Raw genomic sequence first — 56,805 nt, 5'->3', positions numbered from 1 at the left:
TGCCCGCGGCGCCTACATGGAACGCTTGCGCTACACCATCAAGACCTACAGCAAGAACATCAAGGAGCTGGGCGAACTGGCCGGCATCGAAGTGCATGCCGACCCCGTGCGCCTGGAAAACGACGACGTGCAGCTGTCGCAGGCGGGCTTGCACGTGCGCTTCAAGTTCGACGGCAAGGGCGTCATCGGCATGAACGATGGCGAAGCGTCGGGCGGCCAGCAGGTGATGAAGTCGCTGGTGCTGCTGATCGGCTTGCTGAAATCGGAAGACGGTTCCGGCGGCTTCGTCTTCATCGATGAACCGTTTGCCCACCTCGACATCCGCAATATCCAATTGGTCGGCGAGTTCCTGAAAAACACGGAAGCGCAGTACCTGATGACGACGCCGTTGACGCACAACACGGATGTCTACGATCCATCGGAACTGACCTTGATTACCAGCAAGAAGAAAAAGGATACCCAATGGGCGCAACCGATCTTCGTGCTGCAGCGGCGTATCGACCCCGCACCGGGCAAGGCCGCGTGATGCGCGTGCATACCGTGCTGGCTGCAGCCGTGCTGGCGCTCGCGTGTTCGGCGCCAGCCATGGCCAACGACGGCATCGGCTCGGTCAGCGCGGGCGGCATCCTGTTCGGCAAGACCGATGCCGTGGCCATGAAAAAGGAAGTGCTCAGCGTGAGCGCGGAATTGATCAAGGTCGAGTATGAATTCCTCAACGAGTCGAAAGCGGATGTGGAAGAGACGATCTTCTTCCCCCTGCCCGAATACTCTTCCGGCTACCATGGCTCGCCCACGTATTACGGCCAGCCGCAGCAGTTTTCCGTCGAGGTGGACGGCAAGCGCAAGGCGTATCAGACGACGTTTGTCGCCAAGCTCGACAGCAATGACGTGACGGCCCGCTTGCATCAGCTGGGCTTGTCGGACGCGCAGATCGCCTATTTTCCGTCGCATACGCCGTTCGACAAGAAGGTGGCGCCGCTGACGGCTGCGCAGAGCAAGATCATGATCCGCGAAGGCTTGCTGGCCCAGCTGTACGACGAGGAATGGGTACCGGCCTGGACCGTGAAAGTCATCTACCTGTGGCAGCAGAAATTCCCCGCCGGCAAAGTCGTGCGCGTGCGCCATCAATATGCGCCATTCGTCGCGGCCGGTCCGGGCGCGTCCTACCTGGGCGATGGCAACGAGTTTGAAAAGAAATACTGCGGCGACAAGGCCTTCTACAAGACGTGGAACCGCCTGGCCGCCAAGCAGGGCGAAAGCGGCTTCGTCAATGCCGTGTGGGTCTCGTACATTTTGACGACGGGTAATACCTGGAAGAATGGCATCGAAGACTTTACCTTGAACTTGATCAAGGGCAAGCCGGACGAGCTGGTCAGCCTGTGCTTCCCCGGCACGTTCAGCAAGATCAATCCCACCACCTTGCAAGTCAAGCTGCGCAACTTCCATCCCAAGCAGGATCTGGACGTGTATTTCGGCAATGTCGAAGGCACGGTCGCCAACGACGGCGTGGCGCCGCAGATCCGGCCGTGAGCGTCTGAGCGCAGTAAACGCTGGCGGCGCGCATGTGCGCCGTCGCCAGCGTCACGCGGGAAATAATTATGTAAAACATAATTAAATGCGCTGTGGATATATTTTTCCTATAATTGGCAATTATCCAATAGTGCGTTCCGCCTTCTCATTCTCATGTCCCTGCCGCTTTCCACGCCGTTGCGCCGCATCGGCCGCCTGCTGTGCCTTTCCTCCATCCTCGTGGCGCCCGCTGCCTGGGCCGACAGCTATACCGATTTCCAGCAAGCGAGTACGCGCCTGGAAGCGATGATGGCCAAGGCCACGCCACAAAGCAGTTTGCCGCGCCAGGGCGATCCTGCTGTCGCTGCCTTGCTTGCCCACATTACCGATGCGCAAGGCCTGTTCCAGGCGCCCGTCGCCGCGCTGCAGGACGTGAACCAGAGCGTCGCCGTGTGCGAAAAAGCCATGCGTTTGGGAAAAACATACTATGCGTTTGGCCTGGAATGGCCGTTGCCGCTGTCAGGCGCCCAGTTGCAGCAGGCGCGCAAGGAACAAGTGACGCAGAACCTGGCCAATTACGGCGATGAAATGAGCACTTTTTTTGCTTTCAGCATGCATTGCCATGCGCACCTGATTGGCTTGATGGAGCAGGAATTCGCTGCCCAGCCGGCGGATGCGGTGAGCGGGCCCGAGCGTCTGCGCGCACGGGCGTTCAGCAAGAATACGGCTGTTGTCTTCACTGGCGTGGTGCAGTTCGCGCAAGTGCCGTTCTGGAGCGTGGCGCAAAAGAAGCGCATGCTGGAAGCGGCCGCGCAGCACGCCACGGCAAATGTCGGACTGATGCCGCCGCCCTTGCGCGAGCGCCTGCTGGCCAGCCTGGCGGAGGCCGACAAGGACCTCGATCCCATCCTGGCGCCGCCGCTGGCGACGATACGCCAGGCCCTGTCGGCGACGGCGTGCGTAGGCCTGTGCCAGTTCTATTGACGTGCAGGGGGGATTACTCGGGATTACTCGGGCGCCTGCAGCGGCTTGTTGCGCTGGCGCCAGCGCAGCAGACCCCAGGCGTAGACGGTGTAGTAGCCGATGACGAGGCCGTAGGCTGCCATGGTCAGCGGGCTCCGGCCGAATGGCGGCGGCGGCACGGGCACGTCGAGGCGCGTGTTCAGGTAGATTTCCATGCCGCGGTACAGCAGGCGCGCGATGAACAGCATCGTGATGGCCAGGCCCAGGTAGCGGTGCTGGGTAAAGAAAAAGTCCTTGCCGACCTGCTCGAAGCGCGTCAGCTTCAGGCCCAGCACGCCCAGCCAGCCGCCGGCCAGCGCGGCCGCGCCCAGGCTGGACAGGGGCAGGATGTCGAATTTCGTCGTCGTCGCCAGGAACAGCAGCAGGGCGGGAAACGCGATCGCCACCGTCCAGTGCCGCCACAACTGCGACTTCTGGCGCGCCACCAGTTTCTTCAGGCGCGAATAAATGCGCCAGACCAGCAGCGGGACCAGTAACAGCAGGGCGAGAGTGGTGGTTTCCATGTATGCATTCGGGTACGGGTAAAACAGCGATTGTAAGCCAGATGGGGACGGGCGGCGATGCTTGTCAAACGGGAAAAATTGCTTGTTGACATTTACATGGCGAGAAAGCACTATGCCCTGTCGCGCCATGGCGCCACGGGCAGTGCGGTGCCGTCCGTCATTGTTGCCGCAGGCACGCGAGCACTGGCCGGAGAAACCGGCATGAAACGCCGTGTAGCCGGGCGCCGGCGTCAAACGGGCAGGCAAATAAGGACCAGCGGCAGGCATCTCGTGGTATGGTCTTTCTTTGTCTGCAGGGAGGCCAGCCATGTCAGTCATCAATGCCCACCGCGCGCCCGATCCGGCGCCTGTCGATGAACCGCTGCCGGCGCCGGAGCCGCAAGAAGCGCCCAGGCACCATCCGGGGCCCGTGCATCCGGTGCCGCAGGACGATCCCGTGCCGCACCCGCATCCCAGTTAATCTCGTCAAGAAAGGCTGTTTTAGATGGCAATTGTCAAGGAAGTCTACACACGCAAGGTCAGCGGTGAAACGTTCGACTATGAACTCGATTACACCCAGGGCACGGACGTGGCCTGGATTGCGCGCGTGTACCACGACGGCGTGCTGAAAGGCTCGCCGCACGGCGCGCTGACGGCCAACGTGCTGTCCGGCCCCGCGCTGGAACAATACCTGCGCGCATATGTCGAAGGCATGATCGAGCGGGGACTCGACGTGGCCGAGTAAGTTTGCCTGTGCGGCAGATCAAAGAAAAAGGGCGCCGAGGCGCCCTTTGTTGTTTCTGGTAGTGTCGGATTACGCGGCTGCGCCGCTAATCCGACCTACGCTCAATCTAATCGAACGCCCATGTATACAGCACGTCGAGCGCATTGTTCGTGCCCGTCTGGAACTGCAGGGTGATGCGGCGGTTCAGCTTGTAACGCAGCTTGACCAGGCTCGTCGCCGTGCTCGTGCCTTGCTCGAACGTCAGGTAGGCGCGCGAGGACAGGCGCTTGCCGACGGTGACGACCGTGCTTTCCAGCCCTTGCGCCTGCGACAGGCCCACTTCATCGAGACCCAGCGAATTGGCCAGCTTGCCTTGCAAGCCGCCGCCGGAGCCGCCGAACAGGGCGCCTGCGGCCGTCGTCAGCAGGGCCATTTCATCGCCGGCCGCCGTTTCCGCGCCGTGGCCCAGGATCAGCCAGGCCAGCTTGTCGCTGTCCGACACGCTGGGCGTGGAGACCAGCTTGGCCGTCGGCGCCTGCGCCGTGCCGCGCACTTCCACACCCGCTTCCACATTTGTTTCCGACAAGGCTTCGCCTTCGGGGCGCTTGCGCACGGCCAGGATGTTCAGGGACGGATTGTCGTAGGCGCCCGTGAAGGCGATCAAGCCCCGTTCGATCGACAGCTTCTGTCCATACGCGGCGTACTGGCCGGTGACGACCTTGATGCTGCCCGTCACGCGCGGCGCGGCGCGGTTGATGACGCGGGCGCGCACATTGCCCGCCAGGTCGGCGTCGAGACCCATGCCGCGCAGGTGGAAGGCATTGCCCAGGTCAAATTCCAGGTCGATATTCAGGGGCAGCGAAGGCGCTTCCTTGCTGCCCTTGACTTCCTTGCCCAGCACCACCACGTCGCTGCTTTGCGTGGGCGTGTCTTGCGGCGCCAGTTCGATCAGCGCGCGGTTGGCCTTGAACTTGCCCTCAAAGCTGAAGCGCTTGTCGTTGCGCACCAGGGTGCTGTTGCCCGACAGGACCAGGGTGCGGTCGGGACGCGACAGCGCCTGCAGGCGGTCGGCCATCAGTTTCAGTTCCAGGCTCGCTTCGCCATTCGCAAAGCGTACCCAGCCGTCTGCCTGCACCTTGCCGTCGCCGCCGTCAAAGCTCAGGCGCTGCAGTTGCAATTGATCGCCGGCCAGCTTGGCTTGCAGCACGCCATTGCGCAATTTCAAGCCCTGGTCGGCCCAGTTCACCAGCAGCTTGCTGCCGTTGATGTCGCCATTCAATTGCGGCGCGCCGATGGTGCCGCTGCCGGACAGGGCCACTTTCAGGGCGCCGCCCAGCTCCAGGCCCGGCTGGCCCGTCAGCGGCGCCAGCCAGGACAGCGAATCGATGCTGGTGGTGCCCGTCAGGGAGAGGGCGCTGTCGTTGCTGATGCGTCCGCCCAGCATTTGCACGGTGGCATGGATATCGCTCTGGCCCGCGCGCGCGCCGTCCAGTTTCACGGCCAGGTGCAGCTGCTGGTTGGCAACATCCACGCGGGCGTCGAGGGTGCGCAGACCCAGGGCCAGCGGCTGCTCCACGCCCACCGTCACGTCGCCTTTTTCGCGGTAGATGTGCAGCATGCCTGCCAGGGACGGATCTTTCTGTTGCGCCGTCGGCACCTGCATGTCGAGCGACCATTGCGCGCCCAGGGTCAGGTCGCTGCGCGCATTGGCTTGCAGCGAGGGAATCACTTGCGCCAGATACGTCAGGGCCACGCCGGCCGCCTGGCCGGAACTGGTCCAGCGGGGGCCGTTCTTGGCCAGGCTTTGCATGGTGATGCTGCCTGCTGGCAATTTGATGACGGTATTGCCCACGCTGATCTGCTCCGGCTGGCCCAGGCCCGCCACGCCGCTGCCGGCAGGACCGGCCACTTTGACGGGCACGGGCGCTTGCAGCACGAGCGCATAGCGGCCCTTGTTTTGCAGGCTGTCGATGCTGCCCGTCCAGCTGGCGCCGCTTTGGCTGCCGCGGATTTGCACGGTGGCATCGAAATCGTCATTGCGCGCCGCCAGGCTCACCGTATGGCTGCCGCGCGTGCCCGTCGTGCCCAGGTGGGCGCTGGCCAGCTTGAAGGTGGGCGTGCTGTAGCCTGCGATGTCGAGGCTGCTGACCATGGGGTCGAGCGCGCCCTGGCCGGCGCCCACGCTGGCGCTGCCCTTGATGGATTTCAATTGCTGGTCGCCAAAGAAGGTCAAATCCCTGCCATCGAGCGTCAGTTGCGCGGCCGGCGCGTCCATCTTGCCGCTGACGGAACCGGACGCTTGCAGCACGCCGGCAAAGCGGGGCCCCAGGGCCGACAGTTGCGGCGCATCGAGCTTCCACGCCAGCTTGTCCGTGGCGCCGCCCAGCGCGCCCTTGGCCAGCAGGCTGTTCGGTCCCAGGCGCAGTTCCGTATCCACGCTGTCGACCCGTTTCGCGTTGGCCGACAGTTTGGCGTAGCCGGCCAGCGGCGCGTTTTGCAGGGTCGATTCGCGCAGGGCCAGGTTCAGGGCCACTTGCCAGTCGCTCGTCAGGCGGCCGCTGCCGTTGAAGTCCGCATTCACGTTGCCGTTGGGCAGTGCTGCACCGAAGGCGGCCGGGTTGATCTTTTGCAGGGACCCCGTCACTTTCAGGTCCGCTTGCTGCTTCGGTCCCGTCAAGCCCACCTCGCCGCTGGCGTGGATGGCGCTGTCGGGCGCGGGGCGCTTGCCGCTGGTCAAGCCCAGTCCTTGGGCATCGGCCACGAAGGTGGTGCGCGGCTGCTGCAGGGTGCCCTGCACCACGCCGCTGGCCTGCACGGCGCCCAGCAAGTCGGCTTGCAGGGCCGAAAGCTGGCGTGCATCGACGTTCCAGTTCAGCTTTTCGCCGGCGCCGCCAAAGTTGCCCTTGGCCGTCACGTTGTTCTTGCCCAGCGCCAGTTGCACGTCGATGCCGCTGAAATGGGCCGCGTCGGCCGTCAGCTTGCCCTTGCCGGACAGGGGCTGGTCGAGCAGCTTGCTGGGACGCACGGTGAAGTCCGCATTCGCCAGCCATTGGGGCGCCACATGACCGTTGGCGCGCACGTCGACGTTCAGGTCGGCCACGGGGAAGGCGCCGAAGTCGGCCGGGTTCAATCGGCTGACGTTGGCCACGGCCTTGAATTCCTGGACGTCCTTCAGGCTGATCTGGCCTGTCGCATTCACGTTGCTTTTGCCCGCTTGCAAAGTGGCCTTGCGCAGTTGCACCAGGGAATCGGCCAGGGTGGCTTCCACGTCCAGGCGCAGCTTGGCTTCGCCCAGTTTTGCGCGCAGGGTCTGCGTCTTGCCATCGCTGTCGAGCACGATGTCGCCCACGATCTTCGTGCTGTTGATGCTGCTGTAGATGTGCTGCAGGTCGATCTTGTCCGTGTGCAAGGTCAGCTGCGCATTGCCGATGGGGCCATCGGCGGCATCGCGGTTCAGCTTGCCGCTGCCCGTGAACTTGCCCGCGTTGCCGAAATCGATGATGGCCGATTCCAGGGTCGTGGCCGTCAGGGTGCCGCCCAGGCGCGCCTCGAACTGGCGCAGCGGCAGCTTTTGCTGGTCGATGGGGCCCGGCGTGGCGTGGTTGAGGATGGCCAGCTTGCCCGACACGCTTTGCGCGCCTGGGCGCGTATCGATGGCGGCATCGAGTTCCAGGCTCAGGTCCGCCTGCGGCAGGGTCGCATCGAACTTGCCGGGATTGATGTTGCGGCCACGGATGCTGGCCGAGCGCAGGATGATGACGGGGTCGAACGGCGCCAGCGCCAGCTGGGCGTCGGCCGTGGCCGCGCCCGCGCTGCCCTTGGCCGTGACGTTCAGCACGTTCAAGTCGCCGCCCAGCTGCAGATGCAGGGCGGCCGGTTTTTCGCCGGCGGCGGCATGGAGCTGCGTCAGGCTCGCCTTGCCGTTCAGCTTGAACGGTTGCGTGGCGGCAATCGTCGCGCTGGCCGTGGCCTGGCCGAACGGCGTCAGCGCCGAGGCGTCTTCCAGCTGCCATTGCGCCTTGTCGCCCGACACAGTGAAATGGATCTTTTCAAACACCGTGTTGCCGCCCGCGCTGACGAGGGTGACCTTGTCCAGGCGCGCGTCGCTGATGCCGATTTTAAAGGGCGAAGCCAGGCTGGCCGGCAGCGTCGACGGTTCCTCGGACGGCGCCGTGCTTTCCACGGACAGGCTGGCCACGTGCAGTTCGCTGATGGCGATGCCTTCCGAAAAGAACTGGAACGGCGACCAGTTGATGTCGATGTTGTCGGCCGTGATGTGCTGCGTCTTGCTGCGGTAGCTGACGTGGCCCAGGTGCATGCGGTTGTACAGCGAGCCGGAGACGCCCGACACGGCAATTTCGCCGCCGCTGGCGCTGGCCACTTTTTGCACCAGCATCTGCAAGGTCGATTCGCGGCCCAGGAACCAGAAGGCGGCGCCCAGCAGCACGGCCAGGCTGGCGGCGGCGATCAGCAGGTAGCGTAGCCAGCGACGCGGTTTCTTCGCCGGCGGCGCCGGTGGCGGCGCGGCGGCGCGGGGGGATTCGGTAATAGTGTCGGACATCAGAAAGTGAATCCCAGAGAGAAGTGCAAACGGTATTTGTGGACGGCGTGGCCATACGCCACGTCGACATTGATGGGGCCGACGGGGCTCTTGTAGCGCCCGCCCAGGCCGTAGCCCGATTTCGGCGTCATGGCTGCCTTGACGGTGTCGGCCGCGTTGCCGGCGTCATAGAAGGCGGCAATCGCCCATTTCGGCTTGAACCAGTACTGGTATTCGGCGCTGCCGGTGAGCATGTAGCGCCCGCCGATGGTGGCGTCGCCTTCCTTCACGCCCAGCTCCTGGTAGCCATAGCCGCGCACCGACTGGTCGCCGCCCGCGCGGAACAGGTAGACGGCCGGCACGCCCCGTTTTTCCTTCGAGCCCAGCGCGCCCATTTCGCCGCGCACGATCAATTCGCCTTTTTCGCCCAGCGGACGGTAATACACGGCCTTGCCGGCCACGCGCACGAAGCGCTCGTCCGTCAGCACGGGCAGCAGGGCGCCGCCCACCTGGGCATTGATGACATAGCCCTTGGTGGGGAACAGCAGGCTGTCGAGGCTGCGCTTGGTGATGGCATAGGTCAGCGGCAAGCTCTTGCTGCGCGTCTGTTCCAGGCCCACGACGGTCTTGTCTTCGCTGAGGAACTCGAATGTCAGGCTGCGCTCGAGGTTGGTGCCGCCCCAGTTGCGCTTGGCCGAGATGGTGGTGACGGCCGTGATTTCGTTGGAAATGTCGCTGCGTTCGAACGAGGCGCCCGCGCTGTCGTTGTAGCCGCGCTCGGTCGTGGGAAAGTAAAAATTGGCGTGCGCCGCCTGTTTCTTCGTTTCCATGGTGAGGGCGCTCTTGAAGCGCGTGCCCCACACATTCAGGTTGTCATAGTTGAGCTGGGCGCGATTCCCCGTGTTCGTACTGAAACCGAGACCGGCGCTGACGTTCTGCTGCTTGTTTTCCGTCACGCGCACGACCAGCGGCAGCTGCGGCGCGGGGCCCCGGTTGACGGGCTTGGCCACGGGGGCAGCGCCCTCGGCCTCGGCCGCCTGGCTTTCCTGGCCGGCCTCGATCTGCTCGTTGAGGATGCTGCTCATGTCGGCGCTCACTTCCACGTTGGCAAAGTAGCCTGTATCCTGCAGGCGCGCCTGCAACGATTGCAGCGCCGATTCGCTGTAGTAGTCGCCCGGACGGATCTTGTCGAGGTTGCGGATGATGCTTTCATCGTAGCGCTTCAGACCTTCGATGCGCAGCTCGCCGAAACGCAGCTCGGGGCCGCTGTCGAGCACCACCAGCAGCGAGACCTTGTGCGTTTCCGGATCGACCACGGCTTGCGTATCGACCAGCTGGGCGCGCGGGTAGCGCGTCTGCACCACTTCGCGCAGCAGCGCGCGCTTGGCCGATTCCCAGTCGGCCTGGCGGAATACGCTGCCCGTCTTCAGCGACCAGCTGCGCTTGAGCGCTTCCGTGTCATACGGTTCGGACGCGGCCAGCGGCGGCGTGGGATCGAAGCCCCGCAATTCCAGTTCGACCTTGTCGATGGTCACCGGTTCGCCCGGCTCGAGGTCGACGATGACGAGGGGTTTGGCGCCCGTCGTATCGACGCGCACCGTGACGACGGGCGTATAGTAGCCGGCCGTGGCGACGAGGTTCTTGGCTTGCTCCGGCGTATCGCGCACGAGGCGCTGCAATTGCTCGCGGTCCATGCGCGGGTTGCCGCGGAAGCGTTCCAGGTCCAGGTTTTTTTCCAGCAACTCATCGAGGTCGCCCGGCGCATTGACCTTGACGTCGTACTGCAGCGGGGCGGGTGCCGCCTCCGTGGCGGCGTTGTCTGCCGGCGCGTCTTGCGTGCTCTCTTGCGCCCCCTCCTGCGCGGCGGCCTGGGCGATGGGGAACAGCAAGATGACACTGCCGGCGGCAGCCAGTGTCAGTTGACCCATTGCTTTTGCCACTACTTGTGCCAAAATTCGTGGTCGTATCGCCTTGCCGGCAGCTGTGTGCCGTATGGGTCGTGCAGAAAACATGGTGCTCCAGATGAGTAAATGCTGACTGCATGTTACCGGAATAGGTAAACTGATGGCGGACGAATAAGTATTTTTTGCGGGGGGCATCGCGTTTCCCCCCGCACTCGGAACAGAATCAAACTGAAAAGAAAGAAATTATGCTAGCAACGGACTCCGCACTGGTGCTCTTTAGCGGTGGACAAGATTCCACCACCTGCCTGGCCTGGGCCTTGAAACACTATAGCCGCGTGGAAACTATCGGTTTTGACTATGGACAGCGCCATGCGATCGAACTGACCGTGCGTCCTGGCGTGCTGGAACAGATGCGCCGGCAGTCGCCCGAGTGGGACAGCCGCCTGGGCCAGGATCATATGATCGACCTGTCCCTGATTTCCGCCATCTCCGATACGGCCATGACGCAGAACGTCGAGATCGTCATGCAGGAAAACGGCTTGCCGAACACGTTTGTTCCAGGGCGCAACTTGCTGTTCATGACGGTGGCTGCCACCGTGGCCTACCGGCGCGGCTTGACGGTGCTCGTGGGCGGCATGTGCGAGACGGATTTCTCCGGCTACCCGGATTGCCGCGACGACACGATGAAGGCGCTGCAAGTGGCCCTGAACCTGGGCATGGATACGCGCCTGAAGCTGGAAACGCCGCTGATGTGGCTGGACAAGGCGCAAAGCTGGGACCTGGCGGAAGACCTGGGCGGCCAGCCGCTCGTCGACCTGATCCGCAGCGGCACGCACACGTGCTACCTGGGCGAACGGGGCCAGCTGCATGACTGGGGCTATGGCTGCGGCACCTGCCCCGCCTGCGCCCTGCGCGCGAATGGCTACCAGCAATACGCGGCACGCAAGGCTGCGCAACTGGCTGCAAAATAGGCGACGAAGCCGGCTGTCAAACAGGCAGTTTGCGCCGTTTCTTCAAGCGGCGCGGCGGTGTCCAGGGCCATGCTGTGGTTTTTGCCACAGGAGAGCCTTGCCATGAAATCCCTCTTTGCCGCGCTGTACGGCCCCGTCTTCTGGGCCGGCTTCATCGGCGCTGCCGCCTGGTTAATTGCGGTTCGCCACCATTCCCTCTGGGCCTTGCCGCCGCTGTTGCTGCTGGCCCTGCTGGCTTCTTTTCTTGCCGAACGTTATCTTCCCTACGACCTGGCGTGGAACGACGGGCATGGCGACGGCTGGCGCGACGTGCTGCACGCGCTCGTCAATGAAGCGCTGTACCTGCTGGGGCTGGCGGCCTTTCCCCTGCTGGCCGGACATCTGGCGCTGGGGCCGTTCTGGCCAATCCAGCTGCCGTTCTGGGGGCAGTTGCTGCTGGCCATCGTCATCGCCGATTGCGGCATTACCCTGGTGCACTACCTGAGTCACCGCTCTTATTTTCTGTGGAAACTGCATGCCGTGCACCACAGCGTGACGCGTCTGTATGGTTTCAATGGCTGGATGAAGCATCCGCTGCACCTGCTGCTGGAAGCGGCGGGCGGCATGCTGCCCTTGTTGTTGCTCGGCATCCCGGAGCCCGTCATGGCCGTGCTGGCGTTTGCCGTGGCGGTGCAATTGCTGCTGCAGCACGCGAACGTCGACATGCGCATGGGGCCATTGCGCCACGTGTTTGCCTGGGCGCCCCTGCACCGTTTCCACCACATGAAGTACGGCACGGCGGGCGACGTCAATTTCGGCCTGTTCTTTACCTGCTGGGACCGGATGCTGGGCACGCGTTTCGATGCGCCGGATTACCGCATGCGGGGCGAGGACCTGGGCATCGGCAGCCGTCCCGATTATCCCGTCGCATACGGCGCGCAGCTGCGCGAACCGTTCCGCGCGGAAGAGGGCGTGCGCGCGCCCGAGTTGCCGGAAGGCTTGCGCGCGCCTCTCAATCGATCAGTGTGACGTGGAGCTGGCGCAGGCTGCGGTCGGCGCGCACGCCGAACAGGCTGCGCATGGTGCGCGAAAAATGCGCGGCATCGGCAAAGCCGGCGCCGTGGGCCGCATCCGTCAGGGTGCTGCCGAGCAAGATGAAGCGGATGGCCAGGCGCAAACGGCGCCACAGCACCAGGCGCCGCACGGGCAAGCCCAGCTGGGCGCTGAACAGGCGTTCCAGCTGGCTCAGCGACAGGTGGGCCGCGTCGGCCACGGCGGCCGCGCTGACCTTGCCGACAGCAGGGCGTCTACCTTGTCCAGTGCCCGCAGCAAGCGGGGATCGGGCAAGTGTTCGCGCGGCTGGGCTTGCAGCGCGGCGGCCAGGCGATCGAGGCTGGGTGCGCCTGCGCTGCCGGCCGCCGCCAGCAGGGCCGGTCCGCCCAGCCGTTGCGGTTCCGCATAGATGGTCAGCATGGGCGCCGGCGCGCTCAGGATGGCGTGCGGGCGCAGGCTGTCGATCAGCAAGTGCTGCGCCGTGTGGACGATGCCGTCGAGCTCTGCCGTGAAAGGCGCGCCCGTGCTCAGCATCAGCTGGTGCGCGTAATGGGCGTGGCTGGCCGTGGCGCCCACTGCGCCATGCAAGATGGCAAAGTCCGGCGCCAGCCACAAGCTTCCCTGCCAGCCGTCCTGCTGCAAATAAGTCTCCCTGGTGATGGATTGCGGGGCGATCATACCAGCGGGGGGCGGATGGTTGTCACGGCATCGAATTTTCCTGGAGTACGCATCATTGCATGTGCGAAATTTGTGGTCTTTTTAATACAACATTCAGCATTGCAAGGGCGCCCGCTGTAACGTACTATCATTCTCATCGGCTACCGATGGTAGTCGTGCAGCCCGCTGCCAGCCACGTTGCTGGCCGTGAAGCGGTTTGATCTCCGTTCTGCTTTCCGCCTGCCATGCCTACACGCGCGTCTTCGTCGTGGTTTGCCCGGCCAGTGCCGCACTGGGTGGGACCGCACGTGTTGGCCGTGCTGGTGCTGGCGCTGTGCCTGGGGCTGACGTATGGCGCCTGGCGCAATGCCCACGACGCCAGCGAACAGCAGGTACAGGCCGATTTCGATTTCCGCGTGCGCGAACTGGTGAACAACATCGGCGGCCGCATGCAGACCTACATCCAGGTGCTGCACGGGGTGCAGGGACTGTATGCCAGTTCGCGGGAAGTCACGCGCCGCGAATTCCATGCCTATCTGGCGGTGCAGCAGGTGGACCGCCACTTTCCCGGCATCCACGGCATCGGCTACCTGCCGCTGTTGCCCGGTGCCGGGCTGGCACGGCACGAAGCGAGCGTGCGCGCGGAAGGCTATGCCGGCTATGCCGTGCGCCCGCACGGCCAGCGCGCCTGGCACGCACCGATCACCTACCTGGAGCCCTTAAGCGAGAGCAACTTGCTGGCCTTCGGCTATGACATCTGGTCCGAGCCCGTGCGCCGCGCCGCGCTCGAGCAGGCGCGCGACACGGGCCAGGCCGCCATGACGGGCAAGATCCAGCTGGTGCAGGATAGCGGCAACGACCAGGCGCATGGCTTCCTGGTCGTGCTGCCCGTGTACGACAACAGCTTGCCGCATGCCAGCGTGGAGCAGCGGCGCGCCGCGCTGCGCGCCTGGGTGTTTGCGCCGTTCCGCATGGCCGACCTGATGGCGGGCGTGGGCGGCGAGGCGTCGCGCCAGCTGGACCTGGAAATCTATGATGGCGAGCAACTGGCTGATGCGGCCCTGATGTTTGACAGCTTGCCGGGCGTGCTGTCGGCCGGGGCGTCGGCCACCCTCGTTGCGCGGCAGGCGATCAGCATTGCCGGCCGTGCCTGGACCGTGCGCGTGCGCGCCATGCCGGGCTTCGATGGCGAACTGCTGGCGCGGCCCCGCCTGGTGGCCTGGACCGGCGTGCTGGTCAGCCTGGCGCTGGCGCTGGCGGCGTGGCTGCTGGCGGCGGGCCGCGCCCGCGCCCAGGCGGCATTGGTCCGTTCGAGCGAGCTGACGGGCCAGCTGGAGCAGGGGCAGGCGAGCGTGCTGGCGATGGCCGAGGCGGCGCAGCGCAGCCAGGCCATGCTGCGCAGCATTCTCGATTCGACCATCGACGGTATCCTGGTCGACAACATCGATGGCCGCATCTTCACGTCGAACCGGCGTTTCCGCGACTTGTGGCAAGTGCCCGATGCGCTCGACTGGCAAGCCGATGGCGCGGCACTGGTGCGCCATGTGGAAAGCCAGCTGGAGCAGGCGGCGCCTTTCTTGGGAGCACGTACTCATGCGCCGCACGGCCACCGCGAGCGGCGCGACGTGCTGCACCTGCGCGATGGGCGGGTGGTCGAGCAATATGTGCGCAGCATGCAGCTAGGCAACGAGCAGGCGCGCCTGTGGACTTTCCGCGATATCAGCGAGCGCAGCCAGATGGAGCGGCGCGAGCACACGCGGCGCCAGGTGCTGGAAATGCTGGCCACGGGCGCGCCGCTGGAACGGGTGCTGGAAAGCGTGGTGCTCAGCGTGCAGGCGGACCATCCTGCCATGCTGTGCAGCATCTTGCTGCTCGATGAAAGCCGCCACCGCCTGGTGCTGGGCGCGGCACCCAGCCTGCCCGCGTTTTTCAACCTGTCCAGCCATGGCCATGACCTTGGCACCCTGCAGGGCGTGCATGGCATCGCCGTGCAGGCCCTGCGCGAAGGCCAGCGCGTGATCGTGGGCGACCTGCATGCCGCTGCCGATGGGCAAGAGGCGATGGAACTGGCGTGGCGGGCCCAGCTGCAATCGTGCTGGGCCGAGCCCGTGCGTGGCGGTTCCGGCAAGCTGCTGGGCGTCCTGATGGCGTATCACCGCCAGCCCATGCTGCCGGGCGCGGCGCATCTGGCGCGGCTGGGCGAGGCGGCGCACCTGGCCGGCATGGCCATTGAACAGGCGCAGGTGGCGCTGGCCCTGCGCGCCGGCGAAGCGCGTTTCCGCAGCCTGTACGACCATGCGCCCGTGGCCCTGTGGGAACAGGACTGGTCGGCCGTGCGCGCCGCGCTCGATGCGCTGGAAGAAGCTGGCGTGCGCGACCTGGGTGCCCACTTCCAGGCGCATCCGGACGCGCTGCAGCGGCTGGCGGGGCTGGTGCGCATCATCGACGCCAACGGCGCCGCGCTGGCGCAGGTGCGCGCCAACGAGGAAGACCAGCGCCGTGGCGCGCTGGGCCTGGCGCAGAACTTCGACGACAGCGCCTTGCCCCGTTTCGGCGAGGCGCTGCTGGCGCTGGCGGGCGGCGCCCACCTGTACGAATGCGAAAGCAGCTTCGTGCGTCTCGATGGCGCGGCGCGGCAGAATGAATTGAGCTTGCTGGTGATGCCCGGCCATGCGGACAGCCTGGACTTTGTCATGGTGTCCTCGCTCGATATCACCGAACGCAAGCGCATGAATGCGGAACTGCTGCAGCTGGCCACCACGGATTTTTTAACGGGCTTGCCGAACCGGCGCCACTTCATGGCGGCGCTGGCAAACGAGCATGCCCGCCTGCAGCGCGAGCTGGCCAGCTGCGCCAGCGTGCTGATGCTCGACATCGATCACTTCAAGCGCGTCAACGACGAGTATGGCCACGCGGTGGGCGATACCGTGCTGCGCCACCTGGGTGCGCTGATGTGCCAGGCGCTGCGCAAGGTCGACGTGCCGGGCCGCGTGGGCGGCGAGGAATTCGCCATCCTGCTGCCCGGTACCGACCTGGCGGCGGCCGCCGTGTTTGCCGAACGGCTGCGCCGGCGCGTGGCGGAAAGTTCGCTGACCACCGACGGCGGCATCCTGATCACGCTCACGGTGAGCATCGGCATGGCCGCCATGGCCGGTACCGATGCCGATTGCGACGCCGTGCTGGGGCGCGCCGACGAAGCGCTGTACCGGGCCAAGCGGGGCGGCCGCAACCGCATCGAACAGAATGGCGGCGGCAGCGACGGCGTGCTCAGCAAGTTCATGGCGCAGTGATTACAGGCCCTGCTGACGCGCTTGCGCCTGCTTGCGGTTGCGGCTGACGATCAGCCAGACGATGGCGACGGGGATCAGCAGCGGCAGCAGCACGGGCGTGCTCAGCGCCAGGGCCAGCACCACGCACAAGGCCACCACGGCGATCAGCACCACGCCCACGCCGGCCAGCGCCACGCCCGTCACGACGGCGGCGCACAGCAGCGCCATGGCGGCGATCAGCAAGCCGCCGCCGGCAAACACCAGGCCGAACAGCCACTCCAGCGGTCCGTCGACATCGTCGCCGTTGAACTGCATGTGCATGTCGCTGCCGCCGACCTTGTCGAGGAACAGGCAGGCGAGCATGACGATGAGGACGAAGGTGAGCAATTTTTTCATGATAAGCCTCGCTGTGTGGGGGATGGGGTGTTGCATGGTCACACTGTAGAGGCGCGCCCGGCTGGCCGCCAGCGGCGTGCGACAGGCTGTCATTTTCACGGTATGGAAGGTACTGGAGGCAAAAAAACGCTGATCTGGAACAAGATTTCTTTTCTTGTAATGTGCGCAGGCCGTCCTATACTGAATACCTCAGTCTCGCAAGGAGGGCAACATGCTTTTGTTTGCAGATACCGGGGATCAATCGCTATCCCCCCATGACGACCGGATCACGCGCCAGCGTAGCGCCCCGCAGTCCTGTGCCGAGCCCGTCGGCGCGCCATCGGCGATACCGCCGATCATCATCACCCCGTTTAATTACCAGGCGCCGCTGCCGGCCATCGACCCGCGCCGGGTACCGCCCGGTCCTCCGCTGACCTGGCCCAACCGGCCTGCCATGTCCATGTGCTGAACGCCTGCCTGCGTCCTTGCCGTCCATGCGATGGCTGCCGTAAAAAAGCCCGCGTTGCGGGCTTTGGCTTGCTCACGGCGTTTTTGACGACGCTGGCTACGAGGCTTTGCGGCGCAGCATGAAGCCCAGCAGGCCCAGGCCGGCCAGCAGCATGGCATAGGTTTCCGGCTCCGGCACGGCGGCGATGAAGGCGTGGTTGTCCGTCTCGAAAGCGTTCGAGGAGGAATGGAAGGCCACCGAGGTGATCTTGCCGCCTTCGCCGGCGAAGGCATTCACGTACAGGCCCACGGACTGATCGCCGTTCGCCTGGTCTCCAGCCAGGCTGGCCAGTTGCGTGCCCGTCAGGGTAGTGCTGCTCTGGTCGGCAAAGCTGTACGTCACGCTGTTGTAGGCGTCTGGCGAGCCCATGTAGAAGCCGAAATAGCTGAGGCCGCCGGCAAAGTTGGCCGTCACGGGCGAGTGCTGCTCGGACGACACGCCCGCGGACAAATACATGCTCGTGTCGCCGGGAGGGGCGGCATGGTTGCTGTCCGTTCCCGTGAACAGGGAACCGTCGATATAGTTGGCTGGCAAGATTCCGTTGTTGAAATCGATCTTGGTGGCGCCTGCGACCGACGTGACCAAGCCTTCGCCGGCCAGCGCCGTGCCGCCTGCCGTGAAGGTGGGAAGAGCGCTGGCGCTGCCGGCGGCCGCGGCGAGCGTCGCGCAAGCCAGAGTGGAGAAGATTTTCATGTAGATACCCTCGAATGTGTGTGCACAGCTATTTTTTTCAGGAATGATGAAAGTGCCCGGCGTGGCGATGCGGCGCGGCGTGCAGGGAAGAGGGACGGCGCGTGATGAAATAATTTCTTGTGGCCAAGCATGACCAACTGCAATATTTGAATATAAAAAACACAATTCAGATTGCAAAATAATAATGGGTTTACTTGAGAAATATCAAAGCGCGATTGCTAGAATAAAGCTACTAGATTGATAGCTTGCCTTATTGCCGGGATCGGCTATGGCGGGCCACGCCTTACCTTGCGGCAAGGCGGCACGGGCGGGCGTTTTCGACTATCATGCTAGCCCCGACCTTCCATCACGAGCACCGCCATGAGTACCGATTTTCCCGACTTTTCCGACGCAGCAGCCGAGCAGGACAATGACGCCCCCATCCAGGAGCCGCGCCTGTGGGTCGGCAATGGCTGGACGGCGCGGGTGATCAAGAACGAGGAAGATGAAGGCTGGGCCGTGGCCATGATCAAGGATGGCGAACCGGAGCCGGCCCTGGTGGGGCCGTGGACCATGGGCCGCGACAAGAAAAACCCGAAGCCGCTCGATGTCAACGCGTTCAACACGCTGGTCAAGACGGCCTCGGAAGTGCTGCGCCGCCACGAGCAGCAGCTGCATGCGCAGTTGCACAAGAACCTGTTCGTCGCCACCGACGAGGGGCAGATCAAGGTGATGTTCGACATCGTGCCCGACGAAGACCACCCGTATGCGGAACTGAGCGCCTACGACGCCGATGGCGAACAGATCGCCAAGGTGCGCACCTCGGCCGCGTTCAAGTTCAACGCGACGGCGGCCGCCAACTGGATCGAAGGCGGCTACCGCCGGCCAGGCTAGCAAAATCTACTGCGCGGCACGCTTTGCGGCTTCCGATGCTCGCTGTACTTGAGTACAGCTGCGCGTCTCAGCCGTAAATCGAAGCCGCTCGCTACGATTTTGCTACGCCCGGCTCCATGACTACACCGCCGCGCCTGCGGGAGCGGCGTGCCTTTCCACCTCTTCTTCCTTGCGGTACGCCAGCCGGTACAACAGCGGCAGCACCAGCAGGGTCAAGGCCGTCGACGACAGGATGCCGCCGATCACCACGGTGGCCAGCGGACGCTGCACTTCGGCGCCCGTGCCCGTGGCGATGGCCATCGGCACGAAGCCCAGCGACGCCACCAGCGCCGTCATCAGCACGGGCCGCAGGCGCGTGATGGCCCCTACGCGTATCGCTTCCTGCAGGGGCATGCCCTGTTCGCGCAACTGGCGGATATAGGCGATCATCACCAGCCCGTTCAGCACGGCCACGCCGGACAGGGCGATGAAGCCGACGGCCGCCGAGATCGACATGGGTATGTCGCGCAGCCACAGGGCGACGATGCCGCCCGTCAAGGCGAACGGGATGCCGCTGAACACGAGCAAGCCATCCTTCACGTTGCCGAACATGGCAAACAGCAAGACGAAGACGAGCGCCAGCGCCACGGGCACCACCAGCTCCAGGCGTTGCGTGGCCGACTGCAGCTGTTCGAACTGGCCGCCCCAGCTGGTCCAGTAGCCGGCGGGAATGGCCACCTGCGCTTGCAGCTGCTGCGTGGCGTCGGCAACAAACGAGCCGATATCGCGCCCGCGCACGTTCGCGCTGACGACGATGCGGCGCTTGCCGTCTTCGCGGCTGATCTGGTTCGGCCCCGGCGCCACTTGCAGGCTGGCCACTTCGCCCAGCGGGATGAAGCGCGCGCGGCCTTCCGCCGCCGCGCCCAGGGGCAGGGCGATGGGCAGGCGTTTCAACTGCTCCAGGTCGCTGCGCAGGCTGTCGGGCAGGCGCACGACGATGTCGAAGCGGCGGTCGCCCTGGAACAGGGTGCCCGCCTCCTGTCCACCGATGGCCGTGGCAATCGCCGACTGCACGTCGGCAATGTTGAGGCCATAGCGGGCCGTCTGCTCGCGGTCGATCTGCACCGTCAGCATGGGCAGGCCCGTCGTCTGCTCCACTTTCACTTCCGTGGCACCGGGAATCTTGCCCAGCACGCCGGCGATCTTTGCCGCCGTGCTGTCGAGCACGGCCATGTCGTCGCCGAACAGTTTCACGGCCACGTCGCTGCGCACGCCGGAAATCAGTTCATTGAAGCGCAGCTGGATCGGCTGCGAGAACTCGTAGTTATTGCCCGGCAAACTGCTGGCCGTCGCCTCGATTTCCGCCAGCAATTGCTCGCGCGATTTTGCCGGCTGCGGCCATTCCTTGCGGGGCTTGAGCATGATGTAGCCATCGGAAATATTCGGCGGCATGGGGTCGGACGCGATTTCGGCCGTGCCCGTGCGGGCGAACACGCGGGCGATCTCCTTGTGATTGTCCATCAGCTTGCGTTCCAGCTGCTGCTGCATGGCCAGCGATTGCGTGAGGCTGGTGCCGGGGATGCGCAGGGCCTGGATGGCGATGTCGCCCTCGTTCAGGCTGGGCACGAATTCGCTGCCCATGCGCGTGGCCAGCAAGCCCGACAGCAATACCGCCACGGCCGCGCCTGTCAACACGACGGGCGTGTTGCGCATCACCTTGTCCAGCAGCGGCGCATACCAGCGCTTGGCGGCGCGCATGATGGCGTTTTCCTTTTCTGCCACCTTGTTGCCGATAAACAGCGCCACGGCGGCGGGGATGAAGGTGATCGACAGCAGCATGGCGCCCAGCAGGGCGATGACGACCGTCAGGGCCATCGGCGTAAACATGCGGCCTTCCACGCCCGTGAGGGCAAAGATGGGCAGGTACACGACCATGATGATCAGCTGGCCGTACAGCAAGGGCCGGCGCGCCTCTTGCGATGCCGCAAACACTTCGTGAAAGCGTTCCTGCAAGGTCAGCGGGCGTCCCAGTTTCTGCTGCGCATGGGCCAGGCGGCGCACGCAGTTTTCCACGATGACCACGGCGCCATCGATGATGATGCCGAAGTCAAGCGCCCCCAAACTCATCAGGTTGGCGCTCACATGGTACTGCACCATGCCCGTAAACGTGAACAGCATGGCCAGCGGTATCACCATGGCCGTAATGACGGCCGCGCGGATATTTCCCAGGAACAGGAACAGGATGGCGATCACCAGGACGGCCCCTTCCAGCAGGTTTTTCTTCACCGTATTGATGGCCTTGTCGACGAGCACGGTGCGGTCATACACGGTGACGGCGTGCACGCCCTTGGGCAGGCTGCGGTTGATTTCCACCATTTTCTTGTCGACGGCTTGCGAGACGGCGCGGCTGTTCTGGCCGATCAGCATGAAGACGGTGCCGAGCACCACTTCGCGGCCGTTTTCCGTGGCCGCGCCCGTGCGCAATTCGCGCCCCAGCACCACGTCGGCCACGTCGCGGATGCGGATGGCCACGCCCTGCACATTGGCAACGATGATATTGGCAATGTCGTCCTTCGACGCCACCTGGCCCGGCGCGCGTATCAGCAGCTGTTCGCCCTGCTTTTCGATGTAGCCGGCGCCCACGTTGCCATTGTTGCGTTCGAGCGCCGTCACCACGTCCTGCAGGCTGATGCCGTAGGCAGCCAGTTTTTCCGGGTAGGGCGCCACCTGGTATTGCTTGGCGTAGCCGCCGATGGCATTGATTTCTGTCACGCCCGTGACATTGCGCAATTGCGGTTTGATGATCCAGTCCTGGATTTCGCGCAAGTCCGTGGGCGTGTACGGCGTGCCGTCCGGCTTTTTCGCGCCGTCCTGCGTTTCCACCGTCCACAGGTAGATTTCACCGAGGCCCGTGGAAACGGGCCCCATCTTGGGCGTGATGCCGGCCGGCAAGCTTTCCTTGGCCTCCTGCAAGCGCTCGTTGATCATCTGGCGGGCAAAATAGATGTCCGTGCCATCCTTGAAGATCACCGTCACCTGCGACAGGCCATAGCGCGACAGCGAGCGCGTCTGCTCCAGGTTGGGCAAGCCGGCCATGGCCGTCTCGATGGGGAAGGTGACCCTTTGCTCGGTTTCCAGCGGCGAATAGCCGGCGGACTGGGTATTGATTTGCACCTGCACATTGGTGATGTCGGGCACGGCGTCGATGGGCAGCTTTTGATAGCTGTAGATGCCCAGGCCGGCCATGGCGGCCACGGCCAGCATCACCAGCCAGCGCTGGTCGATGGCGAAGCGGATCAAGCGTTCAAACATGATGGTTTCCTTTGGCTTGACGTGATCAGTGTTCGTGGCCGGCGGCATCCTTGCCCAGCTCCGATTTGAGGACAAAGCTGCCTTGCGCCGCGTACGGCGTGCCGGCGGCCAGGCCCTGCTTGATGTGCGTCAACTTGCCATCGCTGCGTCCCAGCACCACGGGCGTGGCCTGGTAGCCATCCTTGACTTGCAGGAAGACGACGGGCTTGTCTTCCACCGTCTGGATGGCCGTGCTGTGCACGGTAACGGGCGCGTCCGCTTCACCGGATACCACTTCCACCGTGACGAACAGGCCCGGGCGCCACGCCATGTCGGGATTCAACAAGCTGATGCGTGCCTTGGCCGTGCGCGTCTGCTCGCCCAGCAACGCGCCCACATAGGTGATCGTGCCTTGCGCGCTGGCGTCGAAGGCAGACGCCTTGACTTCCGCCTTGCCCCCCATGCGCACGGTGGCCAGGTCTTTTGCGGGCACGGCGATTTCCGCCCACACGGTCGACAGGTCGGAAATGACGAAGATATTCGCGTCTTCCTTGACGGCTTCGCCCAGGGTGATGTGTTTTTCCAGCACCATGCCGTCGAACGGCGCGCGGATGTCGTAGCGGTTCAGCGGCCCCTTGCCGGCGCCGCCGGCACCCAGCGCGCTGAGCTTTTGCTGCGCGTTCTGCACGGCGATTTCCGCTTCGCGCCACGTTTGCTGCGCCTGCAGATAGTCTTGCTCGGCGGAGATTTTTTCGCGCCACAATTTTTCTTCGCGCTCATACGTGGAGCGGGCCAGCGACAGCCGCCGCTGTGCCGACAGCAGTTCGCTGCGCTGTTCCGACAGCGCCGTGCTGGCGATGACGGCCAGCACTTGTCCCTTCTTCACCAGCTGGCCCAGGTCCGCCTGCACGGCTTCCACCACGCCGGCCAGGCGCGGCACGACGTGGGCCGTGCGGTCTTCGTTGAAACGGATTTCGCCGGGCAGGGCCACCGTGGTCTGGATGCGGCCGGGCGCGGCCGTGGCGATGACGACGCCGGCTGCGCGGCTTTGCGCGGCCGTCAATTCCAGCCTGCCTTCCACTGCTTCGTGGCCGTGTTCGTCTTTCTTTTCAGCATGCGCTTCCGCCTTGGCGGCAGGGGCAGGCGCGGGGCTGGACTTGCCCGTGCCGAGGATCAGGGCCGCCAGCACGATGCCGGCCGCTGCGATGGAAGCGATGGCGATCGCCTGCTTTTTGTTCAATGTGATGTTCATGGATGGTGTTCCTTACAGGGGAGCTGGCGTGCCCAGCAGGCGCTCGATGTCGGCGGCGGCGTGTTGCGCTTCCGTCAGCGCGCGCAGGTATTGGTTTTTGGCTTGCAGCAAGGTGCGCTGGGCATCGAGCACGTCGAGGAAGGCGAACTTGCCGAACTCGAAACCCTTGCTGGCCGCGTCGTAGGCGCTCTGGGCGCCAGGCAAGATGTCCTGGCGCAAGCTTTCCACGTCGAGCCTGGCCGTGGCCAGCCGTTCGCTGGCGGCGGCGACGGCCGTTTGCACGGCGAGGCGGGCGGCGATCAGCTCGTCGCTGGCCTTGTCGCTGCGGCGCAGCGCGTCGAGTTTGTTGCCCGCATTGCGGTCGAACAGGGGCAGGGGCAAGGCCAGGCCGATGATGGCCTGGTTGCGGCCCAGTTCTTCCGAACGCTTCATGCCGATGCTCACGGTGACGTCGGGCGTGGCGCGCCGCTGTTCCACGTCCAGCATGGCTTGCCGCTGGGCCAGCGCACTGTGCGCCTGGCGCACGGCAGGCGCCTGCTCCAGGCGCGCCGCCAGGTCGCTGGCCGCGGGCAGTTCCGGCAAGGTTTCCAGGCGCCCCTCGGCGACGGTAAAGCGTGGCGCGGCGTTGCCCCACAGGGCGGCCAGGCGCTTGCGGGCGCTGGCCAGGGTGCTGCGGGCCAGGTTCAGTTCCAGCCGCACGCTGGCCTCGGCGACACGGGCGCGCGTTTCCTCGACGGGCGAGGCCTTGCCGGCCGTGACGCGGCGCGCCGTGATATCGCTGGCGCGCGCGGCCAGCGCCTGTGCGCTGTCGGCCAGGCGCAAGCCTTCCTGCGCCGCCAGCACGTCGACAAAGGCGGAAGTGACGGCCGCGCGCGTATCGGCTTGCTGCAGGGACAGGCCCGCTTGCGCCAGGTCTTCGCCGCGCTGGGCGACGGCGGCGCGCGCCCCCCGTTTACCGCCCAGCTCGATCAATTGATTGAGCTGCACGGTGGTGCTGCGCGTGGCGCGCCGCGTGTCTTCCAGCACGGTTTGCAGTTCCGGGTTGGGCAGGGCGCGCGCCTGTTGCAGGGCGCCGCCCTGGGCCGCCAGTTCATGGCGGGCGGCCGACAGGGTGGCGTTGCCGGCCTCGGCCAGGGCCAGGGCGGCGGGCAAGGTCAGGGGCGCGGCCGCTTCCACGCCAGATTGCGCGTGGGCAAAGTTGCCGGCCAGCAGGCCAGCGGAGAGTAGCAATAGATGGATGGATCGGTACATCGAATTCTCCAGAATACGGAAAAAGAATTCGACGGGACGCGCAGGCTTGCGCCCGGATTATTTCAGGGCGCGCAGTGCGTTATGGTTATGACAAAAGGGGACGTCCCGTCGGCCTAGATGGCCGACGACCAGTCGGGACGCTTGGGAACGTCCGGGATGTGGGAAGCGTAAAAGAAGGGGGCGGTGTCCGCAGTCACGGACGCCGTGTCGCCGACGGGCAGGCTGGAGCCGGCCGGCAGCCATGCATGGCCGATGCCATGGCAGACGTTGCAGTCGCTGTGGGGCTGGCCTTTGGATTGCTTGTCAGCTACTTTTTTATCGCCGGCCGGCTGCTTGTCCGCTTCGGCCTTGTGCTGGTGATTGTGGTGGCCCAGGTGCTGCGCCGCCTTGCCTTCCTCGTGCAGGCAATACGCGCTCGCCGCGGCCCAGGACATCTGGAGCGGAAGCACGAACAGCAGCAAAATGAGGAAGAATTTACGCATGGTGACGGCTATTGTACAGAAAGTAGCAGGGCTGCGCTGCGCTTAGCGCGGCTGGGCGCGCCATGCCTTCAAATGCGCGGCGATGGCCTTGCCCTGGAACATTTGCGGCTCGGAATGCTCTTCCGCTTCCATGCCGCCCTCGTTGAAATCGGCCGCCTCGCGCACCTGCACCAGCACCTTGGCCTGCTCGAAGGCGGACTCGAAGCTGTTGCTCTTTGGCAGCGCTTCCTTGAAATACGCTTCGCTGAAATAAGTGAAATCGTTCTGGTCGTCGCAGCCGAACGAGGTGCGGTCGCGGCGCGCGGCCGTGATGACCAGCGTTTGATCATCCTTCAATGCATCGATGAAACCGCCCGCATAGCAGGCCGAGATCACGATGACTTTCCAGCGGATGCCGCTGTGCCTGAGCATCGACGCCAGCTCCTGCGCGGGCAGGCTGTGCAGGTCCATGCCGTTCTGCGCCAGCGCCAGTTCGTGTTCGGGCGAGCCGTGGCTGGTGAGGAACAGGAACAGCACGTCGTTCTGCTTGTCCATCTTCGCGCCCAGCGCGTCGAGGCTGGCGGCAATGCTGGTGCGCGTGGCCATCGGCTGCTGCGCTACCGTGTTGCGGCTGTTGACGAGCATCAGGGAGCGGCCCACGGTGCCATAGTCGCGGTCGAACTGGCGCTGCACGAAGGCCGTTTCGCGGTGAAACACTTCCTGCGCGCCATCGCCGGCCACGCCCAGCAGGTACAGGTTGATCTTTTTTGCCCCGTCGCGCGGCGCGATGCGCGCCAGGGCGCCGTCGAGCAGGCTGCGCTGGTTGTACAGGGCCAGTTCGATATTGTCGCGCGTGAGCTTGTCCAGGGCCGGGTCGTCCAGCTGGCCTTCCGTCCAGTTGCCGCTGTCTTCGCGCCGGCCGTCCGCCTGCGCCACGGCGTAGCGCAGCACGCCCTTGCCGTCGAACTGGCCATTCTTGAAGCCGCCCCGGTATTCGTCGCCGTCGGCCGTGCGCAGCACGCCCTGGCCCTCGAATTTCCAGTCCTTCAGCTCGCCTTCGTAGTGGATGCCGTCGCTGGTGGTGACGGTGGCCTTGCCCTGCACCTGGCCCTGGACGAATTCGCCTTCGAAGACGGTGCCGTCCGTGTCGGTCAGCTTGCCGGCGCCGTGCGGGCGCCAGTGCTTGAACTGGCCTTCGAAGGTGGCGCCGTCGGCGCCCTGGAAGCGGCCCATCCCCTCGAAGCTGCCCTTGACGAAGCTGCCCGCATAGATTTCGCCCTTGGGCGAGGTGTAGCGGCCAATGCCATCGAAGGCGCCCTGGCGGAAGGCGCCCACGTATTCGACGCCCGAGGACTGGCGCAGCCTGCCCTGGCCGGAAAACACGCCGCGCGCGAAGCCCCCTTCGTAAAACGCGCCGCTCGCGTATTCGAGCCGGCCCTGGCCATGCATCTTGCCCGCGACGAGAGGGCCGAAATAGCGTCCGCCATCGGCCGTCTCCGCCGCCGGCGCCTTGGCTGGCGCGGCGCACAGGGGCGGCATGCCCAGCGCGGCAAAGGCCAGCAGGCCGGCGAGGGTGTAGGGACGAAGGGCGGCGCGTAGCGTGGCGGTCATGAGGACGGTCTGGTCTGTAGGAAGGGGCCTAGTCTGCCACTGTATCGCCAAGGTGGCAAATGCTGGCGTAGCGTGTGCTGCTCTGCCTTAAGGCAAGATTCTCCGCTTTATGCCGTGCCAAGGCGGGGCTGAACTGATAATATTGATTTTCAGAACATATACTTACACAAGGCACACAGTCACCCATGGAAAGCCGTCTCAGCCGCCTGGAAGCCGTTCAAACCGTGTTGCTGGAAATCGGGCAGCGCTCGAGCACCTGCAGCGATATCAGCGAATTCCTGCAGGCGGTGCATGCGGCGCTGGGGCGCATCATGTATGCGGCGAACTTTTATGTCGCGCTCAGCGACCGCGACGACGGCCTCGTGCGCTTTCCCTATTTTGTCGATGAATTCGATGCCGCGCCCGATCCGGACGAGGGCGTGCGCCTGGCCAGCGCGGCGCAGTCGCCCACGGCGTGGGTCATCGTCAACCGCAAGCAGCTGGTGATGACGGCCGACGACGACGCCATGCGCGCCATCGACGGCGGCGCCTGGGGCGGCGGCACGGCGGCCGAGCACTGGATCGGCTGCCCGCTGCTGGACCAGCAGCACCAGGTGCTGGGCGCCATCGTCATCCAGAGCTACGACGCCCAGCACCGCTTCAGCCTGGAAGACCAGGCGCTGTTCGCGCTGATCGCCACGCACGTGTCGAGCGCCCTGCAGGGCATGCAAAGCATGGACCGGCTGGAAAAGGCGGTGCAGGAGCGCACGGCGCTGCTGGCGCACGAAGTGGCCGAGCGGCGCCGCGCGGAAAACCTGCAGCATGCGCTGTATGAAATCGCCAACCTGTCGGCGCAGGCCTCCGACGCGACCACCTTGTACACGCGCCTGCACGCCATCATCAGCGAGCTGGTGACGGCGAAGAATTTCCTCATCGCCCTGTATCACCCGGACAACAAGGACATCACGATCCCGTATTTTGTCGATGAAAAAGATGCGCAGGCGCCCGTGAAACGCTTTCATTACGGCATCGGCATGAGTTCGTATGTGCTGGCGCGGCGCCAGGCTTGCCTGCTCGATGCGGACAGCTATGCGGCGCTGGTGGCCAGCGGCGAAATGGAAGAGCCGCTGGGCAATACCAGCATCGCCAGCTGGATGGGCGCGCCCATGCTGTTGGGCGAGCGCAAGTATGGCGTGATCATCGTGCAAAGCTATGACTCGTCCGTCGTGTATGGCCAGGCGGAACTGGACGTGCTGGCCTTCATGGCCAGCCACGTGGCCGTGGCGATGGCCCGCATCCAGGCCGACAGCGCCATGCGGCGGGCCAAGGAAGCGCTGGAAGAGCAGAACGCGGCCCTGAACAGCGCCCTGAACGCCTTGCAGGAAGCGCAGTCGGAACTGGTGCGCCAGGAAAAGCTCGCTTCGCTGGGGCGCCTGGTGGCGGGCGTGGCGCATGAAATCAATACGCCGCTGGGCATATGCGTGACGGCCACCAGCCACCTGGTGCAGGAATTGAAGCTCACGCGCGAAGACCTGGACGGCGGCCAGCTCGATGAAGACGGCTTGCGCCAGTTTTTCGACATCATCGACCAGACCCTGCGCATCATGACGACGAATACGCAGCGCGCCGCGGCGCTGGTGCGCAGCTTCAAGCAGGTGGCCGTGGACCAGTCCTCGGACGAGCTGCGCAGCTTCAATCTGCGCAAATACCTCGATGAAATCCTGCTGTCGCTGCAGCCCAAGCTGAAGGGCAAGCCCATCAAGGTGGATATCGAGTGCGCGCCCGACGTGCAGCTGCGCAGCTATCCGGGCGCCGTCTCGCAGATCGTCACCAACATGGTGGTCAATTCCCTCGTGCACGGCTTTGCCGAAGGCGAGCCGGGCAGGATCAAGATCGGCGTGCGCACGGCCGGCGAGATGCTGGAACTCGATTACAGCGACGACGGCATGGGCATGGACAGCGCCACCCTGGGCCAGCTGTTCGACCCCTTCTTCACGACCAAGCGGGGCTCGGGCGGCAGCGGCCTGGGTGCGCACATCCTGTATAACCTGGTGACGGGGCCGCTGGGCGGCACGGTGAAGGTGGTCAGTGCGCCGGGGATGGGATTGCACTACAAGATCCGCTTTCCATTGGAGCCGAAAAGCGCTTGAAAACCTGAAAACGGCGGCTTGGCCCGTGAAGCCGGGGTCAGACCCTGAGGGTCTGACCCCAGTATCTGCTCTTGGGTTAAATCTGGAATCCGGAACCTAATCAGGGAAACGTTGATTCAGCGCAAGCGCTTCGTCGAGATTGGCAATCAGCAACTCCACATACTGCGGGTCCAGGTGGCTGCCGCTCACTTCGCGCAGGTAGCCCACCACGCGCTCCAGGGGCCAGGCGTCCTTGTAGCAGCGCTTGTGCATGAGGGCGTCGAAGACGTCGGCCACGGCGGCGATGCGCGCGTATTTGTGGATGTGTTCGCCGGCCAGCCCCTGCGGGTAGCCGCTGCCGTCGTATTTTTCATGATGCTGGTGGGCGATCACGGCGGCGGCCTTCAGCAGCGGACGCTGCGAGCCGTCGAGGATGGACATGCCCACCGTCGGATGCTGCTTCATGATTTCCCATTCGGCCGCGTCGAGCTTGCCGGGTTTCAGCAGCACGGCGTCGGGCGTGGAAATCTTGCCGATGTCATGCATGGGCGCCGCATGGCGCAGCACCATGGTTTCCTCTGCCGACATGCCGGAGGCCTGCGCCAGCAGCTGGCACACTTCGGCCATGCGGCGCACGTGGTTGCCCCCTTCGTGCGAGCGCGATTCGACCACGTCGCCCAGGCGCAGGATCAGTTCGGCCTGGGTATCGGTGATTTCCTGCGTCAGCAGGATATTGTCGAAGGCAATGGCCACGCCCGAGCAGAACACTTCCAGCAGCTGCGCATCGAGGTCGGAGATTTCTTCCACGCCCTTCAAGACCAGCAAGGACGCCTTGCCGCTGCTGTTCGGGAAGTAGCCGACATAGGTGTCGCCATGCAGGCGCGAAATCTTGTTGCTCTTGGCATCGTCCAGCTGCGACAGCAGGGACGGGCTGAGGATGCCGTCGTCCGTGTCGCCGATCTGCGCGAGGATTTCATAATCCTGCTCGCCCGAGATGGCGCTGGCGCCGCGCAGGCGCAGCAGCATGCTCGTTTCCAGGCGCAGCAGGGCGACGACTTGCTGCAGCAGGCCGCTGGCGAAGTCGCGCAGGTTGCGCTGCTTGAAGATGTGCGCCGAGGCGGCGATCACGCGCTCGAGGCCTTCGCGGTAGTGGAGCTGGGCCTGGCGCGCCTCTTCCACCTTCATGATGTCGCGGTAGGCGCGCAGGGCGGCAAAGGTGGTGGTGAACAGCTTGGTGCGGTCCAGTTCCGTCTTTTCCTTGTAGTCGTTGATGTCGTAGTTGACGATCACCCGTTCTTCCGGCGCCTGTCCCGGCTGTCCCGTGCGCAGCACGATGCGCGTAAACTGGTTGCCCAGGTCTTCGCGCATCCAGCGCGCCACTTCCAGGCCGCTGTCTTCGCGCTCCATCACCACGTCGAGGAAGACCAGCGCGATGCCGTCTTCGCGCGCCAGCACCTGCTTGGCCTCGGCGCCGCTGTACGCATGCACGAAGCTCAGCGCACGGCCTTCCAGGCGGAAACGGCTCAGCGTCAGTTCCGTGATGTCGTGGATGTCGGGTTCATCGTCGACGAGCAGGACTTTCCAGGGAGGTAACTTGGGCGAGGCTGAAGACAAAAATGACATAAGGACGAGTTCCGCTAAAAGGCATAACTGACGCAATGCTGAGACGCCTGCGCCAGGCTAAGCTGTGCGCCACCACTGGCGTTGCGCGTTTTTCGGGCGCATTTTGTCGATTGTAGACTGACAGCTAAGTATTAACAATAAGCAAGAACAATTGACTAAAATCATGCAACATCCATGCCAAAAAGGCACTTTGGATCCATGCTGCCGACACCAGCTATACTTTATCGCTTAGGCAACTATATTTTCAAGACAATACTTTGTTTTAGTCAATATTGCCAATGAATCCGTAAAAAATCTGCGGCTTGCCTCCCCTTGTTCGTTACACGCTGCAAGAAAAGTAACAATGTATTAGTTTCTCTTTAGAACGAAATGCATCGCGCTATATTAAAAAGTAAAAAGTGGCCGCAGCGCCACCAACATTCTTGAAAGGACTCATCATGAAAACGACGCGTACCTTCATTGCTGGTCTGGCTTTGCTGGCGAGCAGTGCTGCCTGGGCAGGCACGGAAGTGCATTTCACCAAGCCCGAACAATTCACGGACTTGTCTTTCGATCAGACTGAGCGCGACAAGGTGCTCAAGGACTTGACTGCGCATTTCGAGAAGCTGGGAGAGTCGCTCAAGCCCGGGCAAACCCTGAAGATCGAGGTGACGGACCTGGACATGGCTGGCCGGGAAAACCCCGCCCTGCGCCCCACGCAGGATTTCCGCGTGATGAACGGTCAGGCCGATTGGCCCCGCATGCGCTTGCATTATGTGCTTGAGCAAGATGGCAAGGTCATCGGTAGCGCCGATGCGGCCCTGTCCGATATGTCTTATTTGACGCGTATCAATCGTTATTCCAGCGGCGACAAGTTGCGCTACGAGAAAAAGATGATCGATGACTGGTTCTCGAGCACGTTCGGCACGCAAGTGAAGCGTCCGGCACGCAAATAAGCCGGCCAGCCGGGACGGCAGCGGCCGATTCCCGCTGCCGTCCCGGGCGCGCATTGGTATTGCGCTACAGAAATTTTCACTTCAGGCTATAGTCGCTCCAGCTGTCGCGATGCGCGGCAACGTGGTGCTACCTGGAAGTCGGACTTTCTGAAAGGAACGGATATGCGTATTTCCAATGTGATGAAAACGTGGCTAGCGGCAATGACTTTGCTTGCCTGCAGCGGTGCCTGGGCAGGCGTGCAGGTGAACTTCGAACAGCCAGACAAATATACCGACGTACCGTTCAGCACGCCCGACCGCGATGTGGTCCTCAACGGGCTGGCCGATCATTTCCAGTTTCTGGGCAAGAGCCTGCCGCCCGGGCAGCAACTCAAGATCGAGGTGACCGACGTCGACCTGGCAGGCCGTGAAGATGTCACGCGCCGCGGCGCTTTCGCCATCCGCGTGATGGATGGCCGCACCGACTGGCCGCGCATGCGCCTGCGCTATACGCTCGAGCAAAACGGCAAGGTCCTCGCCAGCGGCAACGCCTACCTGTCCGATATGTCTTATTTGCAGCGTATCGGCCGCTATTCCAGCAACGACTCCCTGCGCTTTGAAAAGCAGATGATCGACGACTGGTTCAGGAATACCTTTAATATCAAGCCCAAGGGGCGCAGCAAGCCCGTCGTGAGCTTGCAGCAGCGCGAAGTGCAGGGCAGGTAGTCAACGCAAGTAAGCCGCTTCGATGCGCGCCAGCTGGCCGCTTTGGCGCAGGGCCAGCAGGGCGGCATTCATCTGCGCGACGAAATCGGCCTTGTAGGCCGGCGTGTTGCCCGCGCTATAGGCGATATACGTGTCTTCGGACGACAGTTCCAGCACTTCATGCAAGGCAAAGCCGTAGCGGGCCAGCTCGCCGCGCAGCCGGCGCGCCGTATGGCGGGCCGCGCCACGGTCGCTGGCGTAGCAATCGATGCGCCGCAGGGCCAGTTTCTTCAGATTGGCTTCATTGCCCTTGGCCGCTTCCAGGTGCAGCAGCCCCTGGCGGGCGGGCGCCATCAATTTCTCCGACAGCAAAAAACCCGTGTTGACGCCGATGGTCAGGCCGGCAAAGTCGGCGGGAAAGCGCGTGCGCGGCGTGCGCATGACGGCGTCATGGCAAAACAGGACCACCGATTCGCGGTACAGCACGGTCGAATACGGTTGTACGTATGGCCGTTCCGTCTTGCGTCCCGGCGGGAACAGGCCGAACACCTGGCCCTTTTCCAGCGCATCGAGCCCCCGTTTCCAGGGGCGCGGCTGCAGTTCCAGCCGGTAAGCGGGCATCGCGCTGGCCGCCTGGCGCAGGATATCGATATACATGCCCTTGAAGACGCCGTTTTCCACATAGCTGTACGGCGCATAGTCGTCGTCGCCGTACAGGATGACGGTTTGCGGCGCGGCCAGGGCGGCCGGCCACGCGCCCAGCAGGGCCAGGGCCAGGCACAGTCTTGCCGTTATCGCTGATTGCATGCCGCTCCAGTTTTAATGTCTTCCTGGCAAGCATACAGCATGACGGCAGGGCTCTCGCTCAATCGACCCAGTTCACCTGCGGGAACTTGCTGCCGAAATCTTCGGGCATGGGCACGACCTGGCTGAGCTTATAGTTGAAAAACACAAAGCCGGACTTGGCCATCGCGATCAGGGTGCTGTCGCGCGGACGCGTGATGCGGAAGGTGATGTCGCCGCCATATTTATTGAAATCCATGACGCCCACTTCGAACAGCAGCTGGTCGCGCGCATGGGCTTCGGCGCGGTAGGTGGTGGCTAGGTCGGTGACGATGATGCCGGTGCCGTCCGCCTCGACGTCGCGCACGCCATATTCGAACAGGAAGCGGGCGCGTGCCTCGGAAATCATGGAAATCATGGAATCGTTGCCGAGATGGTTGCCGGCATTGATGTCCGTGGTGCGTACCGTCAGTTGCGAGGAATAGCAGTACTGGTCTTCAGGAAATTCAAGTTTCAAACGGGCCATGGTGTTCTCTTGAGCTGGGGCGCAGGGCGCGGCGGAAAAAACCCATTCTAGCCGGTTCCCCGCGTCCCGTCGAAAACGCCCCTGGCCCGCGCGCGTGGGTCCGCTTCAGCGGCGCACGCGTATTGGCCTACGCTGATTGGCGTACGCTTACTTGCGCACGATCCGGTAGACCTTGCCCGTGCCGCTCAGCATGTACAGCTCGTTTTGAGCATCCTGACCGAAGGACAGGATATTGCCCACGTTCGTGATGCCCCAGTCCGTCACGGCGGAGGCCGTGCCATTGCCGTAGCTGAAACTCTTCAGCCAGCCGCTGCAATAATCCGAATACAGGTACTGTCCCGCCAGTTCCGGCAGGGCCGTGCCGCGGTACACATAGCCGCCCGTGATCGAGCAGCCGCCGGCCGCATCGTGGCCGTATTCGATGGCGGGCAGGACCAGGCCCGCCTGGCTGCAGCTGCTGCTGTTGTAGCAGTGCGCGCCTTCCATGATGTTCCAGCCATAGTTGTTGCCCGCCTGGCCCACGGGACGCACATCGACCTCTTCCCAGCTGGCCTGGCCCACGTCGGCGATGTACAGCAGCTGGGCCGGCACGTCAAAGGCGTAGCGCCACGGATTGCGCAAGCCATACGCCCAGATCTCGCCGCGCGCGCCCGCCGTGCCGGCAAACGGGTTGCCCGGTGGAATTGCGTACGGCTGGGCTACGCTGCTGGCATTGACGTCCAGGCGCAGCAGTTTACCGAGCAGCACATTCGTGTTTTGCGCATTGCCGGGCGGGTCGCCCGCGCTGCCGCCGTCGCCCGTGCCCGCGTACAGGTAGCCGTCCGGGCCAAAGCTGAGCAGGCCGCCATAGTGGTTGCTGAAGGTGGGGTGGGCAATCGTGAGGATGGTCAGCGCGGACAGGGGATCGGCCACGTTGGCGTTGCCGGCCGACACTTGCCGCCGCTCGATGACGATATCGCCCGCCAGGTTGGTGTAATAAATGAAGAAATAGCCATTGCTCGCGTATTGCGGATGGAAAGCCAGCGACAGCAAGCCCCGCTCGCCGCTGGTGCTGGTCAGGGTGCCGATGTCGAGGAAGGGCGTGGCCAGCAGGTTGCCGTTCTGCAGTACGCGGATGCGGCCGGGGCGTTCGACCATGAAGAGGCGGCTGTCGCCGGGCGGCGCGATGAGGAAGATGGGGGCGTCCAGGCCGCTGGCCACCTCTTGCAGGGCCAGGGCCAGCGGCGCCGTGGCCGCATAGCTGACGCTGGCGCTTGCCGTCGCGCCCGCATTGACTTGCACCTGCTGCGTGACGGGCGTGGGCGCCAGCGTCCCCGTGCCTTGCGCCACGCTGGCGGCGTTGAGCGCATAGGCGCCGGGCGCCAGGTCCGTCAGGGTGGCGCTTGCCGTCAGCAGCTTGCTGTAGGCCCCGGGACCGCTGAGCGTGACGGCGCCCGCCACGCCGGCCGGCAAGCCGTTGATGGCCACGGCCAGGCTGCCGGTCGCGGCGCCGGGCGGGTGGTGGCTGCTCCCGCCGCCGCAGGAAGACAGCAGGACCAGGCAGCATGCCAGCAGCAGGGCTGGCCAGGCGATCGGCAGTCGGGATAGTGCGTTGCGCATGTTAGTCTCCTGGGGGAACGGTGAAATGGCGAGTCAGCGGGAGCGAGTCAGTGCGATACATCATGCTGCTGTTGCTGCTGTTGCGTCCAGAATGCGCGTTTTTATGCCTGCAAGATTGAGCTTGCGCAAGCGTACGCCTGGCGTGCGCCGAGTGTCCGTGCGCTGTTGCACCTTGCGGCGGCATCGGACAAATGCGCCGCGTTTTCAGACAAGCCCGTGGCCGCCTGCCCCGCCGCGCCCGCCCGCGTCCGATAATGGCGCATCTGAAACCGAGCAGGAAGACACCCCATGAAAACCAAAGCCGCGATTGCCTGGAAGGCGGGCGCCCCGCTGACCATCGAAGAAGTCGACCTGGCCGGCCCGCGCGCCGGCGAAGTGCTGGTCGAGCTGAAAGCCACGGGCATCTGCCATACCGATTACTACACCCTGTCGGGCGCCGATCCGGAAGGCATCTTCCCCGCCATCCTGGGCCACGAAGGGGCTGGCGTCGTCGTCGACGTGGGCCCGGGCGTGACGACCCTGAAAAAGGATGACCACGTCATCCCCCTGTACACGCCCGAATGCCGCCAGTGCAAATTCTGCCTGTCGCAAAAGACGAATCTGTGCCAGGCCATCCGCTCCACCCAGGGCCGCGGCCTGATGCCGGACGCCACCAGCCGCTTCTCGCTCAATGGTCAGCCGCTGTTCCACTACATGGGCACGTCCACCTTCTCGAACTACATCGTCGTGCCGGAAATCGCGCTGGCCAAGATCCGTGAAGACGCGCCGTTCGACAAGGTGTGCTACATCGGCTGCGGCGTGACGACGGGCGTGGGCGCCGTGCTGTTCTCGGCCAAGGTCGAGGCGGGCGCCAACGTGGCCGTGTTCGGCCTGGGCGGCATCGGCCTGAACGTGATCCAGGCGGCGAAGATGGTGGGCGCCGACAAGATCATCGGCATCGACATCAACCCCGCGCGCCAGGCCATCGCGCGCAAGTTCGGCATGACGCATTTCATCAACCCGAACGAGGTGGAGAACGTCGTCGACGCCATCGTGCAGCTGACGGACGGCGGCGCCGATTATTCGTTCGAATGCGTGGGCAACACGACCCTGATGCGCCAGGCACTCGAGTGCACGCACAAGGGCTGGGGCAAGTCATTCATCATCGGCGTGGCGGCGGCCGGCCAGGAAATTTCCACGCGGCCGTTCCAGCTGGTGACGGGGCGCGAATGGCGCGGTTCGGCTTTCGGCGGCGCACGGGGACGCACGGACGTGCCGAAGATCGTCGACTGGTATATGGAAGGCAAGCTCAATATCGACGACCTGATCACGCACCGCTTGCCGCTCGAACGCATCAATGAAGGTTTCGACCTGATGAAGAGCGGCGAATCGATCCGTTCCGTGGTCCTCTACTAAGTTTAATGGACTGATCGGCATGTACTCATTGCGCAACACTTGACGGACGGGGCAGGGCGGCAGGCTGTACTTCGCTGCCTGCCCCTGCTAGTGTGAAGGCATCCGCCTTGCTTTGGGAGCCATTCATGTTTGCCACTGCCTATTTGCTGACCTTGCGGCGCATGCTGCCCGTCTTCCTGGCCGCTGCCCTGTGTGCGCTGGCCGCGCTATGGTGGCGCGATGCCGCCATGCCGGCGTCGCCCACGATGTGGCTGGGCTTGCTTGCCACCTTCCTGCTGTGCGCACTGCTGTTTACGCCGCTGGCCCGCCAGCGCCGGCAACTGGCCACGCGCCACGTGCGTCACGGCAAGCTGCGCTGAATTGCTAGCGCGCCGTGCTGGAAAAGCGTTCGCGGTAGTCGCGCGGCGTGATGGCGAGTTTCTTTTGAAACAGGCGGCGCAGTCTTTCCTCGCTGTGCAAGCCCGCCTGCACGGCCACTTGTTTTAAGGAAGACACATTGTCTTCCAGCAAGCGGCGCGCCACTTCGAAGCGGGCCGTGTCGATGAATTCCGTGGGGCTGGTCCCCGTTTCACGCTGGAACACGCGCGTAAAATTGCGCTCGCTCATGGCCAGCCTGGCCGCCAGCAGCGGCACCGTGAGCTCTTCGGCAAGATGTTCCATGATCCAGCCCTGCAACTGGCGGATGGTGGGATGCGTGGTCATCTGGCTCGACAGGTGCACGGAAAACTGCGACTGGCCGCCGGGCCGCTTCAGATACACCACCAGGTCGCGCGCCACTTCCAGGGCGATATCGCGGCTGAAATCGTCTTCCACCAGGGCCAGCGCCAGGTCGATGCCGGCCGTGACGCCGGCCGACGTCCAGAATTTCCCTTCCCGTACGAAAATCGCATCGGCATTGACCTGTATCAAAGGATAGCGCTGGCGCAGGCTGTCCACGGCGCTCCAGTGCGTGGCGGCGCTCTTGCCATCGAGCACGCCCGCCTCGGCCAGGAAGAAGCAGCCCGTGCACAGGGCTGCCAGCGTGTCGATGCGGGGCGCCGCCTCGGCCACCCAGGCGGCCAGGGCGGGGATATCCTGCAAGACCTGTTCGACGTGGTGGCAGCCGACGATGACGGCCAGGTCGGGCAGGCGGTGCGCATCGAGCGCCTTGCTCGCGTGCAGCGACATCAGGGTGTCCGACTCGACGGGGCCGACGGCCGTCGAGGCGATGCGCACGTCGTAGCCGCCGGGCAGGTTGCGCAGGCGCAAATGCGTGTTGGCGTAGTCAAACACCTTCATGGCGCCGATGGCTTCGAGCGCCTTGAAGCCGGGATAGACGATGATGTCGACGGTGCGCAGGGGGAATTCTTTGGGGCTTTGCTTGATCATGCGATATGCGCGAGGGGGATAAATACTGCCATAATGCAACAACAGCGATGGCGTAGGTTAGCATGAAATAATCCGCGCGCCCGCTGGCTCCCCACCCATCGGATTCCTGGATATCGTGCGCTTACTCCACTTTTTTGTTGCCCTGACATTGCTGCTGGGCTCATCCATTGCCCAGGCGGCCACCCTCAACTTCAATGGCGGTACCGTCAACGGCTGCAGCCTGGCCGGCACGCAATACACGTGCGCCAGCCTGCAGATGGCCGATACGGATGCCGTCGTCATTGCCAGCGGCTATGGCGTCACGGTCAACAGCGACGTGAGCATCGGCTACAACCAGGGCCTGAGCATGAGCGGCACGGCTGCGCTGACGGCCAACAAGAATCTTGATTTCAGCAACACCAATACGCCGAACCTGAGAATCACGGGCGGCAGCCTGACGGCCAAGGGCGGCACCTTCAAGGTGGGCGGCCAGAGCAACAACAACATCGTGGCCGATATCACGGCCGCATCCGTCTCGCTGGGTGGCACGGCCGTGCGGGTGACGGGCAATATCACGGCCACGGGCAATATCGACATTTCCTCCGGCTCGGTGTTGAACGGCGCCATCACCGGCGGCTCGATCAGCGCCAATTCCAACGTCACCATCAGCGGCAGCGTCAAGGCCACGGGTGCCGTGAGCATCGGTTCCAGTTCGACCATTTCCGGCCCCATCAGCGGCGCCACCGTCACCACCAGCTCCAGTGTGACGATCACGGGCGACGTGACGGCCAGCAATTCCTTCAGCCTCGGTTCGGGCAGCAGCCTGACGGGCAACACGACGGCGTCCGTCGTCAGCATCGATGCGTCCAACAGCAAGGTGCAGGGCGACATCACGGCCAGCACCTCGCTTTCCGTCGGCTCCGGCAGCCAGGTGAAGGGCAACCTGACCTCGCCCACCATCGACCTGAAGGCGTCCGGCCTGCTCGTCACGGGCGACGTGAAGGCCGCCAGTTCCTTGACCATTGCGTCCGGCAATGGCGTCAAGGGCAATGTCGAGGGCGGCAACGTGACGCTCGACTCGTCCAACGCCTATATCACGGGCAACGCCCTGGTCGACCATATCACCCTGGGCTGGCAGGGCCGGGTGCAGCAAACCATCACCTGCAAGGCCTATACGCCATCGAATCCGTGCAGCTGCGTGACGAACAATAGCGGCTGGCCCTACACCGACCCCATGGGGCCGAAGTGCGGCCCCGGCACCCAGGCCGGGCCGCATCACTTTCAGATCACGCATCCGCCCTCGGCGCTCAGCTGCGCGCCCGCGCCCGTGACCGTGACGGCCTGCGCCGACGCGGCCTGCAGCACCGTCTACACGGGCGCGGCCCAGGTCACGCTGACGCCGGGCGGCGCCGTGGCGCAAATCAACGCCACCCAGCCGGCGACGGGCACGGCCACATCCAGCGTGGCGCAGACCACGCCGGCCAGCAATGTCCCCCTGGGCCTGAGCAGCACGCCGGCGACGACGGGGGCGCTGGTCTGCAAGAGCAGCGTCGACGGCAGCGTGACCAATTGTCAGATGGCATTTGTCAGCAGCGCGCTGCAGGTCAACGGCGTCCCCCGTTATGCCGAGGTCGAGGGCCCCATCGCCATCAGCGCGCTGCAGGTATCGGCATCGAATCCGCGCGCCTGCGTGCCCCTGTTTGCCAACCAGAACAAGACCTTGCAGCTGCGCTGCACCTATGCCAATCCCGGCACGGGCACCTTGCCCGCGCGCATACAGAACAAGGATGGCAGCTACATCCCCCTGGCCGCCAACACGGGCAGCGCCTGCAGCGCGGCCGGTGCCGCCGTGCAGCTGGCCTTCGATGCCAACGGCCTGGCCACGCCGAACATGCTGTACGCCGATGCAGGCGCGCTGGGGCTGACGGCCACGTATGCCTCGACCAGCGGCAGCGACAGCGGCCTGACCATGACGGGCAGCGGCAACGTCATCGTGGGGCCCCAGCGTTTCGTGTTCGGCACCATCGCCACGCCGCAGCGCGCCGGGCTGGCGGCGCTGCCCGTGGCGCCCGCCACCCGCATCAGCGTGTCGGCCGTAAACGCGGCCGGCGCCGTGACGGCCAATTTTGGCCGGGAAACGACGGCGCAGACGGTGTTGTTGGATCGTCTATTTGTCGCGCCCACCTTTTCCGGCGCCGCCAACCCCGCAGTCGCGGGCAGCCTGGCTTTCAACAATGGCAACGGCATCGGCACCGCCAGCAACCTGAGCTGGGCGGAAGCGGGCACCATCCAGTTTACGGCGACGATGGCCACCTACCTGGGGGCCGCGCCGCCAGCCGTGAATGGCGTCGTCCCGCCCTTTACCACGGGCCCCAGCAACAGTGTGCAATTCATCCCGCACCACTTCGTCACGGAGGTGCCCGGCAGCGAACCCATGCCTTGCAAGGCGCCATTGTCCTGCGCGGCGGGCAGTTTCATCTATGCGCAGCAGCCGTTCAAGCTGCGCGTCACGGCGCAGAATGCCGCGAACGGCACGACGCTCAACTTCGACGGGCGCGACACGGCCTTGACGGCCCAGGTGGCCTTGCGCGCCTACGATGCCGCCACGGGCCTGACGGCCTTTCCGCCGGCGACGCCGTCGGGCAGCCGGCTGAGCGACGGGACGGCGGCGCAAACGACCGTGACGGGCATCGCGCCCGCCAGCTTCACGACGGGCGTGGCCAGCAGCCAGATTGCCTACCGCTTTCCCGGCGCGTATGCCGTGCCGGCCGCTACGGTCGCGCTGGCGCCGCCGACCGACGTGCTGTTCCGTGCCACCACCCCCTATGCGGGCGCCACCGTGACGTCGGCGCCGTCCGATGCCGGCACGGAAGCGCGGCTGACCGTGCTCACGGGCCGCATCATGGTGCCCAACAGCTATGGTTCCGAGCGCCTGCCGATCCGCCTGCCTGTGCAGGTGCAATACTGGAATGGCAGCTGGCTGGGCAACGTATCGGACAGCACCAGCCAGTTTCCCCAGGCCGGCGTGATCCTGGCCAATTGCCGCCAGGGACTCGGCGCGGGCACATGCAATGGCGCGACGAAAGTGCAGAACGGCACCTACACCTTTGCCGGCGGGGTATTGCCATCGCCCAACGGCCAGTTGGTGCTGCTGGCGCCCGGCGTGGCGGGCAGCGTCGATGTTTCCGTGGGCAGCCTGCCTTTCCTGCCCAGTACCGTGGGACGCGCCGTGTTCGGCGTGTTCAAGTCCGGTCCCGTGATTTACTTGCGTGAACTGTATTAGATCTTTGTCAATGCGGCCGTGCCGGCTTGGGCGTGCCGGCGCAGGCGGGGGGAAAAACCAGTAACATGCCTGGCTGTGGCATTCCCCCCAACCTCAGACTGGAGTTTCTATGAGCACAACATCGCAGTGGATCGATATCGCCGGCCCGGACGGCAGCTTCCAGGCTTACCTGGCCGTGCCGCACGTGGGCAAGGGCCCCGCCATCATCCTGTTGCAGGAAATTTTCGGCGTCAACGAGCACATCCGCGCCGTGGCCGACCAGTACGCGGCCGACGGCTACGTGGTGCTGGTGCCGGACCTGTTCTGGCGCGCCGGCGCGCACATCGAGCTGGGCTACGATGCGGACGGCTGGAAGCGCGCCGTGGAACTGATGCAGGCCACCGATAACGAACATGCCTTGAGCGATATCAAGGCCACCATCGGCGTCCTGCGCGCGCGTGCGGAAGTGACGGGCAAGCTGGCGTCCGTCGGCTACTGCTTCGGCGGCCGCTTGTCGTTCCAGACGGCCGCGGCCGGCCTGGTCGACGCCGCCATTGCCTATTACGGCGGCGGCATCCAGAACAAGCTGGACCTGGCCGACCGGATCCAGGTGCCGCTGCTCATGCACTTTGGCGGCCAGGACAGCCACATCCCGCCGGAAGCCGTGCAAAAGATCGCCGAGCGCTTCGAAGACCGGCAAGACGTGGAAATCCATATCTATCCGGGCGCCGAGCACGGTTTCAACTGCACCCACCGCGACAGCTACCAGCAGCGCGCCGCCGCCCACGCGCACGGCAATTCCTTGATTTTCCTGGCAGAAAATCTGTAAGACTTCCTTGCCAGCCAGGCCAGCCGCCGCTGTCCCTCTCGATATGCGCTCAGCAGCAAAGCTGCGCGGGCGCTAAAATAGCGGCTGTGCCGGGCAACTCCGGCCGGCCGGGCGCGGCGCCCGGCAAACCTGGATGAGGAACCGAATTAAAGATGGCCCAAGTAATTGTTTCTGTAACATTGGCGGCAAGCGCCGAACGCGTGTGGGATTTTATCGGCGGCTTCCAGTCGCTGGCTGAATGGTCGAGCTCGATCAAGACCAGCCTGTCCGAGCACGGCGGCCGCGTGCGCCGCCTGAAAACCACGGACGGCGCCATCATCGCCGAACGCCTGCAAAGCTACAGCGAAGCGGACAAGAGCTACAGCTACACCATCGTTTCTGGCCCGATTCCCGTCAAGAACTACCGCTCCACCCTGCGCGTCACGGGCGAGCCGGGCGCCGCTACCTGCGTGGCGGAATGGTCGGGCGAGTTCGACGCGGCCGAAGGCGTGGAAGAAGTCATGGTCGGCGCGTTCCAGCACCTGTACGAAACGGCATTCGTCGACCTGAAACGCATCATGGCAATTTAATCACTGCAGGTCAGACCTCGGGTGAGCAGTAAAAACACCGGCCAAGGCCGGTGTTTTTGTATGCGTGGACAGTTTTAACGTTGGACCTTGCCAAACGCCTCGCCCTTGTTCCACACCGGCAAATTCTTGTCGTTCGCCACTTCATAGCCCAGATTCAGGGTGAACTGCGCCTGCTGCACCATGCCCGACAGGTCCCACGACGGGTGGTACTCATCTGTTACTTGGTGGTAATCCTTCTTGAACGCCACCAGGCGCTCGCTCGATGCTTTCGGGTCCTTGACGAAGTCGAACGAGCCGTCGCCGGAAAACACGGCCGAGCCCACGTTGAAGGCGGGCACGCCGGCCTTGGCAAACGCAAAATGGTCGGCCCGGTAAAAGGCGCCGGACAGGTCTGGGATCGTTGGCGCCAAACGCAGGCCCATGCGCTTGGCCACCTTGGCGGCGCTGGCGTACAGGCTGCTGCGCTCGGCACCGGCCACGCCGATGTCGTGCGTCTTGCCGACGAAATTCATGCTGTCCAGGTTCAGGTCGGCAGCCGTTTTCGCCAGCGGCCACAATGGCTTGCGCGTGTAGGCCGTGCTGCCCAGCATGCCCGTTTCCTCGCCGGCCGGCCACAGGAAGATCTGCGTGCGGCGCGCCGGCTGTTTGACGGCGACCTGGGCCATGGCCAGCAGCGCTGCCGCGCCCGAGGCGTTGTCGATGGCGCCGTTGTAGATGTGATCGCTTTGCCCTGAGCGGGCGCTGCCTTCGTCATCCTTGCCCAGGTGGTCCCAGTGGGCCGAGTAAATGACGGCCTCGTCCTTCAGCTTCGGGTCCGTGCCGGGCACGATGCCGGCTACGTTGAATTGCTCGATGCTGCGGATCTGGCTGTTCAGCGCCACCTTGACGGTGGCGTTCAAGGCCACGGGGCGGAACGCGCGCGTTTCCGCCTGTGCGCGCAAGGCGTCCAGGTCTTGCCCGCCCGCCTGGAACAGGGCGCGCGCCATGTCTTCCTGCAGCCAGCCTTCCATCGCATTGCCCGCGCCAGCCAGGCTGAAGCGCTCATGGCCGAAACCGTTGGCCGGCACGGACCACGGATACGACGCCGATGCGGTCGTGTGGATCAGCAAGACGCCGGCGGCGCCCTGGCGCAGCGCTTCCTCGTACTTGTAGACCCAGCGGCCGTAGTAGGTCAGCGACTTGCCGGCAAAGCGGTTCGGCTCGCTGGCGGTCGGCTGCGGGTCGTTGACCATCATGACCACCAGCTTGCCCTTCAAGTCGACGCCCTTGAAATCGTCCCAGTTTTCCTCGGGGGCGCGGATGCCGTAGCCGGCAAACACGACGGGCGCGTCGAACGCCACTTTTTCCTGGCCATTGGCGGCGCCGAAGACGATGTCCTTGCCGACGGCGGGAGACAAGGTCTTGCCGCCCGCGCTGAACGTCACTGTGCTCGATGGCAAGGCCTTGCTGCCGACGATGGTCAGCGCCTGGCGGTAGGTGCCATCCGGCAATGGCTGCAGGCCGGCCACGGCTGCCTGGGTTTCCAGGTAGCGCACGGCCAGGTCGCCGCCGCGCTGGCCCGTGCCCCGTCCTTCGAGCAAATCGTCGGCCAGGAAGGACAGGTGGGCGCGCAGGGGCGCTTCGGCAACGTGCGGTTGGGCGAGGGCGGCCGTGCCGAACAGGCTGGCGGCGAGGACAAAGGTAAAACGCATGACAACTCCAAAAGTGAATACGGGAAAGCAAAGCAGCGGTAATCTTACTCTACCGCAATGCTCTGGCGTAGCGCGCGGCGCGCGCGAGCCGATTGCGGCCACAATGGCCGCTGGCCCACCGACTAGGAGCGTTCCATGACTGCCACTAACGTGCAATCGAGTAATACCCTGCGTACCGCCGACGGCACCCTGATCTACTACAAGGACTGGGGCAGCGGCCCGCCCGTCGTCTTCAGCCACGGCTGGCCCCTGTCGTCCGACGCCTGGGAAGACCAGATGTTTTATCTGGCTTCGCATGGCTACCGCGTCATCGCGCACGACCGGCGCGGCCATGGCCGCTCCAGCCAGCCCTTCGACGGCAACGACATGGATACCTATGCCGACGACCTGGCCGCCCTGATCGACACCCTGGACTTGACGGGCGCCACCCTGGTGGGCCACTCGACGGGCGGCGGCGAGGTGGCGCGCTACATCGGCCGCCACGGCACGCAGCGCCTGGCGGGCGCCGTGCTCGTGGGCGCCGTGCCGCCGCTGATGCTGCAGACGCCGGACAATCCGCTGGGTTTGCCGCTCTCCGTCTTTGATGGCATCCGCGCGGGCGTGCAGGCCGACCGCAGCGCCTTCTTCCGCGACTTGAGCGAGGCCTTCTATGGCTACAACCGTCCCGGCGCCACCCCGTCGCAGGGCGTGCGCGACAGTTTCTGGCTGCAGGGCATGCAGGCGGGCATGCCGGCCGCCTATCTGTGCATCAAGCAGTTTTCGGAAACGGATTTCACCGGAGACCTGGCCAAATTCGACGTGCCCACGCTGGTGATCCATGGCGACGACGACCAGATCGTGCCCATCGCCGCCTCCGCGCGGCGCACGGCGGAGCTGATCATCGGCAGTAAATTGCTCGTGTATGCGGGTGCGCCGCACGGCCTGGCGACGACGCACAAGGAGCGCCTGAACGAGGACTTGCTGGAGTTCCTGCGCACCTGAAACGGGGCGGGCGCCATGGTATTCGGGCGCCCGCCGTTTCTGTTGCCGTGTAGAACAGGCGCGGGCGGCACATTGTTGTGTATCGTTTAATGTTGGCAAAATCACGCGCCAAATGCGTGCGGATCGCCGATTTTTCTGCCTTTTTTCGGTAGATATGGCGCAAAAAACGGCGTTCTGCGGCATGCAGCCACCCGGTAAGGTCCAGTAAAGAGTAAACTAGCAGATACACTCTTTCGCATTGGGCGATTCGAGCGAACTTGTGAGTGATTTCATGTCTGATACACCAATTTCCTTATTTTCCGACCTTAACCTGAGCGAGCCGCTGGTTCGCGCGCTCAAGGATGTCGGTTACGAAACACCGTCGCCTATCCAGGCGGCCACGATTCCATTATTGCTCGCTAACCGCGACGTGCTGGGCCAGGCGCAAACGGGCACGGGTAAGACCGCCGCCTTCGCCTTGCCTATCCTGTCGCGCATTGATCTGAAACAAAGCTCACCCCAAGCCCTGGTCCTGGCACCGACGCGCGAACTGGCCATCCAGGTCGCCGAAGCGTTCCAGGTGTACGCTGCCCACATCCCCGGCTTCCACGTGCTGCCGATCTACGGCGGCCAAAGCTACGGCCCGCAGCTGTCGGCCCTGCGCCGCGGCGTGCACGTCGTCGTCGGCACCCCTGGCCGCGTCATCGATCACCTGGACAAGGGTTCGCTCGACCTGTCCAAGCTGAAGACCCTGGTGCTGGACGAAGCCGATGAAATGCTGCGCATGGGCTTTATCGACGACGTCGAACGCATCTTGCAAGAAACACCGGAAGGCCATCAAACGGCCCTGTTCTCGGCCACCATGCCTTCCGTCATCAAGCGCATTGCCACGACCTACCTGGTGAACCCGGCCGAAGTAACGGTCGCCGCCAAGACGGGCACGGCCGACAACATCCGCCAGCGCTACTGGCTGGTGTCGGGCATGCACAAGCTCGACGCGCTGACCCGCATCCTGGAAGCGGAAGCGTTTGACGGCATGATCATCTTCGCCCGCACCAAGCTGGGCACGGAAGAGCTGGCCAGCAAGCTGCAGGCACGGGGCTTCTCGGCTGCCGCCATCAATGGCGATATCCAGCAAGCGCAGCGCGAGCGCACGATCCAGCAGTTGAAAGACGGCAAGATCGACATCCTCGTGGCAACCGACGTGGCCGCCCGCGGCCTGGACGTCGAGCGCATCAGCCACGTCGTCAACTACGACGTGCCGCACGATCCGGAAAGCTATACCCACCGCATCGGCCGCACGGGCCGCGCCGGCCGCAGCGGCGAAGCGATTTTGTTCATCACCCCGCGTGAAAAGAACTTGCTGCGCTCCATCGAACGCGCCACGCGCCAGCCGATCGGCATGCTGGAATTGCCAACGATCCAGGCCGTCAACGACGTGCGTATCGCCAAGTTCAAGGAACAGATCAGCGAAACCCTGGCCCTGGGCGAACTGGAGCAGTTCCAGTCGCTGATCGAAGATTTCGAGCGCGAGCAGAACATTCCCGCCATCGAAATCGCTGCCGCCCTGGCGAAGATGGCGCGTGGCAATGTGCCATTGTTGCTGGACAAGAACAAGGCGCGCGAGCAAGCCACCTGGCAAGACGACCGTCCGGCCCGCCAGGATCGCTTTGACCGCCCTGAGCGCAACGAGCGTTTCGAGCGTGGCGACCGCTTCGAGCGCAGCGAGCGCCCGGCCTTCCCGAAAAAGGAACGTATTCAACGTCCAGCCGACGCCGGCATGCAAACCTTCCGCATTGAGGTAGGCCATCAGCATGGCGTGAAGCCTGGCAATATCGTGGGCGCCATCGCCAACGAAGCGGGCATCGATTCGAAAAACATCGGCCGCATTGAAATCTATGACGACTACAGCGTCCTGGACTTGCCAGACAGCATGCCGAAAGAATTGCTGGACCAGCTGAAAACCGTGTGGGTGGCGGGCCAGCAGCTGCGCATCAGCCGCGACGGCGACGCGCCGGACCTGGCGCCGCCAGCCGCGCCGCGCAAGCCGTTTGCCGCCAAGTCCGCGCCAGCGGACGCGGGCGAAGTGGCCCCGCGCGCGCCGAAGAAGGAGCGTCCACGTCCCGGCGTGACGGCTTACCGCATCGAAGTGGGCCGTGAGCACGCCGTAACGCCAAGCAACATCGTCGGCGCCATCGCCAACGAAGCGAACCTGGAAGCCAAGCATATCGGCCGCATCGATATCTTTGACAACTACAGCGTGCTGGACCTGCCGGAAGGCATGCCGCCGGAAATCCTCGACCACCTGAAATCGGTCGTGGTCTCGGGGCAGAAACTGCGCATCAGCCTGGATGACGGCACGACGGAGCGCAAGCCTGCGCCACCGCGTCCGAAGTCGCCACCGCGCAAAACGTTCAAGTAAGCCATCCCTGCGCAGGCGCCTCCCCGGCGCCTGTGTCGCGGATTGGAGACACATCCCCCACTGGCGCGCTCGCGCCAGTTTTTATTTTCCCCCAAGAAACGAATCGTATCGCTCCATTACCAGGGCGGAGGGTTGAATCATGGGTTTCCCCTATTGGATTGCCGTTGCCATCTTTTAATCGGCAGATGCGGCTTGTTTCTCGCGCCCGATAACGATAAATAATATTTAATTAATTATTCATACTGCACGTTATTAAAGTTTTGAATTTCAATAAAGTCAACCAAGTTGATTCAAAATAAATTCTAAAATATAAAATAATTGACTTTTATTAAATTGTTTGACCAGCGTCACTGTCGCCGAGGCGATATATCATGGCTGCTTGATGTGGTATATTGTTTTTATGTTTTTGTTATGCTAGTTGAAAAAAATAGAGGAGCGACGATGCGGGTCAATACGCCTATCACGCAGAATGAATACGTATTAAATGAAGGCATGACGATTGTTTCCACCACGGATTTACAGGGAAACATCAATTACGCCAATCAGTATTTCATTGAGGTCAGCGGCTTTTCAGAAATGGAACTGCTGGGTGCGCCACAGAATATCCTGCGTCATCCCGATATGCCGGCCGAAGCGTTTGCCGACCTGTGGGACACCATCAAGACGGGCATGCCCTGGACCGGCATGGTCAAGAACCGCTGCAAGAATGGCGATTTCTACTGGGTCTTCGCCAATATCACGCCCGTCATCGAAAACGGCCGCCCGATCGGCTATATGTCCGTGCGCACCAAGCCCACGCGCGAGCAGATCAACGAAGCGGCAGCCCTGTATAAAAGCTTCAAGGATGGCAATAGCGCCAACCTGGCGATCCGCAATGGCCGCGTCGTGCGCCAGGGCTGGGCCGCCAAGCTGGCCGAATGGCGCAAGCTGACCCTGTCGCAGGACCTGGCCCTGCATTGCATCGTCTTTGGCGTGGTGCTGGCCATCCTCGGCTGCGCCGTATGGAATATCGATGGCGACACGAGCACGGCCACGCGCAGCTGGCTCAGCGGCGCGGCCGCCGCGGCCGTGGCGCTGATGCTGTATTTCTGGGCGCATCTGCACAATTCCCTCGTCGCACCCTTGGGCGACGCCATCACGGTGGCCCGCAAGATGGCGGGCGGCGACTTGACGGGCGTCATCGACAAGGTGCGCGACGATGACATGGGTCAATTGATGGCCGCCTTGCGCCAGACCAACATCAACCTGCACAGCATCATCGGCGACGTGCGCGCCAACTTCGAGGATATCCGCATCACCACGGCGGAAATTGCCACGGGCAATATGGACTTGTCCAGCCGCACGGAATCGCAAGCGTCCAGCCTGGAGCAGACGGCGGCCAGCATGGAAGAGCTGACCTCCACCGTGCAGAACAGCGCCGACCACGTGGCCACGGCCAACGACCTGGCGGCGCAGGCTTCCACCGTGGCGGCCAAGGGCGGCACCATCGTCAGCGAAGTGGTCACCACGATGGATGAGATCAGCACGTCGTCGCGCAAGATTCTCGACATCATCGGCCTGATCGACGGCATCGCTTTCCAGACGAACATCCTGGCCTTGAACGCGGCCGTGGAAGCGGCCCGCGCGGGCGAGCACGGCCGCGGCTTCGCCGTCGTGGCCGGCGAAGTGCGCAGCCTGGCGCAGCGCTCGGCAACGGCCGCGAAAGAGGTGAAAAACCTGATCGACCACTCGATCGCCACCGTGAATGCGGGCAGCGTGCTGACCAGCAATGCGGGCGCCACCATGACGGAAGTGATCGCTTCGGTGGCCCGCGTGACGGAAGTGATGGACGAGATTTCATCCACCACGCGCGAGCAGAACCAGGGCATCGGGCAAGTCAACCAGGCCGTCATCCACATGGATGGCATCACGCAGCAGAATGCGGCGCTGGTGGAGCAGGCGGCCGCGGCCGCCACCAACCTGGCGCAGCGCACCAACAGCGTGGCCCAGTCGATCGGCATCTTCAAGCTGAAGGCGTCGCCCAAGCGCAAGGCTGCCGGCGTGGGCCGCAGCCCCAGCGTGGCGGCCGGCGTGGCGTCGCGGGCCTTGCTGAAGGCAAGATAATTACCCCAACGGCGAAAGGCTGGGGTCAGTCACTGCGTGACCGGAATGCTTCCCATTGGGAGCATTCCCCCCGGGTTTTGTCTGTGGGTTACTCTTACTTCTTCACCCGGTACACTTCCCCGCTGCGCACCTTCTGCACCACCCCATCCCCGCCAAACAGAATCACATATTCGCCCTGCGCACCCGAGGCCGTCGGGTACGCGTACATCCACACTTCATTGCCGCTGTCGAAACGAATCGAGGTACTGTCTCCCAGCGCTGCGCGCACCTGCTCGCGCGTGCTGCTGCCCGTTTGCACCGTCTGCTCCAGGGTGGCGTACGGCACATTTTTGCTTTCCTGCAAGGCGCGCGTGCCGGAGCAGGCGGCCAGCAGCATCAGCACGCTCAGCGAAAGGCCCTTCATGGCGCCGCCTCGTCCATGTAAGTCAATTCCAGCAGGGTATCGTCCGGCCAGTTTTGGTCCCACAGGGGGGCGTAATACGTGCGGTCAAGCAAGACCTGGCAATCGCAATAGGGCAGCGAGGCGGGCGTCTGCTCGCCGCCCGCGTACAGCATGGTGAACGGCAGGGCCAGCCGGCGTTCGCCGTGCACGAGGGTAACGCCGAACAGGGGACGGTCCGTAAAGAACAGATAATTGCCATCGGGTTCGGAACACACTTTGTCCGTGCTGTAGAGCATGCTGGACAGCCAGGCGATGATTTGCGGGTCGTTCGAGATCAGGCCCGAATCCATGCCGGCGCGACATTCCAGGCGCAAGTCGCCCAGGCGCCGCGTGCCGGGCGGCAAGCCGGGCGTGATGACCTGGGCGCGCCAGCTCATGGTGGTGGCCTTGCGGTTGGCGATCAGCACGGCGTCCTCGCGCGCCGCTTGCGCATTGCGCACGGGGGCAAAGCTGTTGTCCTCGGCCAGGGGCAGGGGGATGCTGACGGTGTCGCCGGCAATGCGCAGCTGCACGCCCCGCATGTCCACGCCCGGCTGGCGCGGCAGCAAACGGAAGCGCAGCACGGCCTGCGGCGCCAGCGCATGGTCGCGCTCGAAGCGGTCCACTCCCTGCAGCATCTTGCGGTAGGATTTATCGACGGGGTCGCGCGTGGCGTCCACTTTCACTTGCGGCACGGGCGCAGTTTGCGCCAGCGCAACAGGGGCGTGGAGCAGGCAGGCGAGCAGCAGGAAGAGAGGGATGCGCATGGCCCGATGCTACGCCTTTTTGGGCGGCAGCCACGCACGGGTGGGAATCAGAGCCTATCCCAGTAGGGAGCGTTTTCTGCTGGCAGTCGATCAGGAGCGCGGACAAGGCGTGAGGAGGACGCGTGGCGAGCCACGCAACGACGAACAACGCAGTCCCCGCTTCTGAGGGGCGCCGGCAGGGGACGTATTCATCTACTGGGATAGGTTCTTAGTACTCGCTATATTTGCGCGCGTCGCCGCGCACCTGCTGCGTCGGGTATTTCTGCGCATTGAGTGCCATCTTTTCCAGCACGGCCCCATGCAGGTCGACGCCGCTCTTGTCGGCCAGGCGCACCAGGTACATCAGCACGTCGGCCAGTTCATGGCGGATGCCCGTGCGCTTCGCCTCGTCCAGTTCGCCATCGGCGCCCGTGGGCAGCCACTGGTAGTGTTCCACCAGTTCCGCCACTTCCACGGACAGGGCCATGGCCAGGTTTTTCGGCGTGTGGAACTGGTCCCAGTCGCGTTCGCTGGCAAAGGCGCGCAGGCGCGCGCGGATGTCGAGCAGGCTGTCGGCGGGCGCGTTCATGCTGCCGCCTGCAACGGTTTTTCCATGAAGACACTGAACGGATCATCCGGATAATCGCCGTACGGTCCGCGCCGCTGGTAGCCGTGGCGCGCGTACAGGGCGATGGCGTCGGGCTGGTGGATGCCCGTTTCCAGGGTCAGCAAGCGGCAGCCGCGCGCCAGCGCCTGTTCTTCCAGCAAGGCCAGCAAGCGTTTCGCCAGGCCCTGGCCGCGGCTGTCCGGGTGCACGTACATGCGCTTGAGTTCGCCGAATGCGGGCGTGACGACGATGGCGCCGCAGGCCCGCGCCGCGCCTGCCGCATCGCGGGCGACGGCAAACAGCAGGCTGTCCGGCGGCAACGATGCCAGGTCCAGCGAGTAGACGCACTCGGCCGGATACAGGGTTTGTTGATAAGCATCAAGCTCGGCGATCAGGGTTTGCACGTCGGCTTGCTGCGGCGATTCCAGGCGGATGGTCATGGGGGAGTCACGTGTATGGGATTTCCCCCATGGTATCACTGCGGCCGCGCCAGGCGCAGCGTCAGGCCGATGGGCGACATCACAAACCCCATCAGTTCCTGCGCCTCGCCGCCATCGGGCGTGTCGACGCCGGCGATATCGAAGCTGCCCAGCAGCATGGCCATGGCGATCTTGATTTCCAACAAGGCCAGATAGCGGCCCGGGCACGTGCGCAAGCCGGCGCCGAAGGGCATCGAAGCGCGCTTGTTGTTTGCCTCGCCGCCCTCGGCCAGCCAGCGTTCGGGCTGGAACGCCTGCGCGTCGGGAAAATGCGCATCGGACACCGTGTCGTGGCGCATCACGCACCACACCAGGGTGCCGGCCGGCACGGCGATATCGCCGATCACCGTGTCGCGCAGCGCCTCGACGGGCAGGAAGGGCGCCACGGGCTTCAGGCGCATGGCTTCGCTGGCGCAGGCGCCCAGGTAGTCGAGGCTGTCCATCTGCTCGATCGTGAAGCGGGCCGCATCGGGCGCCACGCGCCGCACTTCCTCGCGCGCCCGGGCCAGGGTGTGCGGATGGCGCTGCAGCAGATAGATCATCCAGGACACCGTGTTGGCCGTCGTGTCTTCGCCCGCCAGCAGCATGGTCAGCACATTGCCGGCCACGTTGCGGTCGCTCACGCCGCTGCCTTCCAGGTCGGCCGCGGCGATCATCGCTTCGAGCAGGTTGGGCGGACGCTCGCGCCGTGCCGGGTCGTGCGCCATGCGCGTGCGCGCCTGCTGCACCAGGTCGGCCACGGCGGCGGACAGGGCCGCCACGTCGCGATCCAGGCGCCGGTCGACGGGCAGCTTCACGTAGCGCCAGTACGGGAACATCGACAGGCTGCGCCGCGCCACGGCGGGCAGGATGTCGTCCATGTGGCGCTGGATCACGTCTTCGCCCGATTCCAGCGTATTGACTTCCGTGCCGAAGGCCAGGCCGGCGATGATGTCGACCGTGTAGCGTTTCAGGTCGCCATCGAGGTCGATGGCTTGGCCTTGCGTGGCGGCAAGATGCCAGCGCCGTTGCAGGCGCTGGGCCACCGTCACCAGCGCGGGGAAATACGCCTTGATGGCGCCGGGCGCCATGCCGGCCATGACCATGCGGCGCTGGTTGCGCCACTCCGTGCCCTCGGCCAGGAACAGGCCGGGCACGCCGCCCATTTCGTCGGAGACGATGGAACTGCTCAGGGGACGGCGGAAACCGTCGGGCCGGTCGCGCAGCACGGCGCCGACGGCTTCGCTGTCGGCCACCACCAGCACCAGGGTGCGGCCGAACCACGCCCGCAGGTAGGGGCCGTAGCGCTGCACCCACTCTTCCACGTCGCGGTGGATGCGCGTAAGCTTGATCTGCAGGCTGTTGCCGACGATGGGCAGGGCGAACGGCCCCGGCAGGCGGCGGATCTGGCGCAAGGGCCGCGCGATGGCGGGCGCGGCGGCGTGGTCGAGTGGCGGCATGAACATCTCCTGTCGATACGGTGAAAGTATGAGGATTGCTTGCAACAATAGCCATACTCTACGCGATTGCGGTTCCCGTGTATTGAACGTTTACGACAGCGTGGCGCGGCAAAAAAATCCCGCTACAATGGCCGCCATGGCTTCCACACCGGCTCCCGCACCCGCACCCGTCACGCGCCTGATCGCGCCGCGCACCGCGCTCGCCTCCTGCGTGCGGGCCATGCTCGTGCGCGACACCACGGGCTGCGCGCCCTTGCCGCCGGCCCAGCGCCTGAACCGCTTTCCTGCCGTGCCCATGTGCAGCATCATCTGGACCGTCGCGGGCGAGGTGGAAGCGGCCGCGCCCGGCCTGTCGCTGCCGGACGTGCGCATGCCGCCCGCGCTGTTCGGCGGTCCCCGCTCGTATCCGCTGGTCAGCTACAACCCCGGCCCCGTGCATACGTTTGTCGTGATGTTTTACCCGGCCGCCCTGCATGCGTTGACGGGCGTGTCGATGGATGCCTTGCTGGACCAGTTCCGCCCGCTCGATGCCGTGTTTGGCGCCGACTGGCTGGCCCTGTCGGACGCCGTGCTGGCCGCGCCCGATGATGACGTCCGCATGCGCCTGGTGGAAGATTTCCTGGCGCCGCGCTGGCAGGCGGCGCGCAAGAGCGGCGACCATCCTGCCGGCGCCGTGCAGGACTGGGTGCGCCGCCTGGGCGTGCAGGCGGCATCGACGGGCTTGGCCAGCGGCGCGCGCAATATCGAGCGCCGCATCAAGGCCTGGGCCGGCCAGCCCATGCGCACCTTGCGCCGCATGCGCCGCGCGGAACAGCTGTTTCTCGACGAGCGCGGCGCCATCCTGCAAGGCACGGTGTCCTGGTCCGATATCGCCGCCAGCGGCGGTTACGCCGACCAGGCCCATTTCTGCCGCGAGACGCGCGAAATCACGGGGCTGAGCCCTACCGAGCTGGCGCGCGCCATCCGCGACGACGAGAGCTACTGGATCTACAGGATCTGGAATTGAGGGCGTAGGTCGGATTAGCGCGGCCTGGCCTCGCGTCATCCGACCTGCCGTTCGCTGTACACATTTCCTTTGGATAAGGTCACCTCATGGTGGCCCGCGCCGGGCGCCAGCATGGGAAAACAGTTTTCCGCGCCATGCACGCGCACGTCGAGGAAGTAGGGGCCCTCGGAGGCCAGGCAGGCCGCCAGCGCTGCGTCGAGTTCCTCGCGCCGGCCCACCGTGTGCGCCTGCCAGCCGAACGCGCGCGCCAGGGCCACGAAATCGGGCAGCGCTTCCGTGTAGCTGTGGCTGTAGCGCCCGCCATGGATGAGCTCTTGCCACTGGCGCACCATGCCCATGTAGCCATTGTTCGACAGCACCACTTTCACGGGCAGGCGGTGCTGCACGGCCGTGGCCAGTTCCTGGATATTCATCAGGATCGAGGCGTCGCCGCTGACGCACACCACGCGCTTGCGGGGATGGGCGACCTGCGCGCCGATGGCGGCCGGCAAGCCATACCCCATGGTGCCGGCGCCGCCCGAAGTCAGCCAGTGGCGCGGCTGCGCGAAGCGCAAGTGCTGCGCCGCCCACATCTGGTGCTGGCCCACGTCGGTGGAAACGATGGCATCGCCGCCATCCATGCCGTCCAGCGCCGCCTGCAGCCGCCGCATCAGCGCCTGCGGCGCGATCACCTGCGGCGTGTCGTCGAACGCCAGGCTGTCCTGCGCGCGCCAGCCGTCGATGCGCTGCCACCACGGCTGGCGGTCCGCCAGCAAGCGTCCGCGCAGCTGCGCCAGCAGGGCCGCCAGCACGGGCGCGCAATCGCCGCGCAGGGCCACGTCGGCGCGCACCACCTTGCCGATCGAGGCCGGGTCGATATCGACATGGATGATTGTCGCGCCGGGGCAGAAGGCGTCCAGGCGCCCCGTGACGCGGTCGTCGAAGCGGGCGCCCACGCAGACGATGAGGTCCGCGTGGTGCATGGCCAGGTTCGCTTCCAGGGTGCCGTGCATGCCCAGCATGCCCAGGAAGGCCGGGTGCGCGGCGGGAAAGGCACCCAGGCCTAATAAGGTCAGGGTGCAGGGCGCGGCCGCCAGTTTCACCAGCTGGCCGAAGGCGGCGCAGGCATCGAGGCCGGAATTGACGAGGCCGCCGCCGCCATAGAACACGGGCCGGCGAGCGGAGGCGATCAGGCTGGCGGCCCGTTCCAGGTCGGCGAATTCCGGCAGGCGCGCGGCAGGGGCTGTGGCGGCGGCTGGCAGCGGCGTGTGCCGCGTGACGGGCGCCAGCTGCATATCCTTGGGAAAATCGACCAGCACAGGGCCGGGCCGGTCCTGCGTGGCCTGCGCGTACGCTTCGTGCACGACGGCCGCCGTTTCATCGGCCGACCGGATTTGCCGGTTCCACTTGGTGACGGGGCGCGAAATGCCCAGCGCGTCGCACTCCTGGAAGGCGTTCGTGCCGATGCTGGTGCTGGCCACCTGGCCGCTGATGCAGATGACGGGCACCGAATCACACAGGGCGTCGAGCAAGCCCGTGGTGGTATTGCTCATGCCGGGGCCGGACGTGACGAAGACGACGCCGGGCCGGCCCGTGCTGCGCGCATAGCCTTCGGCCGCATGCACGGCCGCCTGTTCGTGGCGCACCAGCACGTGGCGCAGACGGGGCTGGGCATGCAGCGCGTCGTACAGGGGCAGCACGGCGCCGCCCGGATAGCCGAAGACGGTGTCGACGCCCAGCGCCAGCAGGGTGTCGATCAGGATGCTGGCGCCGTTGCGTGGGGCGGCGGTATCGGATGGCGGGGCGAGGAGGGGAGCGGGATCGGGTTTCATGTGCCTATTTTCTGCTTGCCGGTGCAGAAAAGGCTGCTGGTTTTCTCGTATAAAATGCATATTTAAGCAAAATTTGCTGTAAGAATGGGGAAAAGCAGAATGAAACTGGACAAATTCGACCTCGCCATCCTGACGGCCCTGCAGCAGGATGCCCGCATCAGCCTGCACGAGCTGAGCGCCAAGGTGGGCCTGACGTCGTCGCCGTGCTGGGCGCGCATCAAGCGCATGGAAGACGATGGCGTCATCGAAGGCTACACGGTGAACGTCAACGCGGCCAGGGTGGGGCTGGCCGATACCGTCATCGTGCAAGTGACTTTGGACGACCATTCCGACCAGGCGCTGTTCGAGTTCGGCCACGCGCTGGCCATGATCCCGGAAGTGCTGGAAGCGTTTCTCGTCTCCGGCGACTACGATTACTATTTGCGCATCGCCGTGAGCGACACGCGCGACTACGAACGCCTGCTGCGCGAGCGCCTGTATAAAATTCCCGGCATCCGCCACAGCAAATCGAGCTTTGTCTTGCGCCAGCTCAAACAGAGTTACCTGCCTTTGCAACGCTAATCCCCGCACGGCGGGAGTTTTTCCCTAGTCCATCACCCGGTGGCTGTCCGATACTGGACAGTAATAAAAACCACGATAAAACCACTGGGGACCAGCATGAAACTGACTTTATTTGCGGCCGCCACCATGGCGCTGTGCCAGGCGCAGGCCGCCGAACCGGCCGCCGCCAGCCTGGCCGCGCACCTGGCCGCTTCGGGCGACTTGCCCACCGTCGTCATCACGGGCAGCATGCCGCTGCCCACCATGGAGCAGCCGCGCGATACGCTGGCCGCGCCCGTGCAGACGGCCAGCGCCCAGCAGATCGCCCGCAGCGGCGCGCTCGATATTTCTGCCTTCCTGCGCCGCAACCTGGGCAGCGTCTACGTGAACGAGGTGCAGAACAATCCGTTCCAGCCCGACGTCAGCTACCGCGGCTACACGGCCTCCCCCCTGCTGGGCACGCCCCAGGGCCTGTCCGTCTACCTCGACGGCATGCGCCTGAACCAGCCGTTCGG

General features: G+C 64.6%; 48 protein-coding genes (2 of these 48 cut by a window edge). 24 read left to right on the top strand and 24 right to left on the bottom strand.

The window, feature by feature from the left end; genetic code table 11:
* The 3 genes from GCN74_RS12755 to GCN74_RS12745 all read left to right on the top strand — a co-directional run.
* Positions 1-526, top strand: the 3' portion of a protein-coding gene (locus GCN74_RS12755) for an ATP-binding protein (RefSeq protein WP_152257027.1). 2,306 nt of this gene lie to the left of the window's left edge; only the last 526 of its 2,832 coding nucleotides appear in the window; its start codon lies beyond the left edge, outside the window; the stop codon is at positions 524-526.
* A complete protein-coding gene (locus GCN74_RS12750; protein WP_193317062.1) occupies positions 526-1,530 on the top strand; it encodes a DUF4424 family protein in 1,005 nt (334 codons plus the stop codon). Before GCN74_RS12755 ends, GCN74_RS12750 begins: the two co-directional genes overlap by 1 nt.
* Before the next feature lie 153 nt (positions 1,531-1,683).
* Positions 1,684-2,493 (top strand): hypothetical protein, encoded by an 810-nt coding sequence (locus GCN74_RS12745; protein ID WP_152257025.1) that lies wholly within the window; start codon positions 1,684-1,686, stop codon positions 2,491-2,493.
* Between the two features lie 23 nt (positions 2,494-2,516).
* Here GCN74_RS12745 and GCN74_RS12740 read toward each other — a convergent pair whose 3' ends face one another.
* Positions 2,517-3,035, bottom strand: coding sequence for a hypothetical protein (locus GCN74_RS12740; protein WP_152257024.1), 519 nt, complete (start codon positions 3,033-3,035; stop codon positions 2,517-2,519).
* Positions 3,036-3,342: 307 nt separating this feature from the next.
* Here GCN74_RS12740 and GCN74_RS28730 point away from each other — a divergent pair, with 307 nt between their 5' ends.
* Together GCN74_RS28730 and GCN74_RS12735 are read left to right on the top strand one after the other, a co-directional pair.
* Positions 3,343-3,495: a hypothetical protein gene (locus tag GCN74_RS28730; RefSeq protein ID WP_193317061.1), complete on the top strand. Its 153-nt coding sequence runs from the start codon at positions 3,343-3,345 to the stop codon at positions 3,493-3,495.
* A gap of 24 nt (positions 3,496-3,519) precedes the next feature.
* Positions 3,520-3,759, top strand: a complete 240-nt coding sequence (locus GCN74_RS12735) for a hypothetical protein (protein WP_152257023.1) — start codon at positions 3,520-3,522, stop codon at positions 3,757-3,759.
* A gap of 106 nt (positions 3,760-3,865) precedes the next feature.
* On the opposite strand, the gene GCN74_RS12730 is transcribed toward GCN74_RS12735, so the two are convergent.
* Complete coding sequence (locus GCN74_RS12730) at positions 3,866-8,299, bottom strand: translocation/assembly module TamB domain-containing protein (protein WP_152257022.1); 4,434 nt, start codon at positions 8,297-8,299, stop codon at positions 3,866-3,868.
* Positions 8,299-10,206 carry an autotransporter assembly complex protein TamA gene (locus tag GCN74_RS12725; protein WP_152257021.1) on the bottom strand — a complete coding sequence of 636 codons (1,908 nt, stop codon included), beginning with the start codon at positions 10,204-10,206 and terminating at the stop codon, positions 8,299-8,301. Before GCN74_RS12725 ends, GCN74_RS12730 begins: the two co-directional genes overlap by 1 nt.
* Positions 10,207-10,427: 221 nt before the next feature.
* Here GCN74_RS12725 and queC point away from each other — a divergent pair, with 221 nt between their 5' ends.
* Both queC and GCN74_RS12715 read left to right on the top strand, forming a co-directional pair.
* Positions 10,428-11,153: a 7-cyano-7-deazaguanine synthase QueC gene (gene queC, locus GCN74_RS12720; protein WP_152257020.1), complete on the top strand. Its 726-nt coding sequence runs from the start codon at positions 10,428-10,430 to the stop codon at positions 11,151-11,153.
* 102 nt (positions 11,154-11,255) lie between these two features.
* Entirely contained in the window at positions 11,256-12,161 is a 906-nt protein-coding gene (locus tag GCN74_RS12715) for a sterol desaturase family protein (RefSeq protein WP_152257019.1), read from the top strand.
* On the opposite strand, the gene GCN74_RS29285 is transcribed toward GCN74_RS12715, so the two are convergent.
* Together GCN74_RS29285 and GCN74_RS29280 are read right to left on the bottom strand one after the other, a co-directional pair.
* Positions 12,145-12,405, bottom strand: a complete 261-nt coding sequence (locus tag GCN74_RS29285) for a helix-turn-helix domain-containing protein (RefSeq protein ID WP_226939017.1) — start codon at positions 12,403-12,405, stop codon at positions 12,145-12,147. The genes GCN74_RS12715 and GCN74_RS29285 overlap by 17 nt on opposite strands.
* Complete coding sequence (locus tag GCN74_RS29280; protein WP_226939016.1) at positions 12,378-12,827, bottom strand: hypothetical protein; 450 nt, start codon at positions 12,825-12,827, stop codon at positions 12,378-12,380. Before GCN74_RS29280 ends, GCN74_RS29285 begins: the two co-directional genes overlap by 28 nt.
* Positions 12,828-13,087: 260 nt before the next feature.
* Between GCN74_RS29280 and GCN74_RS12705 the strand changes: the two genes are divergently transcribed.
* Positions 13,088-16,132 (top strand): CHASE domain-containing protein, encoded by a 3,045-nt coding sequence (locus GCN74_RS12705; RefSeq protein ID WP_226939015.1) that lies wholly within the window; start codon positions 13,088-13,090, stop codon positions 16,130-16,132.
* On the opposite strand, the gene GCN74_RS12700 is transcribed toward GCN74_RS12705, so the two are convergent.
* Positions 16,133-16,507 (bottom strand): hypothetical protein, encoded by a 375-nt coding sequence (locus GCN74_RS12700; protein ID WP_152257018.1) that lies wholly within the window; start codon positions 16,505-16,507, stop codon positions 16,133-16,135. It lies immediately after the preceding gene.
* 211 nt (positions 16,508-16,718) lie between these two features.
* Between GCN74_RS12700 and GCN74_RS12695 the strand changes: the two genes are divergently transcribed.
* Positions 16,719-16,955 carry a hypothetical protein gene (locus tag GCN74_RS12695; RefSeq protein ID WP_152257017.1) on the top strand — a complete coding sequence of 79 codons (237 nt, stop codon included), beginning with the start codon at positions 16,719-16,721 and terminating at the stop codon, positions 16,953-16,955.
* 96 nt (positions 16,956-17,051) lie between these two features.
* On the opposite strand, the gene GCN74_RS12690 is transcribed toward GCN74_RS12695, so the two are convergent.
* The gene (locus GCN74_RS12690) at positions 17,052-17,687 is read right to left on the bottom strand and encodes a PEP-CTERM sorting domain-containing protein (protein WP_152257016.1); all 636 of its coding nucleotides are present in this window, start codon (positions 17,685-17,687) and stop codon (positions 17,052-17,054) included.
* Positions 17,688-18,047: 360 nt separating this feature from the next.
* Between GCN74_RS12690 and GCN74_RS12685 the strand changes: the two genes are divergently transcribed.
* Positions 18,048-18,560, top strand: coding sequence for a hypothetical protein (locus GCN74_RS12685; protein ID WP_131375844.1), 513 nt, complete (start codon positions 18,048-18,050; stop codon positions 18,558-18,560).
* A 120-nt stretch (positions 18,561-18,680) separates the two neighbouring features.
* Here GCN74_RS12685 and GCN74_RS12680 read toward each other — a convergent pair whose 3' ends face one another.
* From GCN74_RS12680 to GCN74_RS12660, 5 genes are all read right to left on the bottom strand, one after another.
* Positions 18,681-21,851, bottom strand: a complete 3,171-nt coding sequence (locus tag GCN74_RS12680) for an efflux RND transporter permease subunit (protein ID WP_152257015.1) — start codon at positions 21,849-21,851, stop codon at positions 18,681-18,683.
* Positions 21,852-21,876: 25 nt separating this feature from the next.
* A complete protein-coding gene (locus GCN74_RS12675; protein ID WP_152257014.1) occupies positions 21,877-23,082 on the bottom strand; it encodes an efflux RND transporter periplasmic adaptor subunit in 1,206 nt (401 codons plus the stop codon).
* A 12-nt stretch (positions 23,083-23,094) separates the two neighbouring features.
* On the bottom strand, positions 23,095-24,333 hold the full coding sequence (locus GCN74_RS12670; protein ID WP_152257013.1) for a TolC family protein: 1,239 nt from the start codon (positions 24,331-24,333) through the stop codon (positions 23,095-23,097).
* A 113-nt stretch (positions 24,334-24,446) separates the two neighbouring features.
* Positions 24,447-24,815 (bottom strand): cation efflux protein, CzcI family, encoded by a 369-nt coding sequence (czcI, locus tag GCN74_RS12665; RefSeq protein ID WP_152257012.1) that lies wholly within the window; start codon positions 24,813-24,815, stop codon positions 24,447-24,449.
* 42 nt (positions 24,816-24,857) lie between these two features.
* Complete coding sequence (locus GCN74_RS12660) at positions 24,858-26,405, bottom strand: C13 family peptidase (protein ID WP_152257011.1); 1,548 nt, start codon at positions 26,403-26,405, stop codon at positions 24,858-24,860.
* A 185-nt stretch (positions 26,406-26,590) separates the two neighbouring features.
* On the opposite strand from GCN74_RS12660, the gene GCN74_RS12655 reads away from it, so the two are divergent.
* Positions 26,591-28,534, top strand: coding sequence for a GAF domain-containing sensor histidine kinase (locus tag GCN74_RS12655; protein ID WP_152257010.1), 1,944 nt, complete (start codon positions 26,591-26,593; stop codon positions 28,532-28,534).
* A gap of 96 nt (positions 28,535-28,630) precedes the next feature.
* Here GCN74_RS12655 and GCN74_RS12650 read toward each other — a convergent pair whose 3' ends face one another.
* Positions 28,631-30,136 (bottom strand): DUF3369 domain-containing protein, encoded by a 1,506-nt coding sequence (locus GCN74_RS12650; protein ID WP_152257009.1) that lies wholly within the window; start codon positions 30,134-30,136, stop codon positions 28,631-28,633.
* A 437-nt stretch (positions 30,137-30,573) separates the two neighbouring features.
* Here GCN74_RS12650 and GCN74_RS12645 point away from each other — a divergent pair, with 437 nt between their 5' ends.
* Both GCN74_RS12645 and GCN74_RS12640 read left to right on the top strand, forming a co-directional pair.
* On the top strand, positions 30,574-31,071 hold the full coding sequence (locus GCN74_RS12645; protein ID WP_152257008.1) for a DUF3016 domain-containing protein: 498 nt from the start codon (positions 30,574-30,576) through the stop codon (positions 31,069-31,071).
* 201 nt (positions 31,072-31,272) lie between these two features.
* Positions 31,273-31,776: a DUF3016 domain-containing protein gene (locus tag GCN74_RS12640; protein ID WP_226939014.1), complete on the top strand. Its 504-nt coding sequence runs from the start codon at positions 31,273-31,275 to the stop codon at positions 31,774-31,776.
* Here GCN74_RS12640 and GCN74_RS12635 read toward each other — a convergent pair whose 3' ends face one another.
* From GCN74_RS12635 to GCN74_RS12625, 3 genes are all read right to left on the bottom strand, one after another.
* Positions 31,777-32,562, bottom strand: a complete 786-nt coding sequence (locus GCN74_RS12635) for a substrate-binding periplasmic protein (RefSeq protein WP_152257007.1) — start codon at positions 32,560-32,562, stop codon at positions 31,777-31,779.
* A 58-nt stretch (positions 32,563-32,620) separates the two neighbouring features.
* Positions 32,621-33,064 carry a thioesterase family protein gene (locus GCN74_RS12630; protein WP_152257006.1) on the bottom strand — a complete coding sequence of 148 codons (444 nt, stop codon included), beginning with the start codon at positions 33,062-33,064 and terminating at the stop codon, positions 32,621-32,623.
* A gap of 147 nt (positions 33,065-33,211) precedes the next feature.
* A complete protein-coding gene (locus tag GCN74_RS12625) occupies positions 33,212-34,663 on the bottom strand; it encodes a PQQ-dependent sugar dehydrogenase (protein WP_152257005.1) in 1,452 nt (483 codons plus the stop codon).
* A gap of 288 nt (positions 34,664-34,951) precedes the next feature.
* Here GCN74_RS12625 and GCN74_RS12620 point away from each other — a divergent pair, with 288 nt between their 5' ends.
* On the top strand, positions 34,952-36,058 hold the full coding sequence (locus GCN74_RS12620; protein WP_035824324.1) for an S-(hydroxymethyl)glutathione dehydrogenase/class III alcohol dehydrogenase: 1,107 nt from the start codon (positions 34,952-34,954) through the stop codon (positions 36,056-36,058).
* 125 nt (positions 36,059-36,183) lie between these two features.
* A complete protein-coding gene (locus GCN74_RS12615) occupies positions 36,184-36,417 on the top strand; it encodes a hypothetical protein (protein ID WP_152257004.1) in 234 nt (77 codons plus the stop codon).
* 4 nt (positions 36,418-36,421) lie between these two features.
* Here GCN74_RS12615 and GCN74_RS12610 read toward each other — a convergent pair whose 3' ends face one another.
* Positions 36,422-37,426, bottom strand: a complete 1,005-nt coding sequence (locus GCN74_RS12610; RefSeq protein ID WP_152257003.1) for a GlxA family transcriptional regulator — start codon at positions 37,424-37,426, stop codon at positions 36,422-36,424.
* 115 nt (positions 37,427-37,541) lie between these two features.
* On the opposite strand from GCN74_RS12610, the gene GCN74_RS12605 reads away from it, so the two are divergent.
* The 3 genes from GCN74_RS12605 to GCN74_RS12595 all read left to right on the top strand — a co-directional run bounded on the left by GCN74_RS12605 (position 37,542) and on the right by GCN74_RS12595 (position 42,065).
* Positions 37,542-40,688, top strand: coding sequence for a polymer-forming cytoskeletal protein (locus GCN74_RS12605; RefSeq protein ID WP_152257002.1), 3,147 nt, complete (start codon positions 37,542-37,544; stop codon positions 40,686-40,688).
* 109 nt (positions 40,689-40,797) lie between these two features.
* Positions 40,798-41,496, top strand: coding sequence for a dienelactone hydrolase family protein (locus tag GCN74_RS12600; protein WP_152257001.1), 699 nt, complete (start codon positions 40,798-40,800; stop codon positions 41,494-41,496).
* A gap of 152 nt (positions 41,497-41,648) precedes the next feature.
* A complete protein-coding gene (locus tag GCN74_RS12595) occupies positions 41,649-42,065 on the top strand; it encodes an SRPBCC family protein (RefSeq protein ID WP_152257000.1) in 417 nt (138 codons plus the stop codon).
* Between the two features lie 74 nt (positions 42,066-42,139).
* Here the strand turns inward: GCN74_RS12595 and GCN74_RS12590 are convergent, their stop codons facing one another.
* On the bottom strand, positions 42,140-43,756 hold the full coding sequence (locus tag GCN74_RS12590) for a M28 family peptidase (RefSeq protein ID WP_152256999.1): 1,617 nt from the start codon (positions 43,754-43,756) through the stop codon (positions 42,140-42,142).
* A gap of 135 nt (positions 43,757-43,891) precedes the next feature.
* Between GCN74_RS12590 and GCN74_RS12585 the strand changes: the two genes are divergently transcribed.
* The 3 genes from GCN74_RS12585 (at position 43,892) to GCN74_RS12575 (ending at position 49,241) form a co-directional block, all read left to right on the top strand.
* Positions 43,892-44,737, top strand: a complete 846-nt coding sequence (locus tag GCN74_RS12585; protein WP_152256998.1) for an alpha/beta fold hydrolase — start codon at positions 43,892-43,894, stop codon at positions 44,735-44,737.
* A gap of 271 nt (positions 44,738-45,008) precedes the next feature.
* Positions 45,009-47,138 carry a DEAD/DEAH box helicase gene (locus tag GCN74_RS12580; protein ID WP_152256997.1) on the top strand — a complete coding sequence of 710 codons (2,130 nt, stop codon included), beginning with the start codon at positions 45,009-45,011 and terminating at the stop codon, positions 47,136-47,138.
* A 441-nt stretch (positions 47,139-47,579) separates the two neighbouring features.
* Positions 47,580-49,241: a PAS domain-containing methyl-accepting chemotaxis protein gene (locus GCN74_RS12575; protein WP_152256996.1), complete on the top strand. Its 1,662-nt coding sequence runs from the start codon at positions 47,580-47,582 to the stop codon at positions 49,239-49,241.
* A gap of 94 nt (positions 49,242-49,335) precedes the next feature.
* Here GCN74_RS12575 and bamE read toward each other — a convergent pair whose 3' ends face one another.
* The 5 genes from bamE to GCN74_RS12550 form a co-directional block, all read right to left on the bottom strand.
* Positions 49,336-49,644, bottom strand: a complete 309-nt coding sequence (gene bamE, locus GCN74_RS12570; protein WP_152256995.1) for an outer membrane protein assembly factor BamE — start codon at positions 49,642-49,644, stop codon at positions 49,336-49,338.
* A complete protein-coding gene (locus tag GCN74_RS12565) occupies positions 49,641-50,429 on the bottom strand; it encodes a hypothetical protein (RefSeq protein WP_152256994.1) in 789 nt (262 codons plus the stop codon). Before GCN74_RS12565 ends, bamE begins: the two co-directional genes overlap by 4 nt.
* Before the next feature lie 208 nt (positions 50,430-50,637).
* Entirely contained in the window at positions 50,638-50,997 is a 360-nt protein-coding gene (locus GCN74_RS12560; protein WP_152256993.1) for a nucleotide pyrophosphohydrolase, read from the bottom strand.
* On the bottom strand, positions 50,994-51,455 hold the full coding sequence (locus tag GCN74_RS12555) for a GNAT family N-acetyltransferase (RefSeq protein ID WP_152256992.1): 462 nt from the start codon (positions 51,453-51,455) through the stop codon (positions 50,994-50,996). The genes GCN74_RS12560 and GCN74_RS12555 overlap by 4 nt, the downstream gene beginning before the upstream one ends.
* 35 nt (positions 51,456-51,490) lie before the next feature.
* A complete protein-coding gene (locus GCN74_RS12550; RefSeq protein WP_226939013.1) occupies positions 51,491-52,933 on the bottom strand; it encodes a cytochrome P450 in 1,443 nt (480 codons plus the stop codon).
* A 136-nt stretch (positions 52,934-53,069) separates the two neighbouring features.
* Between GCN74_RS12550 and GCN74_RS12545 the strand changes: the two genes are divergently transcribed.
* Entirely contained in the window at positions 53,070-53,939 is an 870-nt protein-coding gene (locus tag GCN74_RS12545) for a helix-turn-helix domain-containing protein (protein ID WP_152256990.1), read from the top strand.
* Positions 53,940-53,974: 35 nt separating this feature from the next.
* Here GCN74_RS12545 and ilvB read toward each other — a convergent pair whose 3' ends face one another.
* Positions 53,975-55,750 carry a biosynthetic-type acetolactate synthase large subunit gene (gene ilvB / locus GCN74_RS12540; protein ID WP_152256989.1) on the bottom strand — a complete coding sequence of 592 codons (1,776 nt, stop codon included), beginning with the start codon at positions 55,748-55,750 and terminating at the stop codon, positions 53,975-53,977.
* A 99-nt stretch (positions 55,751-55,849) separates the two neighbouring features.
* On the opposite strand from ilvB, the gene GCN74_RS12535 reads away from it, so the two are divergent.
* A complete protein-coding gene (locus GCN74_RS12535; RefSeq protein WP_152256988.1) occupies positions 55,850-56,311 on the top strand; it encodes an Lrp/AsnC family transcriptional regulator in 462 nt (153 codons plus the stop codon).
* 96 nt (positions 56,312-56,407) lie between these two features.
* Positions 56,408-56,805 carry the start of a TonB-dependent receptor gene (locus GCN74_RS12530; RefSeq protein ID WP_226939012.1) on the top strand. Its footprint extends 2,101 nt past the window's final position, so 398 of the gene's 2,499 nt are visible here — the first part of the coding sequence; its start codon is at positions 56,408-56,410; its stop codon lies beyond the right edge, outside the window.

Origin of the sequence: Janthinobacterium sp. FT14W, from assembly GCF_009208755.1 — a bacterium.
GTDB lineage: Bacteria > Pseudomonadota > Gammaproteobacteria > Burkholderiales > Burkholderiaceae_D > Janthinobacterium > Janthinobacterium violaceinigrum.
This window is presented reverse-complemented; position numbering and strand designations above follow the sequence as displayed.

Bases quoted from the DNA above. Each gene is read 5' to 3' on its own strand.
- GCN74_RS12695 (WP_152257017.1), top strand. From the start codon at position 16,719: ATGCTTTTGTTTGCAGATACCGGGGATCAATCGCTATCCCCCCATGAC.
- GCN74_RS12615 (WP_152257004.1), top strand. From the start codon at position 36,184: ATGTTTGCCACTGCCTATTTGCTGACCTTGCGGCGCATGCTGCCCGTC.
- GCN74_RS12735 (WP_152257023.1), top strand. From the start codon at position 3,520: ATGGCAATTGTCAAGGAAGTCTACACACGCAAGGTCAGCGGTGAAACG.
- GCN74_RS12565 (WP_152256994.1), bottom strand. From the start codon at position 50,429: ATGCGCATCCCTCTCTTCCTGCTGCTCGCCTGCCTGCTCCACGCCCCT.
- GCN74_RS12625 (WP_152257005.1), bottom strand. From the start codon at position 34,663: ATGCGCAACGCACTATCCCGACTGCCGATCGCCTGGCCAGCCCTGCTG.
- GCN74_RS12590 (WP_152256999.1), bottom strand. From the start codon at position 43,756: ATGCGTTTTACCTTTGTCCTCGCCGCCAGCCTGTTCGGCACGGCCGCC.
- GCN74_RS12555 (WP_152256992.1), bottom strand. From the start codon at position 51,455: ATGACCATCCGCCTGGAATCGCCGCAGCAAGCCGACGTGCAAACCCTG.
- queC (WP_152257020.1), top strand. From the start codon at position 10,428: ATGCTAGCAACGGACTCCGCACTGGTGCTCTTTAGCGGTGGACAAGAT.
- GCN74_RS12550 (WP_226939013.1), bottom strand. From the start codon at position 52,933: ATGCCGCCACTCGACCACGCCGCCGCGCCCGCCATCGCGCGGCCCTTG.
- GCN74_RS12635 (WP_152257007.1), bottom strand. From the start codon at position 32,562: ATGCAATCAGCGATAACGGCAAGACTGTGCCTGGCCCTGGCCCTGCTG.
- GCN74_RS12610 (WP_152257003.1), bottom strand. From the start codon at position 37,426: ATGATCAAGCAAAGCCCCAAAGAATTCCCCCTGCGCACCGTCGACATC.
- GCN74_RS12660 (WP_152257011.1), bottom strand. From the start codon at position 26,405: ATGACCGCCACGCTACGCGCCGCCCTTCGTCCCTACACCCTCGCCGGC.
- GCN74_RS12670 (WP_152257013.1), bottom strand. From the start codon at position 24,333: ATGTACCGATCCATCCATCTATTGCTACTCTCCGCTGGCCTGCTGGCC.
- GCN74_RS12745 (WP_152257025.1), top strand. From the start codon at position 1,684: ATGTCCCTGCCGCTTTCCACGCCGTTGCGCCGCATCGGCCGCCTGCTG.
- GCN74_RS28730 (WP_193317061.1), top strand. From the start codon at position 3,343: ATGTCAGTCATCAATGCCCACCGCGCGCCCGATCCGGCGCCTGTCGAT.
- GCN74_RS12680 (WP_152257015.1), bottom strand. From the start codon at position 21,851: ATGTTTGAACGCTTGATCCGCTTCGCCATCGACCAGCGCTGGCTGGTG.
- bamE (WP_152256995.1), bottom strand. From the start codon at position 49,644: ATGAAGGGCCTTTCGCTGAGCGTGCTGATGCTGCTGGCCGCCTGCTCC.
- GCN74_RS12740 (WP_152257024.1), bottom strand. From the start codon at position 3,035: ATGGAAACCACCACTCTCGCCCTGCTGTTACTGGTCCCGCTGCTGGTC.
- GCN74_RS12585 (WP_152256998.1), top strand. From the start codon at position 43,892: ATGACTGCCACTAACGTGCAATCGAGTAATACCCTGCGTACCGCCGAC.
- GCN74_RS12580 (WP_152256997.1), top strand. From the start codon at position 45,009: ATGTCTGATACACCAATTTCCTTATTTTCCGACCTTAACCTGAGCGAG.
- GCN74_RS12725 (WP_152257021.1), bottom strand. From the start codon at position 10,206: ATGGGTCAACTGACACTGGCTGCCGCCGGCAGTGTCATCTTGCTGTTC.
- GCN74_RS12685 (WP_131375844.1), top strand. From the start codon at position 18,048: ATGAGTACCGATTTTCCCGACTTTTCCGACGCAGCAGCCGAGCAGGAC.
- ilvB (WP_152256989.1), bottom strand. From the start codon at position 55,750: ATGAAACCCGATCCCGCTCCCCTCCTCGCCCCGCCATCCGATACCGCC.
- GCN74_RS12545 (WP_152256990.1), top strand. From the start codon at position 53,070: ATGGCTTCCACACCGGCTCCCGCACCCGCACCCGTCACGCGCCTGATC.
- GCN74_RS12655 (WP_152257010.1), top strand. From the start codon at position 26,591: ATGGAAAGCCGTCTCAGCCGCCTGGAAGCCGTTCAAACCGTGTTGCTG.
- GCN74_RS12535 (WP_152256988.1), top strand. From the start codon at position 55,850: ATGAAACTGGACAAATTCGACCTCGCCATCCTGACGGCCCTGCAGCAG.
- GCN74_RS12600 (WP_152257001.1), top strand. From the start codon at position 40,798: ATGAGCACAACATCGCAGTGGATCGATATCGCCGGCCCGGACGGCAGC.
- GCN74_RS12645 (WP_152257008.1), top strand. From the start codon at position 30,574: ATGAAAACGACGCGTACCTTCATTGCTGGTCTGGCTTTGCTGGCGAGC.
- GCN74_RS12690 (WP_152257016.1), bottom strand. From the start codon at position 17,687: ATGAAAATCTTCTCCACTCTGGCTTGCGCGACGCTCGCCGCGGCCGCC.
- GCN74_RS12560 (WP_152256993.1), bottom strand. From the start codon at position 50,997: ATGAACGCGCCCGCCGACAGCCTGCTCGACATCCGCGCGCGCCTGCGC.
- GCN74_RS12730 (WP_152257022.1), bottom strand. From the start codon at position 8,299: ATGTCCGACACTATTACCGAATCCCCCCGCGCCGCCGCGCCGCCACCG.
- GCN74_RS12620 (WP_035824324.1), top strand. From the start codon at position 34,952: ATGAAAACCAAAGCCGCGATTGCCTGGAAGGCGGGCGCCCCGCTGACC.
- GCN74_RS12595 (WP_152257000.1), top strand. From the start codon at position 41,649: ATGGCCCAAGTAATTGTTTCTGTAACATTGGCGGCAAGCGCCGAACGC.
- GCN74_RS12705 (WP_226939015.1), top strand. From the start codon at position 13,088: ATGCCTACACGCGCGTCTTCGTCGTGGTTTGCCCGGCCAGTGCCGCAC.
- GCN74_RS12630 (WP_152257006.1), bottom strand. From the start codon at position 33,064: ATGGCCCGTTTGAAACTTGAATTTCCTGAAGACCAGTACTGCTATTCC.
- GCN74_RS12640 (WP_226939014.1), top strand. From the start codon at position 31,273: ATGACTTTGCTTGCCTGCAGCGGTGCCTGGGCAGGCGTGCAGGTGAAC.
- GCN74_RS12650 (WP_152257009.1), bottom strand. From the start codon at position 30,136: ATGTCATTTTTGTCTTCAGCCTCGCCCAAGTTACCTCCCTGGAAAGTC.
- GCN74_RS12675 (WP_152257014.1), bottom strand. From the start codon at position 23,082: ATGAACATCACATTGAACAAAAAGCAGGCGATCGCCATCGCTTCCATC.
- GCN74_RS12750 (WP_193317062.1), top strand. From the start codon at position 526: ATGCGCGTGCATACCGTGCTGGCTGCAGCCGTGCTGGCGCTCGCGTGT.
- GCN74_RS12575 (WP_152256996.1), top strand. From the start codon at position 47,580: ATGCGGGTCAATACGCCTATCACGCAGAATGAATACGTATTAAATGAA.
- GCN74_RS12700 (WP_152257018.1), bottom strand. From the start codon at position 16,507: ATGAAAAAATTGCTCACCTTCGTCCTCATCGTCATGCTCGCCTGCCTG.
- GCN74_RS12715 (WP_152257019.1), top strand. From the start codon at position 11,256: ATGAAATCCCTCTTTGCCGCGCTGTACGGCCCCGTCTTCTGGGCCGGC.
- czcI (WP_152257012.1), bottom strand. From the start codon at position 24,815: ATGCGTAAATTCTTCCTCATTTTGCTGCTGTTCGTGCTTCCGCTCCAG.